Source organism: Streptomyces sp. NPDC059874, assembly GCF_042731135.1.
Classification (GTDB): domain Bacteria; phylum Actinomycetota; class Actinomycetes; order Streptomycetales; family Streptomycetaceae; genus Streptomyces.
On sequence record NZ_JBHWJY010000018.1, the window covers coordinates 54985 to 112483 of the forward strand.

Annotated in this window: 47 protein-coding genes (1 of these 47 cut by a window edge); 24 read left to right on the top strand and 23 right to left on the bottom strand. The window is 73.6% G+C overall.

Going from position 1 to position 57499, the window contains the following annotated elements; genetic code table 11:
- Positions 1-688 carry the 5' portion of a substrate-binding domain-containing protein gene (locus ACFV9H_RS13330; protein WP_385397151.1) on the bottom strand. It extends 425 nt beyond the left edge of the window, so only the first 688 of its 1113 coding nucleotides appear in the window; its start codon is at positions 686-688; its stop codon lies beyond the left edge, outside the window.
- 199 nt (positions 689-887) lie between these two features.
- Between ACFV9H_RS13330 and galT the strand changes: the two genes are divergently transcribed.
- From galT to ACFV9H_RS13350, 4 genes are read left to right on the top strand one after another with little or no spacing between them, the layout of a single operon-like run.
- The gene (galT, locus tag ACFV9H_RS13335) at positions 888-1940 is read left to right on the top strand and encodes a galactose-1-phosphate uridylyltransferase (RefSeq protein WP_385397152.1); all 1053 of its coding nucleotides are present in this window, start codon (positions 888-890) and stop codon (positions 1938-1940) included.
- Complete coding sequence (galK, locus tag ACFV9H_RS13340) at positions 1937-3094, top strand: galactokinase (protein WP_385397154.1); 1158 nt, start codon at positions 1937-1939, stop codon at positions 3092-3094. The genes galT and galK overlap by 4 nt, the downstream gene beginning before the upstream one ends.
- A gap of 46 nt (positions 3095-3140) precedes the next feature.
- Complete coding sequence (locus tag ACFV9H_RS13345) at positions 3141-4088, top strand: aldo/keto reductase (protein WP_385397156.1); 948 nt, start codon at positions 3141-3143, stop codon at positions 4086-4088.
- A complete protein-coding gene (locus tag ACFV9H_RS13350; protein WP_385397158.1) occupies positions 4085-5056 on the top strand; it encodes a D-2-hydroxyacid dehydrogenase family protein in 972 nt (323 codons plus the stop codon). Before ACFV9H_RS13345 ends, ACFV9H_RS13350 begins: the two co-directional genes overlap by 4 nt.
- Positions 5057-5099: 43 nt before the next feature.
- Here ACFV9H_RS13350 and ACFV9H_RS13355 read toward each other — a convergent pair whose 3' ends face one another.
- Together ACFV9H_RS13355 and ACFV9H_RS13360 are read right to left on the bottom strand one after the other, a co-directional pair.
- A complete protein-coding gene (locus ACFV9H_RS13355) occupies positions 5100-5975 on the bottom strand; it encodes an ABC transporter permease (RefSeq protein WP_385397160.1) in 876 nt (291 codons plus the stop codon).
- Positions 5972-8698, bottom strand: coding sequence for an alpha/beta fold hydrolase (locus ACFV9H_RS13360; protein WP_385397162.1), 2727 nt, complete (start codon positions 8696-8698; stop codon positions 5972-5974). Before ACFV9H_RS13360 ends, ACFV9H_RS13355 begins: the two co-directional genes overlap by 4 nt.
- Before the next feature lie 159 nt (positions 8699-8857).
- On the opposite strand from ACFV9H_RS13360, the gene ACFV9H_RS13365 reads away from it, so the two are divergent.
- The 5 genes from ACFV9H_RS13365 to ACFV9H_RS13385 all read left to right on the top strand — a co-directional run bounded on the left by ACFV9H_RS13365 (position 8858) and on the right by ACFV9H_RS13385 (position 12950).
- Positions 8858-10405, top strand: coding sequence for an ATP-dependent DNA ligase (locus tag ACFV9H_RS13365; RefSeq protein ID WP_385397164.1), 1548 nt, complete (start codon positions 8858-8860; stop codon positions 10403-10405).
- Between the two features lie 36 nt (positions 10406-10441).
- Positions 10442-11149 carry a helix-turn-helix domain-containing protein gene (locus ACFV9H_RS13370; protein ID WP_385397166.1) on the top strand — a complete coding sequence of 236 codons (708 nt, stop codon included), beginning with the start codon at positions 10442-10444 and terminating at the stop codon, positions 11147-11149.
- A 16-nt stretch (positions 11150-11165) separates the two neighbouring features.
- Positions 11166-11321, top strand: coding sequence for a DUF6126 family protein (locus tag ACFV9H_RS13375; RefSeq protein WP_385397168.1), 156 nt, complete (start codon positions 11166-11168; stop codon positions 11319-11321).
- Positions 11322-11391: 70 nt separating this feature from the next.
- The gene (locus tag ACFV9H_RS13380; protein ID WP_385397170.1) at positions 11392-12474 is read left to right on the top strand and encodes a dihydrodipicolinate reductase; all 1083 of its coding nucleotides are present in this window, start codon (positions 11392-11394) and stop codon (positions 12472-12474) included.
- A complete protein-coding gene (locus ACFV9H_RS13385) occupies positions 12471-12950 on the top strand; it encodes a carboxymuconolactone decarboxylase family protein (RefSeq protein WP_385397172.1) in 480 nt (159 codons plus the stop codon). The genes ACFV9H_RS13380 and ACFV9H_RS13385 overlap by 4 nt, the downstream gene beginning before the upstream one ends.
- 53 nt (positions 12951-13003) lie before the next feature.
- Here ACFV9H_RS13385 and ACFV9H_RS13390 read toward each other — a convergent pair whose 3' ends face one another.
- The 4 genes from ACFV9H_RS13390 to ACFV9H_RS13405 form a co-directional block, all read right to left on the bottom strand.
- The gene (locus tag ACFV9H_RS13390) at positions 13004-13903 is read right to left on the bottom strand and encodes an aminoglycoside phosphotransferase family protein (RefSeq protein ID WP_385397174.1); all 900 of its coding nucleotides are present in this window, start codon (positions 13901-13903) and stop codon (positions 13004-13006) included.
- A gap of 90 nt (positions 13904-13993) precedes the next feature.
- Entirely contained in the window at positions 13994-15637 is a 1644-nt protein-coding gene (locus tag ACFV9H_RS13395) for a GMC oxidoreductase (RefSeq protein ID WP_385397176.1), read from the bottom strand.
- A gap of 91 nt (positions 15638-15728) precedes the next feature.
- Positions 15729-16355, bottom strand: a complete 627-nt coding sequence (locus ACFV9H_RS13400; RefSeq protein WP_385397178.1) for a DUF6629 family protein — start codon at positions 16353-16355, stop codon at positions 15729-15731.
- Between the two features lie 69 nt (positions 16356-16424).
- Positions 16425-17933: an MFS transporter gene (locus ACFV9H_RS13405; RefSeq protein WP_385397180.1), complete on the bottom strand. Its 1509-nt coding sequence runs from the start codon at positions 17931-17933 to the stop codon at positions 16425-16427.
- Between the two features lie 162 nt (positions 17934-18095).
- Between ACFV9H_RS13405 and ACFV9H_RS13410 the strand changes: the two genes are divergently transcribed.
- From ACFV9H_RS13410 to ACFV9H_RS13425, 4 genes are all read left to right on the top strand, one after another.
- Entirely contained in the window at positions 18096-21701 is a 3606-nt protein-coding gene (locus ACFV9H_RS13410; protein ID WP_385397182.1) for a S8 family serine peptidase, read from the top strand.
- Between the two features lie 128 nt (positions 21702-21829).
- A complete protein-coding gene (locus ACFV9H_RS13415; protein ID WP_385397184.1) occupies positions 21830-22609 on the top strand; it encodes a hypothetical protein in 780 nt (259 codons plus the stop codon).
- A 46-nt stretch (positions 22610-22655) separates the two neighbouring features.
- A complete protein-coding gene (locus tag ACFV9H_RS13420; RefSeq protein WP_385397186.1) occupies positions 22656-23957 on the top strand; it encodes a cytochrome P450 in 1302 nt (433 codons plus the stop codon).
- A gap of 74 nt (positions 23958-24031) precedes the next feature.
- Entirely contained in the window at positions 24032-25030 is a 999-nt protein-coding gene (locus ACFV9H_RS13425; protein ID WP_385397188.1) for a hypothetical protein, read from the top strand.
- A gap of 20 nt (positions 25031-25050) precedes the next feature.
- Here ACFV9H_RS13425 and ACFV9H_RS13430 read toward each other — a convergent pair whose 3' ends face one another.
- Both ACFV9H_RS13430 and ACFV9H_RS13435 read right to left on the bottom strand, forming a co-directional pair.
- On the bottom strand, positions 25051-25545 hold the full coding sequence (locus ACFV9H_RS13430; RefSeq protein ID WP_385397253.1) for a gluconokinase: 495 nt from the start codon (positions 25543-25545) through the stop codon (positions 25051-25053).
- 208 nt (positions 25546-25753) lie between these two features.
- A complete protein-coding gene (locus ACFV9H_RS13435) occupies positions 25754-26638 on the bottom strand; it encodes a sigma-70 family RNA polymerase sigma factor (RefSeq protein ID WP_385397190.1) in 885 nt (294 codons plus the stop codon).
- 214 nt (positions 26639-26852) lie between these two features.
- Between ACFV9H_RS13435 and ACFV9H_RS13440 the strand changes: the two genes are divergently transcribed.
- Positions 26853-27206: a hypothetical protein gene (locus tag ACFV9H_RS13440; RefSeq protein WP_385397192.1), complete on the top strand. Its 354-nt coding sequence runs from the start codon at positions 26853-26855 to the stop codon at positions 27204-27206.
- A gap of 22 nt (positions 27207-27228) precedes the next feature.
- On the opposite strand, the gene ACFV9H_RS13445 is transcribed toward ACFV9H_RS13440, so the two are convergent.
- From ACFV9H_RS13445 to ACFV9H_RS13455, 3 genes are read right to left on the bottom strand one after another with little or no spacing between them, the layout of a single operon-like run.
- Positions 27229-27615 (bottom strand): VOC family protein, encoded by a 387-nt coding sequence (locus ACFV9H_RS13445; RefSeq protein WP_385397194.1) that lies wholly within the window; start codon positions 27613-27615, stop codon positions 27229-27231.
- Between the two features lie 51 nt (positions 27616-27666).
- Complete coding sequence (locus ACFV9H_RS13450) at positions 27667-29559, bottom strand: ABC transporter ATP-binding protein (RefSeq protein WP_385397196.1); 1893 nt, start codon at positions 29557-29559, stop codon at positions 27667-27669.
- 47 nt (positions 29560-29606) lie between these two features.
- Complete coding sequence (locus tag ACFV9H_RS13455) at positions 29607-30278, bottom strand: hypothetical protein (RefSeq protein ID WP_385397198.1); 672 nt, start codon at positions 30276-30278, stop codon at positions 29607-29609.
- Between the two features lie 372 nt (positions 30279-30650).
- Here ACFV9H_RS13455 and ACFV9H_RS13460 point away from each other — a divergent pair, with 372 nt between their 5' ends.
- Positions 30651-32687, top strand: a complete 2037-nt coding sequence (locus ACFV9H_RS13460; protein WP_385397200.1) for an AMP-binding protein — start codon at positions 30651-30653, stop codon at positions 32685-32687.
- Here the strand turns inward: ACFV9H_RS13460 and ACFV9H_RS13465 are convergent.
- Positions 32684-34477 carry a GNAT family N-acetyltransferase gene (locus ACFV9H_RS13465; protein WP_385397202.1) on the bottom strand — a complete coding sequence of 598 codons (1794 nt, stop codon included), beginning with the start codon at positions 34475-34477 and terminating at the stop codon, positions 32684-32686. The genes ACFV9H_RS13460 and ACFV9H_RS13465 overlap by 4 nt on opposite strands.
- Positions 34478-34574: 97 nt before the next feature.
- Between ACFV9H_RS13465 and ACFV9H_RS13470 the strand changes: the two genes are divergently transcribed.
- Positions 34575-34997, top strand: a complete 423-nt coding sequence (locus tag ACFV9H_RS13470; protein ID WP_385397204.1) for a DUF350 domain-containing protein — start codon at positions 34575-34577, stop codon at positions 34995-34997.
- Between the two features lie 66 nt (positions 34998-35063).
- Here ACFV9H_RS13470 and ACFV9H_RS13475 read toward each other — a convergent pair whose 3' ends face one another.
- The 4 genes from ACFV9H_RS13475 to ACFV9H_RS13490 all read right to left on the bottom strand — a co-directional run bounded on the left by ACFV9H_RS13475 (position 35064) and on the right by ACFV9H_RS13490 (position 39679).
- Complete coding sequence (locus tag ACFV9H_RS13475) at positions 35064-36284, bottom strand: acyltransferase (protein WP_385397206.1); 1221 nt, start codon at positions 36282-36284, stop codon at positions 35064-35066.
- Positions 36281-37387: an alpha/beta hydrolase gene (locus ACFV9H_RS13480; RefSeq protein ID WP_385397208.1), complete on the bottom strand. Its 1107-nt coding sequence runs from the start codon at positions 37385-37387 to the stop codon at positions 36281-36283. Before ACFV9H_RS13480 ends, ACFV9H_RS13475 begins: the two co-directional genes overlap by 4 nt.
- A gap of 220 nt (positions 37388-37607) precedes the next feature.
- Positions 37608-38288: a response regulator gene (locus ACFV9H_RS13485; protein WP_385397210.1), complete on the bottom strand. Its 681-nt coding sequence runs from the start codon at positions 38286-38288 to the stop codon at positions 37608-37610.
- Complete coding sequence (locus ACFV9H_RS13490; RefSeq protein ID WP_385397212.1) at positions 38285-39679, bottom strand: sensor histidine kinase; 1395 nt, start codon at positions 39677-39679, stop codon at positions 38285-38287. The genes ACFV9H_RS13485 and ACFV9H_RS13490 overlap by 4 nt, the downstream gene beginning before the upstream one ends.
- A gap of 86 nt (positions 39680-39765) precedes the next feature.
- Here ACFV9H_RS13490 and ACFV9H_RS13495 point away from each other — a divergent pair, with 86 nt between their 5' ends.
- Genes ACFV9H_RS13495 through ACFV9H_RS13505 form a run of 3 tightly spaced genes read left to right on the top strand, consistent with a single transcriptional unit; the run spans position 39766 to position 41666 of the window.
- Positions 39766-40713 carry an AEC family transporter gene (locus tag ACFV9H_RS13495; protein ID WP_385397214.1) on the top strand — a complete coding sequence of 316 codons (948 nt, stop codon included), beginning with the start codon at positions 39766-39768 and terminating at the stop codon, positions 40711-40713.
- On the top strand, positions 40710-41279 hold the full coding sequence (locus tag ACFV9H_RS13500) for an HXXEE domain-containing protein (RefSeq protein WP_385397216.1): 570 nt from the start codon (positions 40710-40712) through the stop codon (positions 41277-41279). Before ACFV9H_RS13495 ends, ACFV9H_RS13500 begins: the two co-directional genes overlap by 4 nt.
- A gap of 6 nt (positions 41280-41285) precedes the next feature.
- On the top strand, positions 41286-41666 hold the full coding sequence (locus ACFV9H_RS13505; protein WP_385397218.1) for a hypothetical protein: 381 nt from the start codon (positions 41286-41288) through the stop codon (positions 41664-41666).
- Here ACFV9H_RS13505 and ACFV9H_RS13510 read toward each other — a convergent pair.
- Entirely contained in the window at positions 41620-42852 is a 1233-nt protein-coding gene (locus ACFV9H_RS13510; RefSeq protein WP_385397220.1) for a trypsin-like peptidase domain-containing protein, read from the bottom strand. The two genes, ACFV9H_RS13505 and ACFV9H_RS13510, sit on opposite strands and share 47 nt — an antisense overlap.
- Before the next feature lie 9 nt (positions 42853-42861).
- Entirely contained in the window at positions 42862-44385 is a 1524-nt protein-coding gene (locus tag ACFV9H_RS13515) for an FAD-binding oxidoreductase (protein WP_385397222.1), read from the bottom strand.
- Positions 44386-44554: 169 nt separating this feature from the next.
- Between ACFV9H_RS13515 and ACFV9H_RS13520 the strand changes: the two genes are divergently transcribed.
- A complete protein-coding gene (locus ACFV9H_RS13520) occupies positions 44555-45748 on the top strand; it encodes a cytochrome P450 (RefSeq protein ID WP_385397224.1) in 1194 nt (397 codons plus the stop codon).
- A gap of 10 nt (positions 45749-45758) precedes the next feature.
- Here ACFV9H_RS13520 and ACFV9H_RS13525 read toward each other — a convergent pair whose 3' ends face one another.
- Positions 45759-46415, bottom strand: coding sequence for a class I SAM-dependent DNA methyltransferase (locus ACFV9H_RS13525; protein WP_385397226.1), 657 nt, complete (start codon positions 46413-46415; stop codon positions 45759-45761).
- Between the two features lie 44 nt (positions 46416-46459).
- Entirely contained in the window at positions 46460-47977 is a 1518-nt protein-coding gene (locus tag ACFV9H_RS13530) for an IucA/IucC family protein (RefSeq protein ID WP_385397227.1), read from the bottom strand.
- 104 nt (positions 47978-48081) lie between these two features.
- Between ACFV9H_RS13530 and ACFV9H_RS13535 the strand changes: the two genes are divergently transcribed.
- Positions 48082-49668 carry an IucA/IucC family protein gene (locus tag ACFV9H_RS13535; RefSeq protein WP_385397229.1) on the top strand — a complete coding sequence of 529 codons (1587 nt, stop codon included), beginning with the start codon at positions 48082-48084 and terminating at the stop codon, positions 49666-49668.
- A 21-nt stretch (positions 49669-49689) separates the two neighbouring features.
- Here the strand turns inward: ACFV9H_RS13535 and ACFV9H_RS13540 are convergent, their stop codons facing one another.
- Positions 49690-50382, bottom strand: a complete 693-nt coding sequence (locus tag ACFV9H_RS13540) for a GNAT family N-acetyltransferase (protein ID WP_385397231.1) — start codon at positions 50380-50382, stop codon at positions 49690-49692.
- Between the two features lie 250 nt (positions 50383-50632).
- Here ACFV9H_RS13540 and ACFV9H_RS13545 point away from each other — a divergent pair, with 250 nt between their 5' ends.
- From ACFV9H_RS13545 to ACFV9H_RS13555, 3 genes are all read left to right on the top strand, one after another.
- Entirely contained in the window at positions 50633-51385 is a 753-nt protein-coding gene (locus ACFV9H_RS13545; protein WP_385397233.1) for a GntR family transcriptional regulator, read from the top strand.
- A 393-nt stretch (positions 51386-51778) separates the two neighbouring features.
- On the top strand, positions 51779-52831 hold the full coding sequence (locus ACFV9H_RS13550; protein WP_385397235.1) for a glycine betaine/L-proline ABC transporter ATP-binding protein: 1053 nt from the start codon (positions 51779-51781) through the stop codon (positions 52829-52831).
- Entirely contained in the window at positions 52831-54627 is a 1797-nt protein-coding gene (locus tag ACFV9H_RS13555) for an ABC transporter permease/substrate binding protein (RefSeq protein WP_385397237.1), read from the top strand. Before ACFV9H_RS13550 ends, ACFV9H_RS13555 begins: the two co-directional genes overlap by 1 nt.
- A gap of 123 nt (positions 54628-54750) precedes the next feature.
- On the opposite strand, the gene ACFV9H_RS13560 is transcribed toward ACFV9H_RS13555, so the two are convergent.
- Positions 54751-56949, bottom strand: coding sequence for an MMPL family transporter (locus ACFV9H_RS13560; protein ID WP_385397239.1), 2199 nt, complete (start codon positions 56947-56949; stop codon positions 54751-54753).
- Between the last annotated feature and the right edge of the window lie 550 nt (positions 56950-57499).

Sequence of the window (57499 nt, forward strand, 5' to 3'; positions counted from 1 at the left end):
GCCGGGCCGAGGTTGGGGTCGACCGGCTGGCGAGGGCGATCCGCCGGTGGCCCAGCTCCACCAGGTGCTGTACGGCCCGGGCCGCGCCGTGCGCGTGGTCGGACGCCACTCGGTCCAGGCCCGCCGCAGGGTGTCCCGGTGGCGCCCATCGCTCCACCAGCACCGTGGGGACCGGCAGTTCCGCCGTCCAGGCCCCCTCCCCGGGCCCGGGCGACCCGGCTTCCCAGTTCGGGGTCAGCAGGAGACCGTCCGCGCCGGTGGACAGCAGCCGGTCCGCCTGCGTCCGGTCCTCGCCGGCCAGGTACCGCGTCAGCCCCACGGTCAGTCGCGCGCCCCGTGCCTCGACGGCCTCGCGGGCCCCGCGTACGACGTCGGCGTAGTAGTACTCGGTCGTCGGGACCACCATTCCGACCACCAGGCCCTCGGCGCTGCTCCCGGCGGCCGCGGAGGTCAGGGCGGAAGTCGAAGCCGTGGCGGACACCGCGGTCGGCGTGCGCCCAGCCTCCACCCGGCTGATCACCCCGTGCATCCGGTGGATCTCTCCCCGGGCCGCCATCGCCTCGATGTCCCGCCGCAGCGTGACGGGGGAGATGCCGAGCTCCTGGGCCAGCTCCGCCACCCGCACGCTGCCCCGCGCCCGCACGAGTTCGCGCACCCGCGCTTGACGTTGATCTACATGTGGTCTCACGTGTCCCCCTGACGTGGTGACGGTCCGCTGCCGCGAGTCGGTAGACACCATCATAGGGAATCGATGCGATCGATACGATCGTTTCCGATCAACTGGTCATTGACTGGGAGGTCGGCGCGTTCATATATTCGGGTTCGACCCCGGCCGCACCCCGGTCGTCACCCCGGTCGTCACCCCTCCAGTGAGAGAAGCTCGTCACGTGAAGCGCACGAGTGCCCGCCTCGCCGACGGTCGCGAGATCTTCTACTACGACACCGGTGAGGGAGCGGCCCGGGCCTTCCCCGACACCCGTCCGCTCGACGCTACGGCCGTCGCGAGCAGCTCCGAGGTGCGGCGCGATCCGCTGCTCGGAGACCACGTCGTCATCGCCTCCCACCGACAGGGCCGCACCTACCACCCGCCCGCCGACGAGTGCCCGCTCTGCCCCTCCACGGGCGGACGCGCGAGCGAGATCCCGGCCCCCGACTACGAGGTGGCGGTCTTCGAGAACCGCTTCCCCTCCCTCGCCGGCGACACCGGCCGCTGCGAGGTCATCTGCTTCACCCCGGACCACCGCACCTCCTTCGCCGAACTCGACGAGGAGCGCGCCGCGCTGGTGCTGGCCGCCTGGACCGACCGCACCGCCGAACTCTCCGCCCGCGAAGGCGTCCGACAGGTCTACTGCTTCGAGAACCGCGGCACCGAGATCGGTGTCACCCTCGCCCACCCGCACGGCCAGATCTACGCCTTCCCCTTCACCACGGCCCGCACCACGCGGATGCTCGCCACCGTCGACGCCCACCGCGCGCGCACCGGCGGCAACCTGTTCGACGAGGTCCTGGCCGCCGAGCGCGCCGAACCCGCCGCCGGCAGCCGCGTCGTCCTCGAAGCGGAGCACTGGACCGCCTTCGTGCCCTACGCCGCGCGCTGGCCGTACGAGGTCCACCTCTATCCGCACCACCGGGTCCCCGACCTGCCCGCCCTGGGCGACGCGGCCCGCGCCGAGTTCCCCCGGGTGTACCTGGAACTGCTGCGCCGCTTCGACCGGCTCTTCGACCGGCCCGACCCGACGCCGTACATCTCCGCCTGGCACCAGGCCCCGACCGGAGACGGCCGCGAGGACTTCGCACTCCATTTGGAGATGTTCACGGTCCGGCGCTCCGCGGACAAGCTGAAGTACCTCGCGGGGACCGAATCCGGCATGGAGGCCTACATGAACGACGTCCGGCCCGAGGACGCGGCCGCCCGGCTGAGGGCGGTGGCGAGCGCGTGAGCAGGGCGGCGCAGGAGTTCATCGAGCTGTACGGACACCCGCCCGAGGGGGTCTGGGCGGCCCCCGGCCGGGTCAACCTGATCGGCGAACACACCGACTACAACGACGGGTTCGCCCTGCCCTTCGCGATCCCGCAGCGCACCGAGGTGGCGGCCGCCCCGCGTACGGACGGGACCCTCAGGTTCCACTCCGCCGACGCCCCCTCCGGAGTGGTCACCCTCGACCTCTCCGACCTCGACCCCGCACGCCCTCCGCGAGGCTCCGACAGCTGGGCCGCCTACCCCGCCGGGGTCGTCTGGGCCCTGCTGGACGCCGGCCTTCCGGTCGGGGGAGTCGATCTGCACGTACGGTCCGAAGTGCCGAACGGCGCCGGCCTGTCCTCCTCCGCCGCCCTGGAAGTGGCCACCGGGCTGGCCCTCACCGACCTGTACGGGCTCCCGCTCACCCGCCCCGAACTGGCCGCGCTCGCCCGGCGCGCGGAGAACGCGTACGTCGGCGTCCCCTGCGGGGTCATGGACCAGATGGCCTCGGCCTGCTCGACCGAAGGGCACGCCCTCCACCTGGACACCCGCAGCCTCGAACAGCGGCACATCCCCTTCGACTGTGCGGCGGCGGGCCTGCGCCTGCTCGTCATCGACACCCGCGTCAAACACGCCCTCGCCGACGGGGCCTACGCCCGGCGCCGCGCCTCCTGCCACGAGGCGGCAGCGGAACTCGGCGTACCGGCCCTCCGCGACCTCCCGTACGGGGACCTGGAGCGGGCGCTGGCCCGGCTCGGCGACCCGGTTCGGCGCAAGCGGGTCCGGCACGTCGTCACCGAGAACGAACGGGTCGTACGGATCGAGGAGTTGCTGCGCGCCGGGCGGCTGCGCGAGACCGGCCCGCTGCTCAGCGAGGGGCACCGCTCGCTGCGCGACGACTACGAGGTCTCCTGCCCGGAACTCGACCTCGCGGTGGCCACCGCCGAAGCGGCCGGGGCGTACGGATCGCGGATGACGGGCGGCGGCTTCGGCGGCTCCGCCCTGGCCCTGATCGACGCGGACGCCGAGGAGACGGTGAGCCGCGCCCTGGCGGAGGCCTTCGGTCGGGCGGGGTTCACGCCGCCGTCCATCACCGCGGCCGCCCCGTCAGCCGGAGCGACCCGCCTAGACTGATCACTTGGTCGATCTCGCAGCCGACGAACGTGGAGGAACGAATCACATGCGCCATCTCCCCCTGGGCAGTTCAGGCCTTCAGGTCTCCGCCGTCGGCCTCGGCTGCAACAACTTCGGCGGCCGCCTCGACGCCCGAGCCACCCGCGCCGTGGTCGACGCCGCCCTCGACGCGGGCATCACCCTCCTCGACACCGCCGACATCTACGGCGGCCTCGGCGGCTCCGAGAGTCACCTCGGCCAGGCCCTCAAGGGCCGCCGCGACCAGGTCGTCCTCGCCACCAAGTTCGGCTTCGCCGGGATGGACATGAAGTACGGGCCCGCCGCCGGATCCCGCGGCGGCCGCGCCTACATCCGGCGGGCCGTCGAGGAGTCCCTGCGTCGCCTCGACACGGACCACATCGACCTCTACCAGCTGCACAGCCCCGACCCGGCCACCCCGATCGCAGAGACCCTGGCCGCGCTCACCGAGCTCGTCACCGAGGGCAAGGTCCGCTACATCGGCCACTCCAACCTCAGTGCCTGGCAGCTCGCCGAAGCCGCCCACGTCGCCCGCGAGACGGGCGCGGCGCCCTTCGTGTCGGCGCAGAACCAGTGGTCGCTGCTGGAGCGGTCGGCCGAACGCGAACTGGTCCCGGCGGCCCTGCACTACGGCGTCGGCGTGCTCCCGTACTTCCCGCTCGCCAACGGCCTGCTCACCGGCAAGATCCGCCGGGGCGCACCCGTCCCGGCCGGCTCCCGCCTCGAAGGCCGCGACGCCTACGTCACCGAGCAGCGCCTGGACGTGGTCGAAGCGCTCGCCGCCCTCGCCGAGAAGCACGGCCGCAGCGTCCTCGAACTCGCCATCGGTTGGCTCTGTGCCCAGCCCGGCTGCGCCTCCGTCATCGCCGGAGCCACCTCCGCCGAGCAGGTGCGCGCCAACGCGGCCGTCGCCGACCGCCCGCTGGACGCCGAGCTGCTCGCCGAGATCGACGCCATCGCCCCGGCCGCCGCGTGACCGGCGGCCCGCTCCTGCGCTGCGCGCTCCTCGACGACTTCCAGGGGGTCGCCGCCACCGCCGCCGACTGGTCGCCGCTCGCCGGCCGCGTCGAGGTGGTGAGCTTCCCCGACCACACGGCCGACGAGGACGAACTGGTCGCCCGGCTCGCCGGCTTCGACATCGTCGTCACCCTGCGCGAACGCGTGCCCTTCCCCGGCTCGCTGCTCGACCGGCTGCCCCGCCTGCGCCTGCTCATCGCCTCCGGCATGCGCAACACGGTCATCGACCACGCGGCCGCCGAACGGTGTGGAGTGACCGTCTGCGGCACCGCCAGCTCCTCCACGCCGCCCGTTGAACTGACCTGGGCCCTGCTGCTCGGCCTGGCCCGCGGCCTGGTCCAGGAGTCCGCCGCCCTCCGGGCCGGCGGCCCCTGGCAGCAGACGGTCGGCGCCGACCTCCACGGGCAGCGCCTCGGACTGCTCGGCCTCGGCAAGATCGGCAGCAAGGTCGCCCAGGTCGGACTCGCCTTCGGCATGGACGTCGTGGCCTGGAGCAGCAACCTCACCAAGGAACGGGCCGACGAGGTGGGGGTCGCCCTCGCGCCCTCCAAGGAGGAGCTCCTGGCCACCAGCGACTTCGTCTCCGTCCACCTCGCGCTCGGCGAGCGCACCCGCGGCTTGATCGGCGCCCCCGAGCTGGCCCTGATGCGTTCGACCGGCTACCTGGTCAACACCTCCCGGGCGGCCATCGTCGACCAGGACGCGCTCCTCGAAGCCCTGCACGCGGGCCGGATCGCGGGCGCGGGCATCGACGTCTTCGACATCGAGCCGCTGCCGGCGGACCACCCCCTGCGGACGGCGCCGCGACTGCTCGCCACCCCACACCTGGGCTATGTGACCCGGGCCAACTACGCCACGTACTACGGCGAAGCCGTCGAGGACATCATCGCGTTCCTCGACGGCTCACCCGTACGCGTACTCGGCTAGTGCTGTGACCCCGGGGTTCTCCCGTTCAGGACGCTCGCGACGCTCACGACACGATGTCCTTGCGGGAGAACCCCCGGAACGCCAGGGCGAACAGCACCAGCGCGTACGACACCGACACCGCCGCGCCCTTGATCATCCCGCCCCACTCCAGCTGCGGCTGCAAGGCGTCCGCCCACGCGAACTGCCAGTGCGCCGGCAGGAACTCGCGCCACGACCCCAGCGCGGTCACGGCGTCCAGGACGTTGCCGACGATCGTCAGTCCGACCGCCCCGCCCACCGCGCCCAGCGGCGCGTCCGTCCGCGTGGACAGCCAGAACGCCAGCCCCGCCGTCACCAGCTGCGACACGAACACGAAGGCCACCGCGATGGCCAGCCGAGGCACCGTGTCCCCGGCCGCCAGCGCCCCGCCCGCGGGGAGCTTCAGCGGCCCCCAGCCGTACGCGGCCGTTCCCACGGCGAGAGCCACCACCGGCAGCAGCACCATCGCCGCCAGGCTGAAGCCGAGCGCCACCACCAGCTTGCTCCACAGCAGCCGCGGCCGGGGCACCGGCGAGGCCAGCAGGTAGCGCAGCGAGGACCAGCTCGCCTCCGAGGCCACCGTGTCCCCGCAGAACAGCGCCACCGGCACCACCAACAGGAAGCCGGCCGACACGAACAGGCAGGTCGCGGCGAAGTTCGCCGCCGAGGCCGTGGCCGTGTCGATCAGGGTGATCCGGCCGTCCCCGCCGCCCCGGCTGCCCGGGCCGCCGCCCACGGCGAACGCGATCATCAGGATGAACGGCAGCGCGGCCAGCACCCCGCCCATCACCAGCGTCCGCCGCCGGCGCCACTGCCGCAGCGCCTCCACGCGCAGCGGCAGCGTGCGGCTCGCCCGGTAGCCCGGGGCCACCTCGTGCGCCACGCTTCGTACCGCGCTCATGCCGGGCCTCCGATCAGGGTGAGGAACGCGTCCTCCAGTCGTCGGTGCGGTCCCACTCCGGTCACCGGCACCTCCAGCCGTACCAGTTCGGCGATCAGCCCCGCGGCCGTCGCGCCTTCCAGCCGTACGAGCAGCCCGTCATCGGTGGCCGCCACCGAGCCCACTCCTTCCAGCGCCGCCACCTTCTCGAGCCCCGCCTCGTCCACCGGGTCCGCCAGCGTGACCAGCAGGGTGTCCCCGCCGCCGGTGATCTCGGAGACTTCGCCCGCCGCCACCCGCCGGCCGCGGTCCATGACCACCAGGTGCGTGCAGGACTGCTCCACCTCCGACAGCAGGTGACTGGAGACGATCACCGTCCGCCCGCCGGCCGCGTAGCGGATCATCACGTCCCGCATCTCCCTGATCTGCGGCGGGTCCAGACCGTTCGTCGGCTCGTCGAGGATCAGCAGGTCCGGCAGCCCGAGCATGGCCTGCGCGATCGCCAGGCGCTGGCGCATGCCCTGCGAGTACGTGCGCACGGCCCGCTCCAGCGCGTCGCCGAGCCCGGCGATCTCCAGGGCCTCCGCCATGTGGGAGTCCTCGGCGGGCCGGCCGGTGGCCTGCCAGTACAGCTCCAGGTTGGCGCGCCCGGTCAGGTGCGGCAGGAATCCCGCGCCCTCCACGAAGGCCCCGACCCGGGAGAGCACCGGCGCCCCGGCCCGTACCGCGTGGCCGAACACCCGGATCTCCCCGGCGTCCGGCGAGATCAGCCCCATCAGCATCCGCAAGGTGGTGGTCTTCCCGGCCCCGTTGGGTCCGAGCAGCCCCAGCACCTGCCCCTTCTCCACCCGGAAGGACAGGTCCCGCACCGCGTACCGGTCCTGTGCCTTCGCGTACCGCTTCGTCAGTCCCGTGATCTCCAGTGGTACGTCGGCCAGTGCGGCCTCCGGCTGCGCCGCCGCGGGCCGTCGACCGGTCCGCCGGATCCCCAGCAGCGCGGCGGCCAGCGCGGCGGCGCCCAGCGGCAGCCCCCACGCCCAGGCGGGCAGCCCGGCCGACGCGGTCCGTACCGCGGGTGCTTCGGGGACGGCCAGGGCGCTCTGCGCCGAGACCGTGTACGTGGCCGGCGCGGCCGGGGTGGCGTAGCCGAGGTCGGTCGCGGCGACCACCAGCCGCAGCCGGTGTCCGGCCTCCACGGCGTGGTCGATCGCGGGCAGCCGCAGCTCGACGTTCGCGCCCTGCTGCGCGTTCTCCACCCGTACCGGGGCGACCAGCTGACTCGGCAGCACCTGCTGTCGCCCGTCGGGCCCGACGTCGTACACCTTGCCGAACAGTACGGCCGATCCGTCCGCGGCTGTCGACCTCACGTTCAGGGTTACGGTCGGCGTCCCGGTGATCCGGACGTCCCGCGTCAGCGGCTCGGATTCGAACCGGGCGTTCTGCCCGGGGAAGTCCAGCGAGAGTCCGGCTCCGAAGGCGGCGAGCTGCCCACCGATGCCGGGCAGCGAGGAGAGCGCGGGAGGAGCCCCGCCCGCGGGATTGGCGAAGCTCTGCTCGCGCCCGGTGAGGGCGAACTCCCGAGGGCCGGAGGTCAGTCCGGGGTACCGCTCGCCGCTCGCGCCGCGCAGCTGCACCTCACCGTCGGTGGAGTCGATGCCGCCGGAGCGCGAGACCCGGAACACCGGGCCGGTGTCCGCCGCCTCGTCCCCCTTGAGGTAGCGGTCGAACCAGGACGCGACCCGCGCCTCGACCCGGTCCGCCTCGCGCATGCCCCCGTCGTGGCCGCCGGCCGCCCAGTCGACGGAGACGGGCGCGCCGTTCGCCGCGATGGCCTTGGCCATGGCATCGGCCTGGTCCAGCGGGAAGAGGGAGTCGTCCTGGCCCTGCACGATCAACGCCGGCACGTTGATCCGTGCGCCCACGGCCGACGGACTGCGCTGCTCCAGCAGGGCTCGGGCCTCCGGGTCCGGCTTCCCGGACACCGCGACCCGCTCGTACATCGCGCACAGCTCGGGCTGGAACCGGCCGCAGCCGGGGGCCGCGGGAGCGTCCCGCTGCGGTCCCGCCTGCTGCTGCACGCCGCCCGAGGAGCCGGTGGTGAAGAAGATGCCGGACCACAGCTTCTTGAAGACGCCCTGGGGGAAGAGGGAGTCGGCGAGGTTCCAGTAGGTGATCTGCGGAGCGATCGCGTCCACCCGCCGGTCGTACCCGGCGGCGAGCAGCGAGACGGCCCCGCCGTAGGAGGCACCGGAGACGCCGACGCGTGGATCGCCCGCCGCGTCCAGGCGCACCTCCGGGCGGGCGGCCAGCCAGTCGACGAGCCGCGAGACGTCCTTGACCTCGTACTCGGGATCGTTCAGCCCGATCCGGCCGCCGGAGCGGCCGAAACCGCGCGCCGACCAGGTCAGGACGGCGTACCCGTCGCGGGCCAACCGCTCGGCCTGCTCGCGGACATCGTCCTTGCTGCCCCCGAACCCGTGCCCGAGGAGTACGGCGGGACGTTTCTCCCCGCCGTCGGTGGTGAAGTACGAGACGTCGATCCCGACATCGGGCGTCTGCGGGCCGGGCACAGCCGCATCGGGCGCAGCCGCATCGGGCACCTTCAACACCTGGTCCTGGCGGTGCACGGTCGGCTCGTCGCCGCCGCCCGCGGCCGACCACGTGCCGCCTCCCGCGACGACGACGAGGGCGGCGGCGCCCGCGAGCAGGCGATCTCGGCGGCGCCGGGGCAATCGGAGCTTCATACGGGAACCCTAGACGCCCGGATGCCCCGTACCCGAGCGCCCAGAGGGGGATGTCCCGCACTTCCCGAGGAGTACACCAACCACCCTCGAGTACCGCGCCCGCGGTACAGGGGCCGCCGCCGACCTGCGCCGCGCGCCCGTCGGCGGGAGGATGGCCGCATGCTGCTGGCCGAGCTCGCGCGCGTGTCCCGGGAGGTTGCCGACACCTCCGCCCGCTCCCGGAAGACCGCCCTGCTCGCGGAGCTCTTCGCCGCCGCGCCGCCGGAGGAGGCAGGGCTGGTGATCTCCTACCTCGCCGGGCGCCTCCCGCAGGGCCGACCGGGCATCGGCTGGCGCGCCCTCGCACAGCAGACCCCTCCCGCGCCGGAGCCCACCCTCACCGTGCTCGCCGTCGACGCCGCGGTCACCGAACTCGCCGCCGCCAAGGGCGCCGGGTCGCAGACGCGGCGGCGCCGGATCCTCGACGCGCTGTTCGGCGCGGCCACCGAAGCCGAGCAGGCGTTCCTGCGCAGCCTGCTCTCCGGGGAGGTGCGCCAGGGCGCGCTCGACGCGGTGGCGCTGGAGGGCGTGGCCTCCGCCGCCGGCGTACCGGCCGCCGATCTGCGCCGGGCGGTGATGCTGGACGGCTCGCTGCCCCGGGTCGCGGAGGGCGTGCTGGCCAGGGGCGCGGAGGCGCTCGGCGAGTTCACCCTGCGCGTCGGGCAGCCCGTACAGCCCATGCTGGCGAACACCGCCACGTCGCTGGCCGAGGCGCTGGACGCGCTCGGACCGTGCGCCGTGGAAGAGAAGCTCGACGGGATCCGGGTGCAGGTGCACCGCGAGGGCGATGACGTACGGGTGTACACGCGCTCCCTCGACGAGATCACCGACCGGCTGCCCGAGGTGGCGGAACTGGCCCGCGCGCTGCCGGGGGAGCGGTTCATCCTCGACGGCGAGGTCATCGGCCTGGCGGCGGACGGCCGGCCGGTCCCGTTCCAGGACATCGCGAGCCGGGTCGGCTCCCGCGTGGACGTCGCGGCCGCCCGGCGGACGCTCCCGGTCGTCCCCTACTTCTTCGACATCCTGGCCGGCGGCGAGCAGGTGCTGCTCGACCTCCCGGTCCGCGAGCGGTACGAAGCCCTCGCCGCCCTCGTGCCCGAGCACGCACGGGTCCGTCGGCTCGTCGTGGAGGACCCGGCGGCGCAGGCCGCCGAGGCCGAGGAGTTCCGGGCCGAGACCCTGCGCCGCGGCCACGAGGGCGTCATGGTCAAGGCCCTCGACTCCTCCTACGCGGCCGGCCGGCGCGGGAAACACTGGCTGAAGGTGAAACCCGTGCACACCCTGGACCTGGTGGTCCTCGCCGCCGAATGGGGCCACGGCCGGCGCACCGGGATGCTGTCGAACCTGCATCTGGGAGCGCGGGCCGCCGACGGCACGTACGCCATGCTCGGCAAGACCTTCAAGGGGCTCACCGACGCGATGCTGCGCTGGCAGACCGAGACGCTGCGCGCCCTCGCGACCTCGGACGACGGCTTCACCGTGCGGGTGCGGCCCGAGCTGGTCGTGGAGATCGCGTACGACGGCCTGCAGCGCTCCCCGCGCTATCCGGCCGGGGTGGCCCTGCGCTTCGCGCGGGTGCTCCGGCACCGCCCGGACAAGAGCGCGGAGCAGGCCGACACGGTGGAGACGGTGCTCGGACACGGCGGTTTTGCCTCAGAGGCAAGCTAGATTGCCAGGCGGGCAAGACTCTGGCTCAATCGGGGCATGACACCCGGTTCTGCCCCCGGTCCCGCTCCCGGTCCGACCCCCGAAGAGGCGCCCGAGCACGAGCACCCGGGCGAACACGCGCCCGACGAGCTGCCCGCCGTCGCCCCGCAACTGCGCGAGCTGCGTCGACGCGCCGGCCTCACCCTGGAGGCCGCCGCCGCCCGGGCCCGGCTCTCGCCCGCCCACCTGTCCCGCCTGGAGACCGGCCGCCGCCGGCCCTCGCTGCCGCTGCTCCTCGGGCTCGCCCGCACCTACGGCACGACGGTCTCCGAGCTGCTCGGCGAGACCCCCGCCATCGCCGATCCCATCGTACGGGCCGGCGATCCGGGCGCCCGGGAGGCCGATGGATGGACGTACTGGCAGGCCGGCGGCTCCGGGCGCGGGATGCAGGCGCTGCGCGTGCACGTACCTCCGCCGGCTACCGCCGGGAGGGGCCCCCATGGCCGCGGCCAGGGCGAACTGGTCCGCGTACATCCCGGCGAGGAATGGCTGTACGTGCTCGGCGGGCGGCTGCGGCTGCACCTGGGGGAGGCCGAGTACCTCCTCGAACAGGGGGACAGCGCGCACTTCGATTCGCTCACCCCGCACCGGATCGCCGCGGCCTCCTCTGGCGGGGCCGACCTGCTGTTCGTCCACACCCTGCTGCAGAGCAGCCTCGCCGGGCTGTGCCTCGGCGGATCCACCACGTCCACGCACCGCCCGTAGCCCAGGAGCCGCATCCATGTCCGAAGGAAAGAACGTGATGACCATACGGGGGCGCTTCGAATCGAAGTTCCCGCGCGGCCTCGTGATCCGGCTGATCGCCTACCTGTTCGTCGGCCACCTCTTCGCCTTCTTCGTCTACCTCCTCTTCGTCCTGGGCGCCAAGAACCAGTGACGTCGCGGGGCGCGTGACTGCACGCCGCACGACTCTGGAAACGTGCAGGTCCTGTGGCTACCCTCCGCGCATGATTCCCACGGTTGTCTGGGGCACCGGCAACGTCGGCCGTTTGGCCATTCGTGCCGTAGAGGCCCATCCCGCGCTGGAGCTCACCGCCGTCATCGTCCACGATCCGGCCAAGGTCGGCCGCGACGCGGGTGAACTCGGCGGACTGCACCACCCGTTGGGGGTGGCGGCCACCGACGACATCGAAGCCGTACTGGCCGCCCGCCCCCGGGCCGTGGTGTACGCCGCCTCCGGCGACGTCCGCCCCGACGAGGCACTCGCCGACATCACCCGGGCCGTCCGGTCCGGAGCGGTCGTCGTCAGCCCCGCCCTCTACCCGCTCTACGACCACCGCAGCGCCCCACCGGAGTTCCGCGAGCCGATCCTGGCCGCGATCGCCGAGGGCGGTGGCTCGTTCTTCGCCTCCGGCGTCGACCCCGGCTGGGGCAACGACGTACTCCCGCTCCTGCTCAGCGGACTCGGCACCACCATCGACGCCATCCGCTGCCAGGAGATATTCGACTACTCCACCTACGACCAGCCGGACTCCGTCCGCCACCTCGTCGGCATGGGCCAACCCATGGACCACGAACCGATGATGCTCATGCCCTCCATCCCGACCATGGTGTGGGGCGGGCAGATCCGGATGATGGCCCGGGCCCTCGGCGTCGAACTCGACGAGATCCGCGAGACCGCGGAGCGCCGCGCGCTCGACACCACCGTGACCACCCGCACCATGGGCGATTTCGAGGCCGGCACCCAAGGGGCGATCCGTTTCGAGGTGCAGGGCATCGTCGAGGGCGAACCCCGCATCGTCATCGAGCACGTCACCCGTATCCACGCCTCCTGCGCACCGGACTGGCCGACCCCGCCCGACGGCGGCGACGGCGCCCACCGGGTCGTCATCGAGGGCCGCCCCCGCATAGAGGTGACCGTCGAGGCCACCGACGAGGGCGACAACCGCTCGGCCGGCGGCAACGCCACCGCCGTGGGCCGCCTGGTGAGCGCCATCGACTGGCTCACCGAGGCGGAACCCGGACTCTACGACGCCCTCGACGTCCCGCTGCGCCCCGCCATCGGCAAACTCGGAAGGAAACAGCCATGAGGATCGACGTCCCCGAAGGGCAGCACCCCATCGAGTACGTGTGGGGGGACATGGTGCCCGGTATCGGCATGGCCGCCGCGAACTTCTCGCTGTCGGTGTACGCCCACACGACCCTGGGACTGCGCGAGTTCGAGGCGGCCCGGCTGCGCGTCGCGCAGATCAACGGATGCGTCTTCTGCCTCGACTGGCGCACGGAACGGGACGGGGAGAAGGTCGAGGAGGAGTTCTCGGAGGCGGTCACCGAGTGGCGCACCACCGAGTCCTTCGACGACCGCACCCGGCTGGCGGCGGAGTACGCCGAGCGGTACACCCTCGACCACCACGGGCTCGACGACGAGTTCTGGGACCGGATGACCGCGCACTACAGCCAGTTGGAGATCGTGGAGCTGACGATGAGCATCGGCTCCTGGCTCGCCTTCGGCCGGCTCAACCACGTCCTCGGCCTCGACAGCGTGTGCGTGTTGCCCGGCCACTGACACGGGTCGTGCCGCGGCCGCCGGCGCGGCGGCTGCGGTACGGGGCCACGGGCTCAACGCTCTTCGAGGACCGCCCGGATCACGTGCCGGGCGTTGCCCGCCATCGCCGGATTCGTCTCGCGGTAGTACGGCAGCGCGATCAGGGCCTGCGAGAGCGTCCGGCCCCGCCCGCGGACCCAGGTCGCCTCGTCCACGCCGAGCGCCTCGCGGAAGACCGCCCGCGCGTCGGCCGGGAGCAGGTTCCACGCGGGGAAGAGGTCACAGGCGGGATCGCCCACCCCCGTGCACCCGAAGTCGATCACCGAGGCCAGTCTGCCGCCGTCCACCAGCAGGTTGCCCGGCGTCAGATCGGCGTGCAGCCACACCGGCGGCCCGTCCCATTCCGGCGCCCGCAGCGCGTCCTGCCACACGGCGGCCACGGCGTCGCAGTCGACGCCCTCCTCCGGGATCCCGCGGAGCTCCTCGATCGCCGCCCGGGTATCCGCGTCCTGCTCGGCGAGGGGCCCGCCTCGGTGGGCCTTCGGCGCCCCCGGCAGGGTGATGCCCCGCATCGCCGACACGAAGTCCGCCAGCTCCTCGGCCAGTCGCACGGGCCGGCTCAGCGACCCCGCCTCGGGGGTCTCCCCGGCCCGCCACCGGTACACCGACCAGGGCCACGGGTACCCCTCGGCGGGCTCCCCGGCCCCGAGCACCTCGGGGATCTCCGCGGGCAGCCGGGGCGCGAGGAGCGGCAGCCACTGCCGCTCCAGTGCCACGTCCTCGGCTCCGCCGCGCACCAGGGGCAGCCGTACGACCATGTCGTCGCCCAGCCGGTACATGGCGTTGACCGTGCCGCCGGACGCGGAGCGCTCCACCGCCGGCTCGGCCCACTGGGGGAACTGCCCGGCGATCAGGCGGCGTACGAGGTCCTCGTCGATGGGATGCTGTCCGGGGTGCATCGCTCCTGTGGTCATGGGCCGCCATCCGATCGTCGGACGCCGTTGGACGTCAAACGCTTTTCCGGCGGCCCGCGGCCCTTGCGCTCGCCCCTTGCTCCCGCGCCCTTACAGGTCGGTGGCGATGATCTTCTCGATGTTGCGCTCGGCGAGCGCCGTGATCGTGACGAACGGGTTGACGCTGGTGTTTCCGGGGATCAGCGCGCCGTCGATCACGTACAGGCCGGTGTAGCCGTGCAGGCGCCCGTAGTTGTCGGTGGCCTTGTTCAGCACCGCGCCGCCGAGCGGGTGGTAGGTGAGGGTGTCGTTCCAGACCTTGTTGCCGCCGAACAGGTCGGTCCGGTAGATCGTGCCCTCCTTCGCGTTGATCTTGTCGAAGATGGTCTTGGCCATGTCGATGGACGGCTGCTTCCACGCGGTCTGCCAACTGAGGTCGGCCTTGCCCGTGGCGGCGTTCCAGCTGAACTCGGCGCGGTTCGGGTTCTTCGTGATCGACAGGTAGAACGAGGCGTACGTCTCGATCCCGGTCGGGAGCGGTGCCACCTCGGCGAACGCGCCGCCGGCGTCCCAGTTGTCGATGCCGGAACAGGGGATGGTCGCCTGGAGCTTGCCGGTCGGGTCCCACATGTGGTTGGCGCGGCCGCACATGACGTTGCCGTTGTCGCCCCAGCCCTTGCCGACCTCGGTGTTGAGGTTCGGCAGCGCGCCCGTGGCCTTCAGCTTGACCAGCAGCTTGCTGGTGCCGACGCTGCCCGCGGCGAAGAAGACCCGGTCAGCCGTCACCGTCTTGGTGGCCACGGTGTCGCCGGTGGTGTTGAGCTGGTCGATGGTGACCGTGTAGCCGCCGTCGGTCGTGGGGGTGACCGAGGTGACCTTGTGCAGCGAGGAAATGGCGACCTTGCCCGTGGCCCTCGCCTGCGCCAGGTACGTCTGGACGAGGGACTTCTTGCCGTGGTTGTTGCCGTACAGGATCTCGCCGTCCAGCGCCGACTTGGTGGCCGTGCCGGCGGCCTCCTGCTTCATGTAGTCCCAGTCGTACACGTCGGGCACGAAGGTCCACGCGAAGCCGGAACGCTGGGCGTGCTTCCGGCCGACCCGGGAGAACTGGTAGCAGGCGGCGGTCTCGAACCAGTTCGGGTCGATCATGCCGACCCCGAGCCCGGCGTTGGCCCGCGGGTAGTAGGTCTCGTACATCTCGTCGGCGTCCACCGACGGCAGTACGGCCTGGAAGTTGGCACGCTTGGGCGTCACCGCCATGCCGCCGTTGACCAGCGAGCCGCCACCAACGCCGCGGCCCTGGTAGACCGTGATGCCGGCGAAGTCCTCGGCGTCGAGGATGCCCGTGTACTTGGGGACGTCCTTGTCGATGGGGAAGCCGAGGAAGTTGCTCAGCGGCGCCTTCGTCCGCGTGCGCAGCCAGAACGAGCGGTAGTCCGGGCTGGTCACCTTCGGGAAGATCTTGCCGTCCGACCCCGGGGTGACCCAGTCCATCCCCATCTCGATCATCTGCACGTCGACGCCCGCCTGCGCGAGCCGCAGCGCCGCGACGGAGCCGCCGTAACCGGTGCCGATGACCAGGGCCTGCACGTGGGCGCCGCTCTCGACGGGACCCGGCGCGGGGGCGGCCTGAGCCTGGGCCGGGGCGATGTGCCCGGCAAGGGTCACGGCCCCGAGAATGGAACTCGTTCTAGCAATGAATCCACGACGTGAAATTCCGTGGGGATCTTTTCCGGGCAGGGCTCTGTCACTCATGTGACGTTCCTCACTCTCGGCGGAATGGGAACGAGTTCTACTGCTGCCCTCGTGTGAAGTCACTACATACGTCTAGGTAACTTTCGGTCGATCACAGCACTGGGGGACCGGGTTCCCGACGCCGGACCCAGGCCGGCACCAGCAGGGAGGCGACCGCCGCGAAGGCGCACCACGTGGAGGCGAATTCCAGTCGCCACAGCGCTGAGCAGGCCAATGCCCCGGCGGCCAGCACCGCGCCGAGGAACCGCAGCCGCCGGTCGCCGGCGAGCAGTAGGGAGCCCAGGGTGGCGAACAGATAGCCCGCCAGGAGCAGGGGCATCCACGGAACATTCACGCCGTAGCCAAGGGTGTGGCCCCGGAGCTCGGCGGTCACCGGCCCGGTCGCCAGGCAGTACGAGAGCACGGCCGCGGTGGCGAGACCGACGGCCGCCGGTCCCCACAGCCGGCGCCGGGCTTCCGGCGCGGCGGCGAGCAGCACTCCGAGCGGCACCCAGACGGGCAGCACGGGCAGGGCGATCACGGCCCAGGCCGTGGCGGCGGGGGAGCGGCCGCCCCCCGATGCCCAGACGGCGGCCTCCACCAGTTGGTGCGCGCCCAGCAGCAGCGGCAGCGCGGCGAGGGGCAGGTCGCGGACGCGTCGCACCCGTACCAGGCACACCACTCCGACGGCGGTGATGACCGTGCCCGCCGTCAGATCGGCCGTCGCGCTCCAGCACATGGCAGCAGCCCGGACCGGACCCGAATCAGCCGGGAGGCGGCGGCGCGGTGGCGGTGGCCGAATCCTCGGTCATGAGCCCTCTCCTGTCATCGGCCGCCCACCGGCCTCCCTCGGGGGTTCGAGTGGTGGAGCGGCCACCGCGCAGTGCGTCTGGCACTCCGGGTGGCAGGCCCCGGGCGCGGGGGACCGCACGGTCGCCCAGGCCACGACGGCGCCCGCCACGAACGTCCCCGCGCACCAGAGCATGGCCCGCCCGAAGGCCGCGTCGAACTGGGTCGCCGAGCGGTACGACTCCGGTCCCATCCCGGCCAGCAGCGGCAGCGCCGCCACCGCGAGCAGCCCCGCCGCCCGCGCCGCGGCGTTGTTGATGCCGCTGGCCAGCCCCGCCCGGCCCGGGTCCACCGAAGCCAGCACGGTCGCCGTCAGCGGAGCCACCAGCGCCACCAGACCCAGGCCCATCACGGCCATCGCGGGCAGCACGTCCCCCGCGTACGAGGCGTCCGGCCCCACCCGCAGCATCAGCAGTGCCCCGGCCGCGCACACCACAGGCCCCACGGTGAGCGGGATCCGGGGCCCGATCCGCTCCCCGAGCTCCCCCGAACGGGCGGACAGCAGCAGCATCAGCGCGGTGGTCGGCAGCATCGCCGCCCCGGCGGCCAGCGCGGAGTAGCCGGACACCACCTGGAGCTGGAGCACGACGAGGAAGAAGAACCCGCCGAGGGCCGCGTACACGCACAGGGTGACCAGATTGACGGCCGTGAACTGCCGGGAGCGGAAGATGGCCGGCGGCATCATCGGTTCCGCCCGCCGCCGCTCCCACCAGATGAACGCGGCGCCGAGCAGTACGCCGCCCACCGCGGCGGCCACCACCGGAGCCGCCGCGGACCGCGCCTCGATCAGCGCGTAGGTGACCAGCGCCAGCGAGGCCGCCCCCAGCACCGCACCGGCCACGTCGAACCGCCCGTGCGCCTGCGGATCCCGCGATTCGGGTACGTGGCGCAGCGCCACCGGCACGCACACCGCGGCCAGCGGCACGTTCAGCAGGAACACCCAGCGCCAGCCGGGCCCGTCCACCAGCCAGCCGCCCAGGAACGGCCCCACCGCAGCGCCCACGCCGCCCAGCCCCGACCACAGGCCCACGGCCCGGGCCCGGTCCTCGGCGCGGATCGAGCCCTGGATCAGTGCCAGCGAACCGGGTGTGAGCAGGGCGCCGCCGATGCCCTGCAGGGCGCGGGCGGCCACCAGCACCCCGGCGTTCGGCGCGATGCCGCAGAGCAGCGAGCCCACGGCGAACCACACCACGCCCAGCACGAAGACGCGCCGCCGCCCGAAGCGGTCGCCGAGCGCCCCACCGACCAGGATCAGCCCGGCCAGGGTCAGCAGATAGGCGTTGACCGTCCACTGGAGCACGGCCAGATCGGCGCCGAGGTCCCGCCCGATGCGCGGCAGCGCGACGTTGACCACCGTCGAGTCCAGCAGCGCCATGCTCGAACCGAGCACGGTGGTCAGCAGGATCCACCGGCCGCGGGCGGACGCGAGCGGGACACCGGCGGGGGACGGCTCGGCGGGCGCAGTCATGACTTCAGGCTGGCCCGCGTGGCCGAGAAGGGCCACCGGGAGGGCAGGGTGCGGCTCATTGGGCCCTCTTGTAATGAGCATGACCTCTACTTCACCATGACCCGCGCACGTCACGCGCACCCTTCCCGCACAACCCGCACACGGCGTACGAGGAGACAACACGTGGCCCAACGCGACAAGCGGTCCTTACGAGCCTCAAGGCCCGAAGGGCCGACGAGGCCCGCACGGTCCTTACGCACGGCGCTCGCCGCCCTCACCTCACTCCTGCTCCTCCCGGTCGGCGCGGGCGTGGCCGCGGCGGCGCCGGAACCCGGCCCCGCCCCGAGCGCCGCCGAGCGCAAGATCGAGCCCAAGCTCCGTACCCAGCTCGACGAGTCCGCCAAGGCCGTCTTCTGGGTCTACCTCGACAGCGCCGCCGACCTCACCGCCGCGAGCAGGCAGCAGACACGCGCCGCCAAGGCGGAAACGGTCCTGCGGGCCAAGAAGGACCACGCCGCGCGCAGCCAGGCCGAGGTCCTCAAGGCCCTCGAAGGCGCCCAGGCCGAGTACACCTCGTACTGGATCGTCAACGCCGTCCGCGTCGTCGGCAGCCAGAAGCTCGCCGGGACCCTCGCCCAGCGCCCCGAGGTCGCCCGCATCGACGCCGACGACAAGGTCGAGCTTCCCAAGCCGGCCGAGGGCAAGCGGGAGAACGCCGCGGCCGACGCCGTCGAGTGGAACATCGACCGGATCAAGGCCCCGCAGGTATGGGACCAGCTGGGCGTGCGCGGCGAGGGCATCGTCGTCGCCAACATCGACAGCGGCGTCGACCACACGCACCCGGCGGTGAACAACCAGTACCGCGGCAAGCGCGCGGACGGCTCGTACGACCACGCCTACAACTGGTTCGACCCGGCCGGAGTCTGCGCCACCGCGGCCCCCTGCGACAACAACGACCACGGCACCCACACGATGGGCACGATGGTGGGCGACGACGGCGGAGCCAACAAGATCGGCGTGGCCCCCGGAGCCAAGTGGATCGCCGCCAAGGGCTGCGAGTCCAACTCCTGCTCCGAGGCCTCCCTGCTCGCCTCGGGGCAGTGGATCGTCGCCCCGACCGACGCGAGCAGCCAGAACCCGCGCCCCGACCTCGCCCCGCACGTCGTCAACAACTCCTGGGGCGGCCCGGGCGGCGACACCTGGTACCAGGAGATCGTCGACACCTGGCGGGCCGCCGGCATCTTCCCGGCCTTCTCCAACGGGAACGCCGGCCCCGGCTGCGCCACCAGCGGCTCACCCGGCGACTACGCGAGCTCCTACAGCTCCGGCGCCTTCGACATCAACAACGCCATCGCCTCGTTCTCCTCGCGCGGCGCCGGCCCCGGCGGCATCGTCAAGCCGAACATCGCCGCCCCGGGCGTGAACGTCCGCTCCTCGGTCCCCGGCGGCGCGTACGAGGCCTTCTCCGGCACCTCCATGGCCTCCCCGCACACCGCGGCCGCCGTGGCCCTGCTGTGGTCCGCCGCTCCCTCCCTCGAAGGCGACGTCGCACAGACCGCGGCGCTGCTCGACGGCACCGCCCAGGACACCGACAACGCCCAGTGCGGCGGCACCACCGCCGACAACAACGTCTTCGGCGAGGGGAAGCTCGACGTCCTCGCCGCCGTGAACGCCGCCCCGCGCGGCGCGATCGGCGCGCTCGGCGGCACCGTACGCTCCGACGGCCTGCCCGTCGGGGGCGTCAAGATCACCGCCGACGGCCCGATCGACCGTACGACCACCACCGCGGCCGACGGCAGCTACCGCTTCGCCTCCCTCTCGGTCGGCGACTACGCCCTGACCGCCTCCAAGTTCGGCTACGGGACGCAGAACGCCACCGCGACGGTGACCGAGAACGCCACCGCCACCGGCGACTTCACCCTCACCCAGGCCGCCTCCGGCAAGCTCACCGGCACGGTCTCCTCGGCCGCCGGACCGGCCGCGGGCGCCTCCGTCACCATCGCGGACACCCCCGTGTCCGCGTCCACCGACGCGCAGGGCCGCTTCGAGGTCACGCTGCCGCACGGCACCTACGACGTGAACGCCACCCACGCCTCCCGCTGCGTCACCGGAGGCACGGCGAAAGTCACCCTCACCGGCGACGCCACCGTCGCGGTGAACCTGCCGGAGCGCACCGACGGCTACGGCTACGCCTGCGCCACCGCGGGCGACCGCCCCTACCCCGCCGGGACCAAGCAGCTCGCGCTCACCGGCGACAACACCACCGAGCGCGTAGACCTCCCCTTCCCGCTGCCGCTGTACGGAAAGACGTACGGGCAGGCCTGGATCGGGACCAACGGCACGGTCAGCTTCGGCGGCAACAACACCGCGGACGTCAACGGGGACATCCCGAGCGCCGCCACCCCGAACGCCGCCCTGTACCCGTTCTGGGACGACCTGGTCGTCGGCGCGGCGGGCAGCGGCTCCGGTGTCTTCACCTCCGTCACCGGCACCGCCCCGCACCGCAGCTACGTGATCGAGTGGCGCCAGGTCTCCCACTGGTCGGCGCAGGCCGACAAGTTCTCCTTCTCGGCGGCGATCGGCGAGGACGGAACCGTCTCGTACGGCTACAAGGGCACGGGCGGCACCGGCATCAAGGGCGGTTCCACGGCCACGGTCGGCGTGGAGAACGCGGCCGGGACCGACGCCTTCAAGTACTCCTTCAACACCGCGGTCATCACGGACGGCCTCTCCATCGCCTTCCGCACCACGAAGAGCGGTGTGGTGACGGGCCGGGTGCTCGACGCCAACGACGGGGGCGGCGTCGCGGGCGCCACGGTGACCGTCGGCACCGGCGACACGGCGGTCTCGGCGACCACCGCGACCGACGGCGGCTACGTGGTCCAGAGCCCCTCGGGCTCGCGCGCCGTCCACCTGTCCGCACCGCAGTACGAGGCCGCGCAGGCGACCGTCGACGTCAAGGCCGCGGACGTGACGACGGTGACGCAGTCGCTGCGCACCGGCAAGGTGACGCCCTCCACGCCCGCCCTGGACGTGGTCATCCCGCCGGACCAGCGGCGGACCCGGACCCTGGACCTCACCAACCCCGGCCTCGGCACGGCCTTCACCGTCTCCGAGAACGCGGACTGGCTGACGGCCACACCGGCCGCCGGGAACCTCCCGACGGGCGCGAAGACCCCGCTCACCCTCACGGTGGACACGAAGGGCCTGACGCCCGGGTCGGTCCTGACCGCCGACCTGAAGATCACGTCGGCGAGCGGCCGGACACCGGTCCTCAGCGTCCCGGTCAAGGTCGTCGTCCCGCGCTACCAGGTCGCACTCGACGCGGGCGCCGACCACGCGGGCACGGACGCCCTGGGCGACTCCTGGTCCCCCGACCGCAAGTACACGGCGGGCTCGTACGGCTACCAGGGCAGCTCCTCCGTCCGGTCCACCGTCCGCACCATCGCCGGTACGGACGACCAGCGGCTGTTCCGCAACGCCCGCGAGGGCATGTACGAGTACCGCTTCGACAACGTGCCGAACGGGACCTACACGGTGGAACTGGGCTTCGCGGAGCTGTCCTCCACCAAGCCCGACAGGCGCGTATTCGACGTCCTCGCCGAGGGCGTCCAGGTCCTGCCCTCCCTGGACATCTCCCTGGAGGCGGGCACGTACACGGCCCTGACCCGCACGTACACGGTGAGGGTCACGGACGGCATCCTCAACGTCCGCTTCGTCACGCACAACGGATTCGGCAAGCCCCTGCTCAACACCCTCCGAGTGACAGACCGCCCCGACAAGAGCTAGGCAGAGGGGGCGGGGAGCCCACGGGCGCCCCGCCCCGCTCGGCCCCTCCCCGCCTTTCGGGTGGCGGGGCGGTGAAATCGCCGCCACGGGCCCGGAAGGCGGAGCCCGGCTCGTTAGCGTGGGTGAACATGACGCTCCTGAGCGACCAGGCCGACGGCATCCGGGCTCTCGTGGCGACCGCCGACCCCGGGGCGGTGTGGGCGGTCGGCGATGCCGACGGCGTTCACGCGGGGTCGCACCCCCTCGACGACGGCGATGACGACATCGGTGCCGGTGCCGACGTCGGCGGGCTTCTCGGGGTGCTGGCGCTCTGGCCGGTCGTCGGGAGCCTCGTCGAGGAGGGCGCGCTGCGGCTGCACACCCCCCTCGCGGTCTACGGGGACACGGACGCCCCCGCCGGGACCACCGCCCACCACCTGCTCACCCACCCCGGCGGAACCGCCGCCCTCACCCGGCTCGCCGAGCGGCTCGCCGGGAGCCCCCTCGGCGAACTCGCGGCCGCCAGGATCTGGCGCCCGCTCGGCATGGCCGGCACGCGGTTCGCCGACAGCACCCTGTACGCACCGCCCGCCGACCTCGTCCGCTTCCTGCGCCACCTCCTCTCGCCGGCGCCGACCCCGCAGGGCACGGCGGCGATCAGCCGCACCTGGACCACCGAGTCCCTCCGCATCCGCACCGGCGAACTCACCCCCGCCCGCGGCCTCCTCTGGCACCCGGCCCCGCACGGCGTCTGGACCCACCCCGCCCCGACGGACCACGGCCCGACCCTGTGGATCTCGCCACGGCTCCACCGGTGGGCGATCCTCCTCCCGACCGCCGCCGCGCGGCAGCCCCTGCGCTCCGCCTTCCGCGAGGCGGCGTTCGCGCGGACCGGCGCTCGCGGACTCCCCGGGTGGGACGTACGGTGATGCCGATGTCACCGACCGTCGTTGTTCCGGCTGCGGAGGTACACGCATGCGTACGGTCCAAGGGGCCGCCCTCGACGGGCTCAGAGCCCGCGTCCGGGCCCTCGGCGCGGAAACTCCCGACCGGCGGACACCCGCCGCCCCCACCTTCGGAGCCCGCCTGCGCGGCTTCGTCCGTACGGGCACACCCCGCGCCTCCGCCGCCGCACTGAGCGCCCTGCGGGCCCGCCGCGGCAACGCGCCCGCCCTCGTGCGCACCAGGTCCGGCCGCACGTTCCTCGTCCTCTTCGACCCGCTCGACCTCCACCGCTTCTACGCCGAACCCGTGAGCCTCCTCGCGGCGGACCCGCCGGAGAAGTGCCGCGGCCTGGGCGCCGAAGAGCCCGCCGGCATCGGCTGCGCCCGCGGCGAACTGCGCGCCCAGCGGCGCCGGATCAACGAAGAGGCGCTGGCCGCGGGCGTCCCCGTACACCCCTCGTGCGGCGCCTTCCTGGCGGTCGTCGCCGACGAGGCCCCGCACCTGACCGCCACCGGCACCCTCGACCTCGTCCGCGCCCGGCACGCCGTGCACCGCGCCGCCCGTCGTATCGTGCTCGGCGGCGACGCGGCCTTCGACGAGGAACTCGCCGGCTGGCTCCGACAGCTGCGCGGCGGCCGGGCCCGCGCGGCCCGCACCGTGTACGCCAAGGCCCTCACCCGCATCCAGGAGTACGCCGCCCACGCCGACGGCGACACCCTCGTCGGCCGGGCCACCCGCCGGGCCGACCCGTCCGGCGGCCTGGACCCCCTGCGCCAGGCCCACCACTGGCTGCTGGCCATGGACGCCGTCCCCGGCACCCTGCTGCGCACCCTGCTCCTGCTCGGCGCACACCCGGCCGAACAGGACGCGGCCGCCGCCGAGGCCGCCCGGGGCGGGACCGACGGTGAACTGCCCCGACTGCGGGCCTGCGTGCGGGAATCCCTGCGCCTGTACCCGGTGGTGCCCGAGCTGATCCGCGTCACCCGCGCCGAGACCGAGTGGTGGGGCGTGCGCTACCCGGCAGGGACCTCCGTACTGCTGCCCGCCGCGTTCCTCCAGCGCGACCCCGAGCGGGTACCGGCCGCGCACGTGTTCGTACCGGGCCGGTGGAAGAACCCCGACGCCGACCAGGACATCCGGATCGCCCCGTTCAGCCACGGCGACGGCCGCTGCCCGGGCGATCAGCTCGGCCTGATGATCACCGCGGCGTTCTGCGCGGAGGTGCTCCGGGGCCACCGCCTCGCGGCCGGCCGGCCCGTGCTGGACCCGGTGGGACCGCTGCCGGCCACGCTCGACCCGGGCGCCATCCGGATCACACTCAACCGCCGCTGACGGCGCCGCACATCCCGGTGTCGTCCCGCACTTCCCTCCCCTTCCTTTCCCCTGGCGAACCCCAAGAGGAACCCATGCCCGACGCCGCGACCGCGTCCTCCGCGTCCTCGTCGTACCCCGCGCCCTGCGACCAGGACGCCGACCTGCTCGACGCCCTGTGCCGCGCGCTCGCCGAGGCCGCCGACGCGGTCGGCGAGGCCGCCCGCCACGCCTCCGCACTCGCGCTCGGCCCCCGGCTCCCCGCCGCGGCCCTCGCCCGGGGAGGGCGCCACCGACTCGGCTGGCGCACCCTGCTGCGCACCCTCACCGACCCGGCGGGCCTCGGCTGGGCCCCGCGCGGCCGGGGCGTGGCCCGGGCGGGCCGGCTCGCCGGAATCCTCGCAGGGCGGGAGAGCCTCGCCATCAGCATCGCGGTCTGCGGGCTCAGGGCCCGGCTCCGGGCCGCGGGCGCCGCCCGTCCCGAACTCCTCGCCGATCCCGGGGCGTCGGCCGTTCTCGCCGCGGTCTGCGAGGGCCGGCAGGCCGAGGCGGTCCGGCTGTTCCGGCACATCATGCGCGACCAGGGAGCGGAACACGCCTTCGCGCTGCTCTCGCCCTACTTCGCGGACATCCTCGCCTGGAACGCCCTGACCGACGCGAACCCCTTCAACGACCACGCCGGCTGGCAGGTCGCCACCGGACGGGCCCAGGCGGCCGAACCGCTCCTCGGCCTCGGCGCGGCCTTCTTGGCCTTCTGCGACCGGGGCCAGGGCCTGTCCGAACGGCCCGCCGGGCAGCCCGCCCCCACCGCACGACCCACCCCCGCCCGGCGATCCGCCCGCACCCGCCGCCGAGTCGCCGGGCAGCTGCCGCGTCGGGCCCCGCGCCCGGCGGCCGCGGGCCGGCCCGGCCTGTGCGACCACGCCGCAGCGCTGCGGTCGCACGCGGTCCGGTTGCGCGCGGCGGCCGCCGCGCCGGGCTGGCACGCTCCGGAGGCCGACGGCCTGCGCACCGACGTCGCGACCCTCGCCGACCGCTGCGGGACGGCGGCCATCGGCCTCGCCCTCGCCGCCGCGCAGCTACAGGACGAGTGACCGGGCGGAACGGCAAACCGTCAGTCCTCGGCGGCAGGGAGCTCGCGCAGGGCGGTCAGCGCACTCTTGGTGATCTCTTCGGGGGATCCGGACACGTCGACGACGACGCCGAGTTCGTCCGCCTGGAGCGGCTCCAGGGTGGCGAACTGCGAATCCAGCAGGGTCGTGGGCATGAAATGGCCCCTGCGGGCCGACATCCGCTCCTCGATCAGCGATCGCTGACCGGTGAGGTGGACGAACACCGCCCCGGGCGCCGCGGCGCGCAGCCGGTCACGGTAGACGCGTTTGAGTGACGAGGCCGCCACCACTCCGCCGTTCAGCCGCGCACTGTTGCGGATCCATTCGCCGATGGAATCCAGCCAGGGCCACCGGTCGGCATCGTCCAGCGGGGTGCCTGCGGACATCTTGGCCACGTTGGCCGCCGGGTGGAACGCGTCGCCCTCCGCGTACGGAACGTCGACCGCGTCCGCGAGCAGCCGGCCCACGGTCGTCTTGCCCGTACCGGCAACGCCCATCACCACAATGACGCGTTGGGTGCCCACGCCCACCTCGCCGTCCTCGTCGACATCGGTCCCCGCGGTACCAGTGAAGCGCATCAGGCCTCCGGCGCCGAGTGCGAGGGCCGCGTTCCGCGCCCCGACCCGGCCGCCGTCACCCTCCACGTACAGCCGGCCCGAGGCCCGTACGGGAGGGTGACGCGGCGCGCACCGAGGCGCCGACCCGTCAGGCGTCGAGCACGGCGAGGTCGAGCTCGCGCAGCCGCTCCGGCTCCGCGACCACGTCGATCTCCGTGATCAGGTCGTCCTTCACGGTGAAGCGGAGCACCAGGAACAGCTGTCCGTACGGGGCCATCGCGAGGCCGACGACGCCGTTGACCAGCGCGGTCTGAGTGGCCTGAGCCCGCTGCATGGCGGCCATCGCACCCGTGGCGACGGTGACGGCGCCGCTGATGAGGATCGCCTCGGGGGAGGGGATGACCGCCTTGTCGGCGGTGAGCACCACGTCGGGATGGAGCAGGGTGACCAGCGCGTCGAAGTTCCCGCCGCGGGTGGCGGCCAGGAAGGCGTCCACCACGCGACGCTGACGGCTCAGATCGGTGGCGGGCACCAGCGGTTCGCCCTTGACCCGGCGCCGGGCACGGCTGGCGAGCTGCCGGGTCGCGGCAGGGGTCTTCTCGATCATCGGGGCGATCTCGTCGAAGGGCACGGAGAACATGTCGTGGAGTACGAAGGCGAGGCGCTCGGCCGGTGCGAGCTTGTCGAGCACGACCAGCAGCGCCAGCCCGACCGAGTCGGCCAGCTCCGCCTCCTGCTCGGGGTCGATCCCGTCCTCGCGGTTGGCGGCAGGGTCGGTCGGGTACGCCTCGATGGACTCCTCGCGCCGGGTCTCGCGGCTGCGCAGCATGTTCAGGCACACCCGCGACACGACCGTGGTCAGCCAGCCCGCGAGGTTCTCGACCTCGCTGGTGTCGGAGCGGTTCATGCGCAGCCAGGTTTCCTGGACGGCGTCTTCGGCCTCACTGAGTGAACCGAGCATCCGGTAGGCGACCGCTCGCAGATGAGAGCGGTGCTCTTCGAAGCGCTCGGTCAGCCTTCGGCTTTCGTCCACCTGTCTTGTTCCTTCCTGGCGGCGGATGATCAAAGTAGATCACCGTTGTACCGCTGATATGGCCGAATGAGACAGGGAATTGAGGCCGGAGCAGGCCGCACGGTCACACCGGCACGACCGGCCGACAGGGCGACGCCCGGCATAATGGCGCCGAACAGCCGAAGCGAGCGAGACGCCGGGTCGAAGGGTGGCCGGGCAAGAGATGGAGCCCCTGATGGATGTGCAGCACTTCGAGCGGATCACCGCGTTCATCGAAGCGCGGCTCACCCCGCTGTTCGACGCGGAGACGGGGAGCGAGTACGGATTCTCCATGGACGACACCGGGCGTGCGCTGCGCGCGCTGCGCAATGCCGTCCTGGAGGCCTCCGCGATCAAGGGTCTGCTGGAGAAGCGCGAGTCGGCCGAGCCGGCCATGCGTCGCGTCATCGACCAGTCGGTCGAGCACAACTGGGACGTCCTGCGCGGCATCGCCCGCCAGTGGGAGGACCACGCCGACTTCCGCCACGAGTTCAAGCACCACGCGTGGGAGCTCGACCACCACCACGCCGCGGCCTCCGCGGAGGCCTGACCGGCCGGCGGCGGTCGAGACGTCAGGCGGGGGGCTCGGCCGCCTTGCGGGGCGTGGTCTGCTGGACCGCCCAGCCGTTGCCGTCGGGGTCGGAGAAGTAGACGAAGGAGCCCCAGGGCATGTCCTGGATCTCGGTCACCTCGATGCCCCGGCCCCGCAGGTCGGCGTACGCCTCCTCGATGTCGGTGACGACGACCTGCATGTTGTCCAGCGATCCCGGGGTCATCCGGGTGAGCCCCTTGCCGATCGCGATCGAGCAGGCCGACCCCGGCGGGGTCAGCTGCACGAAGCGGATGTCCTCGTTCACGGTCACGTCGTGGTCGGCGTTGAAGCCGATCCGCTCGTAGAAGGCCTTGGACCGGTCCACATCGGTGACCGGCACGGCGACGAGCTCCAGCTTGATGTCCATCACAGCATCATGCTCCAGGGGCCGGTACGGCGCCGCCCGGCCCCGGAGCCGTCACCCCGTCACCCCGTCGCCCGGGGCCGCGTCCGCCGCCGCGAACTGGGTGCGGTAGAGCTCCTCGTACCGTCCCCGCGCCGCCAGCAGCTCGGTGTGCGTGCCCCGTTCCACTATCCGGCCGTCCTCGACGACCAGGATCAGGTCCGCCGCCTGTACGGTCGACAGCCGGTGCGCGATCACCACCGCGGTCCGGCCCGCCAGGGCCTCGCCCAGGGCCTCCTGCACCGCCGCCTCCGAGGTGGAGTCCAGATGGGCCGTGGCCTCGTCGAGGACCACCACCCGCTGCCGGGCCAGCAGCAGCCGCGCGATGGTCAGCCGCTGCCGCTCCCCGCCGGACAGCCGGTAGCCGCGTTCCCCGACGACCGTGTCCAGCCCGTCCGGCAGCGAGGCGACGAGGCCGTCCAGGCGGGATCGGCGCAGGGCCTCCCAGATCTCCTCCTCGGCCGCATCGGGCCTGGCCAGCAGTAGGTTCGCCCGTACCGACTCGTGGAAGAGGTGCCCGTCCTGGGTGACCATGCCTAGCGTCTCGCGGATCGAGTCGGCCGTGAGGTCCCGTACGTCGATCCCGCCGAGGCGCACCGTGCCGGCGTCGGCGTCGTACAGTCGCGGCAGCAGCTGGGCGATGGTCGACTTGCCGGCGCCCGACGAGCCCACCAGGGCGATCATCTGTCCGGGCTCGGCGCGGAAGGACACCTCGCGCAGTACCGGCGTCCCGCCCCGGGTGTCCAGCGTGGCGACCGACTCCAGCGAGGCGAGCGAGACCTTGTCGGCGGAGGGGTAGCCGAAGGAGACCGCGTCGAACTCCACGGCCACCGGCCCCTCCGGCACCCGGCGGGCATCCGGCTTCTCGGCGATCAGCGGCTTCAAGTCGAGGATCTCGAAGACCCGCTCGAAACTGACCATGGCGCTCATCACCTCGACGCGGGCGCCGGCGAGCGCGGTGAGCGGGGCGTAGAGCCTGGTCAGGAGGAGGGCGAGGGCGACGACGGAACCGGCGTCCAGGGTCCCGCGCAGGGCGTAGAAGCCGCCGAGGCCGTAGACGAGCGCGAGGGCCAGGGCCGAGACCAGCGTGAGGGCCGTGATGAAGGTCGACTGGGCCATCGCCGTACGGATCCCGATGTCGCGCACGCGCGCCGCCCGCGCCGCGAACTCGGCGGACTCGTCCGCGGGCCGCCCGAACAGCTTGACCAGGGTAGCGCCGGGGGCGGAGAACCGCTCGGTCATCTGGGTACCCATCGCGGCGTTCAGCGCCGAGGCCTCCCGCTGCATCCCCGCCATCCGCGCGCCCATCCGGCGGGCCGGCAGCACGAACACGGGCAGCAGCACCAGCGCCAGCAGGGTGATCTGCCAGGAGATGCTCAGCATCACGACCAGGGTCAGCAGCAGGGTCACGGTGTTCGCGACCACCCCCGACAGGGTGTTGCTGAAGGCCCGTTGGGCGCCGATCACGTCATTGTTGAGCCGGCTGACCAGGGCGCCCGTCCGGGTCCGCGTGAAGAAGGCGACCGGCATCCGCTGCACGTGGTCGAAGACCGCCGTCCGCAGGTCCAGGATCAGCCCCTCGCCGAGGGTCGCGGAAAGCCTCCGGGTCAGCAGGCCCAGCCCGGCTTCGACGACCGCGATCAGCGCGATGAGCAGCGCGAGCCGGACGACCGTGCCACTGTCCCGGCCGGCGACGATGGCGTCGACGACCCGGCTGGCGAGCACCGGCGTGGCCACCGCGAGCAGGGCGGTCACCACGCTCAGCAGCAGGAAGAAGGTGAGCCCGCGGCGGTGCGGGCGGGCGAACGCGGCGACGCGGCGCAGGCTCGCCTTGGAGAGCGGTCGACGGTCCTGCTGCGCGTTGATCGCGCTGTGCAGCGATGTCCAGGCGGTGACTTCCATGTCCATGACCCGAACGCTAATACCTCAATCAAGCTTGAGGTCAAGGCGGGCGCCTAGCTGTCGGAGTCTGCGCAGATGGCAAAGAGGCGAAGGTGCAGGTTGTCGTTCTGGCTCTCGTTGACGAGGGTGAAGACCCAGCCGGTCGCGTCATCGTTCGGCCCGGACTCGCGCTCCTGAAGAGGTTCCGGAGGGGTATTCCGCTGGCGGTAACCGCCGCCGGTCACCCTCTTTCCCGGAGGGCACTGAACGGTGAGCCTGGTAAGGGTGTTGTGGGCGAAGAGAACGTAGTCCACTGACTGCACCTCATACCCGCTGACCCCGTCGAGACCCGCGGCGCCAGTGTCGCCCTGCGGACCTTCCTCGCCTTGGGGGCCGGCGGGGCCGGCGGGGCCGGCGGGGCCGGCGGGACCCTGGGCACCGTCCACGCCCTGGGGGCCGGCAGTGCCGGCGGGACCCTGGGCTCCTTCCTCGCCCTGTGGGCCGACGGGCCCCCGTGGGCCGGTCCGGTTCCAGGTGACGGTGAGCTCAGTGCCCCGACACCGTGCTCCGGCCTCGAAATCGATGACCCGAAGCGCTCCGCTGCTCCGGGTGTAGCAGCCGGTGTAGATCCCGGCGGCTCCGGGGATGTCGGCGTGCGCCGCGCCGCCGAGCATGCTGACGGTCAGGCCCAACGCGGCGGCGGCGACCACGCCCCATCGGAAGGGCCTTTGGCGTGAAGGGGTCACGTGTGGAACACACGACATGGCAGTGATCTCCATGGAGGCTCGGGGTCGCACGGCGTGGGCCGGGTCGGCTGCGACCGAGGCGTGCCGCGAGGTCTCCCTAAAAAGACATGAATCCGTCCATATCCACAACCGTTTACCGGCTCGATCCCTCTTGTGTCGCAGTGAGTGCCGCCATCGGAATGACGGGCCGACCGGCCAGACCGGCGAACGGCTCGTCTTCGTGGCCGATGTGCACAAGGGTTCGTGCCGGGCGGGCCGATGCCTTCAGAGGGGGCCGCTGGGATTCGCGCGCTCAGGGTAGTCAACTCACCTTGGCGCCAGGGAAATTGCCGACTCCTGCCCGCTGTCGGTGCCCGGTGGCATCATCGGTTTATGACGCAGGGATCCGAGTCCGTACGCTTCGGCAAGGGCACCACCGACACCGTCCTGCACCGCTTCGAGCAGTGGGCCCGTGACGCCCCCGAGGCCCGAGCCGTGGTCGTCGGCGAGCTCACCCTCGCCTACGGTCAACTCGACGCGCGGGCCAACCAACTGGCGCACCACCTGCTCGCGGCCGGTCTGCCGTCGGGCGGCCGCGTCGCCATCGGCACCGCCCGGCAGGCCGAGCTGGTCGTCGCCCTCCTCGCCGTCCTCAAGGCGGGTGGGGCCTACGTCCTCATCGATGTCGACAGGCCGCGCACCGGGCAGCGGCAGCTCGCCGCCGTCGAGCCCTTCGCGCTGCTCACCGACACGGCCCACCTGGCCGCCCTCGACAACGGCAGCGGGCTGCTGGTGATCCGGCTCGACGCGGAGGCCGCCGTCATCGCCGGGCAGCCCTCCGACCGGCCCGCTGTGCCGCCGCCGACGCCGGCAACCGACGGCCGGACCGCCGCGGTCGTGTTCACCGGGGCGGCCGAGCCGCGTGCCGTGCCCATAGGCCACGGCCGGCTGCTCGCCGCCCACGACGGCTGGGCCGAGGTCGCCCGGCTGACCTCCGAGGACCTCCACCTGTTGACCGCCGGCCCGGACCTCACCGCCTTCGCCGCCGGCTGGACCAGGGCCCTGTGTTCGGGCGGCGCCCTCGTGCTCTCCGAGGGCGCCGCCTGGAAACCCGAGGACGTCGCGCACACCGTCTTCATGAAGGACGTCACCGTCCTGCACTCCGACCCGGCGGGCGCCCTACGGCTGTTCACCCGCGACATGCCCGGCGGCCTCGCCGTCGAGGGCCGCCGGAGCCGACCCGTTCCCCGCCTCCGCTCGGTACGGCTGCTCGCCGTCACGGGGGAGCGGCTCTACCTCGACGAACAGCAGGCCCTCCAGGACCGGCTCGGTGTCGGCGCGCGCGTACTGAACGTCTACGCCCTCACCGAGGCCGCCGGCGCCGGCACCTACTTCGAACTTCCGCAACTGCAGCGCCCACAGGAGGACCCGGAGCGGATCTCCCTGCTCGGCGTCCCCTTCCCCGGCTGCGAGGTCCACGTCCTCGACGGGGAGATCCGACTCACCCCGCCCGACGGCGGCGACGCGGTCCCCACCGGGGACCTCGGCCGGCTCCGCCCCGACGGGCTGCTGGAGTTCGGCGGCCGGCTGCGCGACCGGATCACCAGGCAGGACGGACGCGTGCTCGACCCGTACGTCGTCGAGTCCGCGATCCGTACCCACCCCGGCTTCGGCACGCCCGTCGTGGCCGCCGTCAAGTCCGGGGAGCAGGAAAGGATCGCCGCCTACGTCGTTCCTCCGCCGGAGGACCCCGACCGGACGGGGACGACCGCGGAGGCCGACCTGAACGCACTGCGCCGGCACCTGCGCGAAAGAGTGCCGCTGTCCGACAATCCCACCCGCCTGGTCCGCCTGCGCGCCCTGCCCCGCACCCGCACGGGCCGGGAGGACCGGGAGGCGTTGCCGAAGCCCGCCCAACCGGGGTCACCGGAACAGGGCAGCGGCAAGTACGGGCGCTCGCGACCCTCGAAACCGGCCGTCCCGTCGGCGGTGGGCTGCCTCGAGGCCTGTCTGATGCTCCCGGTGGCCGGGTTCGTCCTGCTGCTCGGCTACCTCCTGTGGCCCGGTTCCACCGATCTCACCGGGGTTCCGAACCCGTGGGCGTTCCTCTTCTTCGTCCTCTACGTCTTCGAGGCGTGGGCCTTCGTCGCGGGGATGGCATTCCTGTTCGTGGGCAGGGCCTCGGTGCGGCGCCATAGCCGGGGGCAGAGCGACGGGCTGATCGCCGCGGCCCACCTGGCCATCGCCTACCTGCTGATCGCCTGGTGGCCGCAGGACAACTTCTACCGTCTGGCGGCCAAACAGGACTGGCCGGTCCAAGCCGCCCTCGTGTACACGTTCAACATCCCTCTGATGATCGCGGCCTTCGTCGTGGTCCGCTTCCTCTCCTGGACACCCGCCCCCGCTCCGGACCCCCACGACGAGTCCTAGGCCCCGTCCAGGTCCTCCGGCTCTTCGAGGTCTTCGAAGGCCGCGCCCACCGCCCGCGCCCCGGCCCGTACCAGTGCCTCGGCCGCGTCCAGCGCCTCCCCGCTGTGCGCGGCCACCAGCACGCCGAGCCAGGGCGCCGGGTCGAAGGCCGCGGTCGGGATGGCGGGGACGAACAGCGCTCCCAGCTCGGCGCAGGCCCGCGCCAAGTCCCCGCACAGTTCGTGCAGCTGCGCGTCGGGCAGCCGTGCGCCGAGCTCCACCCGGTCGATGATCCGTACGAGGTGACCCGCGCCCCGCAGCGCGTCGAGCCGGGCCGCCACCATGAAGGCGATGGACGGCCCGGTCAGCCGCAGGTTGGTCTCGGTCGGCGCGAGCCGCCCCGCGTCGGCGGTAACGAAGTCCACGTCGAACCAGCCCCGGTAGCCGGCGGCCGCCAATTCCCGGCCCACCGCCGCGCCGAAGGCGCCGAGGGGCTTGTCCGCCCACTCGGGCACCACTCCGGGCCCGACGGTGGCGCCCGCGTAGCAGCCCTCCCGTACGTCCATCACGGCGCCGCCGGCCTCGTGCACGCGGCCCCCGGCGTCCACGAAGCCGTCGTACGTGAGATCGCGTGGGCCCTCGTCACCCGGCGGGCCGCTCACGTACTCCTCCACCAGCAGCGGCCCGCGCGGCAGCCGCCGCAGCAGGGCGCGCGCCCCGCCGGCCACCCGGACCTGCTCGGCGGTGACCACCGTGGTGCCCGAACCGCCGACGCCGTGCTCCGATTTGAGAACAGTGCTCTCGCCCGCCTCGGTCCGGGCCTTCAGCAGCCGGACCGCCGCCCACCGGGTGTCGGCCCGCCACTGCCGGGGGAGCACGATCTCGGGATGCCCGCCCTCCGCAAGGATCCGGCCGAACAGCTCGTGCGCCGCGGACTTCGACTCGTACCGCAGCTCCCGGGCCTGCCACGGCCGACCCGTCAGCGCCCCGAACGGCCGCGTCAGCCCCCATGGTACGAGGGGCAGCCCGGCCCCCGTCAGCCGCGCGGCGAGCGCCGGCCGCTCCCGTACGGCGTCGAGGAGCCCCGGACCCCGCTCCACCAGCCCGTCGTACACCTCGACCTCCGCCCAGCCCAACTGCCGACCGACCAGGTCGATCCAGTCCCGCGGCACCGCCCGCGGCAGCACCAGCACGGCGGGGTGCGGGCTGTAGAAGGCGGCCAGGCACGCGTAGTGGTGAGCGGGCCGCTGCTCCCGGTCCAAGGTGGCGTCGGCGAACTGCGCGTTGAATTCGGCGACGTTGCCCAGGTGCACGGCCCGCCCGCCCCCGGTCCATTCCCGCGCCCAGTCGGCGAGCGGGACGGGGGCCACCTCGAAGGGCACCAGATCCTCCGGGCCGCCGCCGGCACCCGGGCCGCCCGCCGGCACCGCGCCCATCGCCCGGTAGAACCCGGCCGCGTGCCGATCGGAGTCGATCACCAACCTGCGCACCCCCAGCTCCACCGCCCGGCGCAGCACGTCCCGGTACAGCAGCCGCCCCACGCCCCGCCCGATGGCCGCCGGCTCCACGAACAGCAACCCCAGGACGGCCTGCGGTGGAGCGCCTTCCAGGGAGGCGAGCCCGAGCACCGCCCCGCGTTCGTCCTCGGCCACGACGATGCGGCGGTCGGCCACGTCCCGCGCGCGGATCCGCAGGTCCCGCTCGCACGCGGCGAGGAATCCGGCGTCGTACCCCCAATGCGCCTTGGACCGCATCACCAGCCCCGTCAGGGCCTCCGCTTCGTCCGCCCGCGCCGCCCTGAGCTGTGCCAATTGCCGACCTCCCCATGGTCCACCGCAGGGCCGTGCGATACATTCGGCCAGCCCACGGCACATACTTATCCCACCCCACGCGGAGACAGGCTTCTCAATGAGCGACATCATCAACGGACTTGGCCGTACCAGCGCCTACGGCGCCCTGGGCCTGGTCCTGCTGATCCTCGGCATCGTCCTCGTGGACGTGCTGACGCCCGGGAAGCTGCCCAAGCAGATCTGGGAGGAGCGCAACCGCAATGCCGCGATCATGCTCAGCTCCGCGCTCCTCGGTATCGGCGGCATCGTCTTCACCTCGATCTGGACGACGTACGCGGACTTCGGCAAGGGCCTGCTGTCCACGGCCGCCTTCGGCGTGCTCGGCCTCGTCCTGATGGCAGTGGCCTTCCTCGTGCTCGACCTGGTGACCCCCGGCAAGCTCGGCGCCATCGTGGTCGACCCCGAGCCGCACCCGGCGGTCTGGGTCACGGCCTCCTGCAACCTGGCCGTGGCCGCCATCGTCGCCGCCTCGATCGCCTGACGGACACTCAAACGACACGACGAGAGCGCCGCTCCCCACCGGGAGCGGCGCTCTCGTCGTGTCGTACTACGCGAGACCCAGCGCGAACACCGCGAACCCCGCCGCCAGCAGCCCCGCCACGGTCCGCCGCACCGCCCGGCCCCCGCGCACGTCCCGCGGCGGATTCTCGAACCGGCGCGCGTACCGGGCGATGCCCACCAGCAGCACCGCGAACACCGGCATCCACGCCACCCGCGCCACGACCCACCCCACGCTGTCCGGCGCCGTGGTCAGCCCCGCCACCCCGCCCACGAAGGAACCGGGAACGGCCGCGGCCAGCATGGCCGTCTGGTGCCAGCACAGGATCGTCATCGCACACAGGTTGATCACGACCACCGGAGCCCATGCGGCGGGACGCGCCAGCAGGGCCGCCAGCCGGTCGCGCAGCAGGATCGCCGCACCCGACTGCGCCGCGGCCAGGGCCAACACCAGCAGCGACGGCGGGTGCGAGTTGGTGCGCGCCTCACCCGGTACGCCCACCATCGACGCCGGGTAGTGGAAGACCACCAGCAGGACGGCGAACAGCAGCGTCCCGCCCGCCAGCAGCAGCCAGGCCCCGCGCCGGCCGATCCGCCGCTCGCCCCAGGAGACGCCCAACTGGTACGCGAACAGCCAGCCCGGCAGGACGTTCAGCAGGGACAGCCAGGACGGCACGGAGCCGGCGAGCGGTCCGTAGCGCAGGAAGTCCACCACGGCGACCGAGCCGAGCAGCGGGGCGGCCGCCCAGCCGCCGAGCCGGTGCGCCGCCCGCACGCAGTACGGGGTCAGCGCGGTGATCACCACGTACACCCCGACGAACCACAGCGGCTGGATCACCAGCGTCGCCCCGGTCCGCAGCGTGGCCGACGGCACCCCGACCGCGTACAGCACGGGCGCGGCCAGCGCCCACACGGCGGTCACCCCGAGCACCGGCCGCCCCAGCCGGGCGATCCGGCCCTTCAGCCAGGCGCCCTTCGACCCCTTGCGGCGGTCGAAGGAGAGCGCCGAGGCGTAGCCGCCGACCAGGAAGAAGATGCCGAGCATCTGGAGCACCCAGCTCGCCGGGGCGAGAGCGCCGAAGGCCGACAGGGGGCTGGCGTTGTGCAGGCCGCCGTCCGCGTCGAGGGTGAAACCGCCGAGCAGCCAGTGGCCGGTCGGCACGGCCAGCAGCGCCAGGGCGCGCAGCCCGTCGACGGCCCGGTCGCGGTGGGCGGGGGTCTGTCGGTCGATCCGCTCGGCGGTGCGCCGCAGAGTCGTGAGGGCGCTCATCGAACCTCTCCCTTCGCGATCGCGGCGAACGCCGCCAGGGACTGGGTGCCGGGCGTGAAGTAGCCGGTGTGCCCTTGTACGTCGGCGGCGGGGACCCGGTGGGCGCCGAAGGCCGGGGAGGTGGGGTCGGCGCCGTGGCCGATCCCGGCGAACTCGACGTTCGGCACGTCGGCGATCCAGTCGGAAGGTCCCCGAGCCGCCCAGACGCGAGCCCGGGTGCGCAGGGCGGCCGCGGTGTCGGCGCGCATCCCGGGGGAGCCGAAGGCCACGATGTCGGTGGCGTCCGTGTCCCGGGCGGCGAGCCCGCAGACCACTGAGCCGTAGCTGTGGCAGAAGAGCACCGGGTCGGGTGCGCCGACCGCGTCCAGCCCGGCGGTGAACCGGGCCAGTCGGGCCGCCCCGGCCCCGGCGAGCCGGCCGTCGGCCGCGTCCAGACCGACCCCGACCGGGGTCGTGTACCCGATCCACGCGACCACCGCGACGTCCCCCGAGGCCGCCCCGACGTTCCCGGTCGCCCCGGTCGCCCCGGTCGCCCCGGTCGCCCCGGTCGCCCCGGTCGCCCCGCGCAGTGCACGGGCCATCCCGGCCGGGCCGGTGTGCTGCTTGCGCTTGGCGTCGTAGGCGGTGGCGTCGTTGTCCGAGCCGGGCACGATCACCGAGACGTGCCGAGCCCGCTCCAGGTCCCCGAACACCTCGGCGACCTGCCCCCGGCCGCGCGGGTCGAAGGCCAGGATCTGCCGGCCCGGCGCCGCGAGCGCGGCGTAGCGGGCCTCACCCGTGGCCGCCACGGCGATCCGGTTGGCCTCGTACCGCAGGGCGAGCGGCGCCCCGTCGAGGTTCCCCACCACCAGCGGGTGGGAGCGTACGAGCTCCCGCCGCGCGGAATCGTCCAGCCCGGCGAAGAACCGGGCCACCTCCCGCGGGCTCGCGCTCGCCGGATCGGGCAGCGCCCGGCCGGACACGGTGTCCGCCCGCCAGGCGGCGGCGCCGGGCGGAGGCCCGGTGACGGCCCGCTGACTGTCCCCGGAGGCCCATCCCGCGGTACCCGCGACGACGGTCACCGCCAGTGCGGCCGTGACCAGCGTCCTTCCGAAGCGGCGCATGCCCCTTCTCCCTTCCTCGTGATGAGCCTCGTGACGAGGAGGAAGGTAGGAAGGAGGTACCGGAGGGGGCGTCGGACCGTGGAGCCAAGTCGGATGTCATACCCCGGTAGGGGGTGGAGGAGACGGCCCCGATGTGTGAACCGGCGCGGCGGCGACGTCAACCGGCCGCCGCCGGCGGCGGGTCGGTGTCACGCCGCGGCGGCCGAATGCGCGGGGCAGGTCAGCCGGAGTCGCCCGGCCGCACCAGCCCCGCCTCGTACGCGAAGATCACGGCCTGGGCCCGGTCGCGCAGGTCCAGCTTGGCCAGCACCCGCCCGATGTGGGTCTTCACCGTCTGCTCCGCGAGCACCAGATGGCCGGCGATCTCCTGGTTCGACAGCCCGCGCGCGATGAGTTCCAGTACCTCGGTCTCACGCGGGGTGAGCCCGTTCAGCCGCAGCGCCGGGTCCTTGCGCGGCGCGGGCCGCTGCTGGACGAAGTCGGCGATCAGCCGCCGGGTCACCGACGGGGCCAGCAGCGCCTCGCCCGAGGCCACGACCCGGACCGCCGCGATCAGATCGGCCGGCGGGGCGTCCTTGAGGAGGAAGCCGGAGGCGCCGGCGCGCAGGGCCTCGTACACGTAGTCGTCGATGTCGAAGGTGGTCAGCATCAGCACCTTCGGCCGGTGCACCACGCCCGGCGGAGGATCGAGCAGCTCCCGGGCTGCCGTGAGCCCGTCCATCTCCGGCATCCGTACGTCCATCAGCACCACGTCGGGGTGCGCGGAGCGGGACAACAGCACCCCCTGGCGCCCGTCGGGCGCCTCGCCCACCACGTCGATGTCGGCCTGCGCCGAGAGCAGTGCGGCGAACCCCGCCCGCACCATGGCCTGGTCATCGACGATGATCACCCGGATCGTCAACTCCCCTCCTTCGTCTGAGCGGTCTCCGTAGCGTCCTTCAGGGGCAGGCGGGCGGCGACCCGGAAGCCGCCGTCGGGCAGCGGACCGGTGTCCAGCGTCCCGCCGGTCAACCGTACGCGCTCCCGCATCCCCACCAGACCGTGCCCCGTGCCCGAACTCTCCAGCGCCACCACGGCGCCCCGCGCCGGGCCGTTGACCACGAGCACGAGCACCTCGTCCTCGTCGACGCTCACGGAAACCCGCGTCTTCGCCCCCGGCGCGTGCCGCACCACATTGGCCAGGGCCTCCTGCACGATCCGGTACGCCGACAGGTCCACGGCCGGCGGCGCCGCCTCGGCCGCGCCCGCCGCCAGGGACAACTCCACCGGCTGCCCCGCCCGTACGGTCGCCTCCACCAGCTGCTGAAGCCGGTCGATCCCCGGCTGCGGGGCCTTCTCGCCCTCCGCGCGCTCCGTACCGTCACCGCGCAAAACCGTGAGCAGCCGCCGCATCTCGCCGAGCGATTCCCGCGCACTGGCCGCGATCGCCGCGAACTCCTCCCGCACCGGCTCCGCCATGCCCGGCAGCCGGTACGGCGCGGAATCCGCCTGCACGGTGATCACCGACATGTGGTGGGCCACCACGTCGTGCAACTCCCGGGCGATCCTGGCCCGTTCCTCCAGCAGGGTGCGCCGGGCCCGCTCCGCCTCGCTGATGCTCTCCTGCTCGGCGATCCGCCGCTGCGCCTCGCCGAGCCCGCGTAGCGCGCCGGTCAGCACCAGCATCACCCCGGAGAGCACGAACAGCAGGGCGGCGGTGTCCGTCGAACCCGTTGGCGGGAAGAAGCCGAGCGCCGCTCCGACCGCGCCGGTCGCCAGCCACACCCCGACCAGGGTCCGGATGGACTCGCGCAGCCCCAGGCACGCCATCAGTGCCAGGTACCCGACGATGGTCATCGGTGCCCACGGCCAGGGATGCCCGGCCACCTTGTCGGCCTGGATCAACAACACCGCGCCGATCGTGTCCGAGAGCAGGATCAGCGCCCACGCGTGCACCGGCCGGGTCACGGCCAGCAGCAGCGGTACGGTCTGCGCCACGCCCAGCGCGCCCGACCAACCGCCGTCCGCCCCGTAGTCGACGGTCAGAACGGTGATGGTCACCGGCAGCAGCGTTGCGACGAAGATGCCGACGACCACATAGGGGAGCATCCGCTGCCAGAACTTCGGCGCCTGCGCGAACAAGGGCTCCGCCGACCGCGCGGGCGTGCGCAGCACCACACCGAGCTGGGACAGTGCGCCGGGCCCGCCGGCCCGGGCAGGCCCGCCCGGCCCGCCGGGCCGCCGGCCGGTCGAGGGAACGCGGAGCAGTTCACGGGTCCGGCCGCCCAGCCGGATGCGGGGTCTGTCGCTCATGATCGGTCCACCCTATGCGCCGCCGAGCCCGGACCGGAGGTACGGGTAGGCTGCCGGCCAGTCGATCACGGGGGAGTCCGGTACGCATGGGTGGGGCAGCCGCGCTGGAGAAACTGCTGCCGGTACTACTGGCCTTCGGCGGCGGGGTACTGCTCGCGCGCCGCAAAATCGTTCCGGCGGAGGCGTCCAAGGCCTTCTCCGACTACGCCTTCCTCTTCGCCGTCCCCTGCTACCTCTTCGGCAACATCTACGCCAGCGACCTCGGCGCCCTCTTCGACTGGCGGGCGATCGGCGGCTACGCCGCAGCCGCGGCCCTCGCGGTGGTCCTGGTCGCCGCGGCGTCGGTCGCCAACTCCGTACGGGACCCGCGCGCCGTCGCGCTGCGCGTGATGGGCGGAGTGCAGGTGAACACCGCCTACTTCGCCGTCCCCGTCTTCATCACGGTCTTCGGGACGGCCGCGCCGATCTTCCCGATCCTGCTGTTCCAGGTCTGCGTCCTGTCCCTGGTCGTCATCTCCCTCATGGAACTGGGCCGCGCCGGCCCCACCGCGGGCGGCCCGGGCCGGCGCCTCTCCCGAGCCGTCGGCGCTTCGCTGACCACCCCGCTGGTGCTCTCGTGCAATGCGGGCATCCTGCTCAACCTGCTGTCCGTGCACGTCCCCGCCGTGGTCCTGGACGGCGCCGCCTTCGTCGGCGACAGCGCTTCCCCGGTGGCCCTGTTCGCCCTCGGCCTCCACCTCGGCGGCCTCGGCCTGGACGTCCGGGGCACCACGCGCGAGGAGCTGGCGCTGCTCGCCTTCAAGTGCCTGGCCTTCCCGCTGCTGACCTGGGCGGTGTGCGGGATGCTGTTCGGGGTGCGGGGCGACTGGCTGGCGTACCTGGTCCTGCTCGCCGCGATGCCCACGCCGCAGAACCTGTTCATCTTCGCCCAGCGCTACGACGTGGGCGTCGACCTCTCCGCCTCCCTCGTGATCAAGAGTTCGGTGATCTCCCTCCTGCTGCTGCCGCTCTGGCTGCAGACTGTGGTCACATGAGCGACTCCTCGATACCCGAGACACCCGTGATGCCGGTGGGCGCCGTCACCCTCGGACTGCTCGCCGCCTGGACCGTGCACGACCTCGAAGAGGTCGCCACCATGGCGCGTTGGTCCCGTACCCGGGTCTCGGCCCTGCGCCGACGCCACCCCCACCTGCCCGACCGGATCTGGCGGCGCCTCGAAGACGTGGACGGACGCGAGTTCGCCACCGCCGTCGGTTTCATGGGGCTCGTCGTCGCGGCGGCCGCCGCCGACGGGTACCGCACCGGCGGGCGTTCGGCCTTCTACCAGGACTCCCTCAACGGCTTCGGGCTGCACGGCCTCGTCCACCTCGCCCAGGCCGCCGCGACCCGCGGCTACACGCCCGGGGTCGTGACCTCACCGCTGCTGGTGGTCCCCTTCACCCTGTGGGCGCGGGGCCGGCTGCGGCGCGCCGGGGTCCTGCGGCCCACGCGGCCGCGCGACCTGGCCCGGGGCCTGGCCCTGGCGGGCGCCGCCACGGTCGCCGCGCACGCGGCGGCCCGCCGGATCCGGTCGCACCCACTGGCCCGACCGGCTCGTTGACCCGGCATGGAACTGCCGACCATCGCGGCGCCGGGCGTCGGTGAACGGGCCGACGCCGTGGCCGATGCCGCCTGCCACCTCTACGACACCGCCGTGCACGGAGGGTGGAGCCGGAGCGCCGCCGAGGACGCCGCCGAGGCGATCGAGACCACCGCGCACGCCCTCGCGCACATCGACCCGGGCGCGGAGGTCGTCCTCGCGCCGGTCCACGCGGCCCTCGCCGACCTGCGGCGCCGGCTCGGCCTCGCGCCGGCGGACCCGCTGACCGGCGACGGGCTCCCGGCGGCCCCGCGCACGGTCGGCAACCCGCGCCGCACCCGGTGGGTGCGCGTCGATCCGCTCACCCCGCCTTCGCCTCGGCGACCGCCTTCGCGTACAACTTCCTGACGTCCGCGCCGAAGTAGGAGCTGTAGGACGTGTCGGCGGTGTCCCCGCCCGTCTTCCAGCCGCCGATGACCCCCACCACGTCACCGGTCCTGGTCCGCTCGTCGTAGCGGGTCAGGAACGGGCCGCCGCTGGTCCCGCCCGGGTAACCGGTGCAGTCGATGCGCAGGAACGACCCGGGGATCCCCGGGTCGGAGCTGGTGAACTTCGTCGTCCGGTTCACGCACAGACGCGGCCGGGCGGCGGAGGCCGGGTACCCGACGAGCCGTACCTGTGGGTGGGCGTAACCCGCGCCGGTGACCAGGCGGTTCCCGCCGACCACGTCCTCCACCCGGCGGCCGGCGGCGTTCGGTCCCACCTGCGCGAAGGCCACGTCGAGGGCGGCGGCCCGGTTGACGCCCTGCGAGCGGTAGCGCGGGTCGATCCAGATCCTGGACCGCCCGGCCGCGTTCCGCCGTACCGGGAACATTCCGTACGGCCGCGGATTCGCCCGCGTGTACCGCGGTACGAAGGCCACCCGCTGGGAGTCGGAGCCGGTCAGGCAGTGGGCCGCGCTCATGACCAGGTCGTGGCCCGGGGAGGTGACCACGCTGGCGGTGCAGAAGTAGGCGCCTCCGCCCTTGACGAGGTACATCCGGCCGACGACCGGAATGCCGTTGAAGTCCTGCCCTACCCCGGGGCCCGCGACCGGCAGGCGCGGCAAGAGCGGGTCCAGGGTCGGGGTGGGGGTGGGGGTGGGGTCCGGGTCCGGGTTTGGCGTCGGGCTCGGGCTCGGCGTAGGGGTCGGCGTCCCGTCGGGCGTCGGGGTCAGCGGGTCCGGGATGGGCGCGGGGAACGCGGGGCTTGGTGCGGGCGCGGGCGCAGGCGCAGGCGCAGGCGCGGGCGTCGCCGCCGGGACGGGGGCGGGGACCTCCTCCGGGACCGGGACCCCGTCCGAGATCGGGACCTCCTCCGGGGCCGGGAGCCCGCCCGGGGCCGGGACGCCGTCCGGGACCGGGACCGGGTCGAGGGCCAGCGGGACGGCGGCGGCCATGCGTTCCGGCGTCCAGAAGGTCTCCGCCTCCCGGATGGACCAGCGCCCGGCGGCCGAGGCCACCGGGACGGCGTTCTCGGCCCCGGCCGCAGGCAGCTGCCCCGCGGGCACCAGCAGCGCGGCCGCCGCCGCGGCCATCGTCAACGTACGTCGCATGCGGAGCTCCTAGAGGGCGTGCGGGAATCGGAACAGCCGTTCGGGGTCGTGGCGGCGCCGGGCCGCCTCCAGCCGGGCGAGGTTCGGCCCGTAGTAGGCCTCGCGCCAGCCACTGAGCTTCGGATCGCTGTAGTTCTGGTACGCGCTCCCGCTCGCCCAGGGGCGCAGGCCCTGCCAGAGCCCGTCCAGCCAGCCCTGGTGCCGTGCCACCTCGGCGGCCGGCGCGGTTTCGGGCCAGTGGACGAGGTACTGGGCGAGGAAGGCGGCGGCGCGGTGCGCGAAGGCGGTGGCGGTGGCCGGGACCCGGTTCAGCGCCCCGCCGCAGACCCCGTCGAACTGCACCACCCCGAGCCCGCCCCGGGGAACCGCCGACGGGTAGCGCCGCACCGCGTCCAGGACCGCGCCGATCGCCGCGTCGGGCAGCCCGCCGGCCGCCCAGAAGTCGCTGCGGGCGGCGTACGACTCCCGGCCGAGGCGCCCCCCGGGGTCCCGGCCGGGCAGCGCCCCCGGCAGCCGGCACTCTTCGGGGCTCCGTTCCAGGCAGCCCGACATGGCCCGCACCGTGTCCCCGTAGGTCCGTACGACGATCCACCTGTCCCGGACCGGCCTGCCGACCAGGTCGGTCAGCCGGGTCAACTCCCGTTCCAATTCGCGGCGCCCGTCCAGGCAGACCACTCGCAGCGCGGGAACGGCCGCGGGGTCGGCATCGGCTCCGCCGGCTCCGACGGTGAACTCCACCTGGCTCCAGAACGGGTCCGGCAGCCCGACCAGCCACCGCTGCCAGCCCCGCAGCACGGCCGCGGAGTCGGCGCCGGGCCAGTGCAGTTCGGCGAAGGCGGCGTCGGCCACCGGGTGGGTGCGGAAGCGGAACTCGGTGACCACCCCGAAGTTGCCGCCCCCGCCGCCGCGCAGGGCCCAGTACAGCTCGGGGTCCCGGTCTGCGTCGACCTCGCGGACGGCCCCGTCGGGGGTGACCACGCCCGCCCCGGTGAGGCGGTCGCAGGTGGCGCCGTACGCCCGGGAGGCCAGACCCAGGCCGCCGCCGAGTGTGAGGCCGGCGATGCCGACGGTGGGGCACAGCCCGGTCGGGATGCCGAGCCCGCGGCCGGCGAGCGCGGCGTTCACGTCGCCGAGCCGGGCCCCCGCGCCGATCCGTACGCCGTCCCCCGCCACGGCCACCCGAGCCATGGCCCCGAGGTCGACGACCAGCCCGCCGGCGCGCGTGGACCAGCCCGCGTAGCCGTGTCCGCCGCCGCGCGGCACCACCGGGACGGCCGAGCGGCGGGCGAATTCCAGGCAGGCCGCCACGTCCGCCGCGTGCGCGGGATAGGCCACCGCGGCCGGGGCGAGGGAGTCGTAGCGGGGCTGGAACAGCTGCCGTGCCTCGGGGAAGTCCCGGTCACCGGGGAGTACCAGTCGACCCTCGATCCCGCGGGCGAGCGCGCCGTAGTCGGGCCCGCGGACCGCCGCCCCGACGGTGGCCAGGACGGCCGCGGCGGCACTGCCCAGGACCCGGCGGCGAGGAAGGCTCATGCCTCCTTCCTGCCACCGCCCGGCCCGATCCCGGTGCAGGCGGGCCCCCACACACCGGGCTGCCGCCCGAACGGCCCACGCCCCCTGGCTCCCTGTGCCCGCCGCCGAAACGCTTCAGCTCGTGGGATAACCGGTTCGGCCCGGCGCGTTGCGACCGTACGCTGCCCGCATGTCTCTCGTGGATCTCGGTGCGCACGCCGAGGAGTTCAACGCCGACCCCTATCCCTTCTACGCCGCGCTGCGCCAGGCGGGCCCGGTCCACCGGGTGGAGATCGGTGGAGAACGCTCGTGGCTGGTCGTCGGCCACGAGGAGGCCCGGCAGGCCCTGACCCACCCGGCCCTGTCCAAGAACTGGCTCGGCTCGGAACTCTTCGACACGACCCAGGCCTACGCCGCCAACCGCAACATGCTGGAGTCCGACCCGCCCCACCACACCCGGCTGCGCCGCCTGGTGGCCCGCGAGTTCACCTCCCGCCGCGTCGAGGCCCTGCGCCCCCGCGTCCAGCAGGTGACCGACGAGCTGCTGGACGTGATGGCCGCCCGCCCCGACCGCCGGGCCGACCTGATCCGGTCCTTCGCCGCGCCCCTGCCGATGACCGTCATATGCGAGCTGCTCGGCGTCCCCGACCTCGACCAGGAGCGCTTCCGCTTCTGGTCGAGCGAGATCGTGACCTCGGCGGACGCCGCCGGCCCGGACGGCCGAGCCATGGAGCAGATGACCGCGTACCTCTTCGAACTGGTCGGGGCCAAGGCCCAGGATCCCGGCGAGGACCTGCTCAGCGCCCTCATCCGGACGCGCGACGAGGACGGCGATCAGCTCGCCCCGGACGAGCTGATCGGGATGGCCTTCCTGCTGCTGGTGGCCGGCCACGAGACCACGGTGAACCTGATCGGCAACGGCGTACGCGCCCTGCTCGCGCACCCCGACCAGTTGGCGGCCCTGCGCGCCGACCCGGACGGGCTGATCGACGGCGCCGTGGAGGAGATGCTCCGCTACGACGGCCCCGTCCAGCACGCCACGTACCGCTTCGCCCGCGCCGATCTGGAGATCGGCTCCACGTACATCGAGGCCGGCTCCTCGGTCCTCGTCGCCCTCGCGGCGGCCGACCGCGACCCGGCACGCTTCAAGGAGCCCGGTCCGGACGTCTTCGACATCCGCCGCACCGGCCAGAGCCACCTGGCCTTCGGCCACGGCATCCACTTCTGCCTCGGCGCCCCGCTGGCCCGCATGGAGGGCCGGATCGCGATCCGTTCCCTGCTGGAACGCTTCCCCGACCTCGCCGAGGACCCGGAGGCGGGGCCCCGCGACTGGCTCCCGGGTTCCCTGATGCGGGGCGTGAGCCGGCTCCCGCTGCGCTGGTAGCCGGGGCGCCTCAGCCCTTGCGGGCCAGCAGGAAGCCCTGTGGGCCCTTCTCGTTCTCGTCGGCCTCCCGCACCAGGCGGGCCACCTCGACGAGCCCGGCCCCGGCCAGCAGTTCGGCGATCAGGTCCGGCGGCGTCCAGTACACGTCGAGGTCGACCGGATGCCCGTAGGCGTGCTCCAACCGGAGCCTGCGGTCGCCGGCCTTGAACGCGATCAGGAAGAGACCGCCCGGCGCCAGCACCCGCGCGAACTCGGCGAACAGCGCGGCCAGTTCCGTCGGCGGGGTGTGCACCGTCGAGTACCAGGCCAGCACCCCGCCGAGCACGCCGTCCGCCACGTCCAACGCCGCCATCGACCCGACGTCGAAGCGCAGTCCCGGATACGTCCGCCGGGCCACCGCCACCATCGCCGGGGACAGGTCGACGCCGAACGTCGGTACGCCCAGCCCGTCCAGATGTGCCGTGACCCGGCCCGGCCCGCAGCCGACGTCCGCGACAGCGCGTTCCGCGCCGCCCTCGTTCCCACCGCGTACGTACTCGGCGAACGCGGCCAGCATCGCCCGGTCCAGGGGCTTGTCGAACAACTCCGTGCCGAGGAGCCGGGCGTAGTCGACGGCGACGGTGTCGTAGGACGCCCGTACGGAGCTCAGACCCGAGGTACCTGTCATGCCCCCGGACAGTAGCCCGCCCGGCGCGCCGGTTCACCCCCCGGTCAGTGAACGGCGGACGGATGGGGCAGGTCCGCCCACTGATCACCGGGTACCCCGGGGCTCAGCCGCATCAGGGTCAGCGCCTTGGACGGCAGCGGCCCGGCGAGCAGCGCCTCGGTGTCGGCGGTGGCGGGCATGGCCGATGCCGCCGCGGCGAGGTCTTCGCCGAGGGCGCCGGCCGAGCCGGCGGTGGCCCCGAGCGCCCCGGCGAGCAGGGACCCGAAGAGCTTGCGCCGCAGCACGGTCACGTCGTCGGTGATCAGTCGGCCGGACAGCGGCGGCACCGGCAGACCGTGCCGCGCGAGGCGGGCCGGGCTGATCCGGATGTCGGCGAGGTCGCGGTAGACCAGCCGCAGCGGGGTCCCCGAGGCGGAGAGTACGACGAGGAGGTTCTGGCCGTGGGCCTCCAGCGCCACCCCGAGGTCCAGTGCGCGCAGGCACACCGAGAGCGCCAGGCGGGCGAAGCCGGCGCGCCAGGCCGCCGAGCGCGCCTCGGGGAGCCCGGCCAGCGCGGCCACCGGGAGCACCCGTTCGCCGGCGGCGGTGTCCGCGTACACCTCGGGCGGTTCGCGCAGCACGGCCGCCAGGTCGGGGCTGTGCGCGGTGGCCGCGCCGAGCGTGCGGGTGATGTGCAGCCGTCCGTCGAGCCGCGCCGCGAGGGTCTCGGCGAAGGCGGAGACGGCCGCCGCCGTCTCGATGGAGTAGACGGAGATGTCGCGGACGGAGGAGGTCAGCCGGGTGCTCAGGGCCGTCTTCACGTGGGCGCCGCCATCGGCGGGCGCCAGCGTGCGCAGGGCCATCAGCGGATGCGCCGCGAAACCGGCCCGCACCGGCTCGTGCTTGAGGGTGTGCGCCGCCTGCCACGGGTGCACCGGCACCAGGATCCGTCCCCCGTCCCGCAGCTCCTCCGGCCAGCCACCGGTGACCAGGCACTCCTCGGCCGGTACGGCGACCAGCCCGAGCTCCACCACCGGCCGGTGCTCGGGCGCGTACGCCAGCTGCTCGGCCACCGAGAAGCCGGGCCGGGAACGGCAGTTCGGGTGGTACGGATGCCCGTCGACGATCCGCTGCTCCCACTCCCAGGTGCTCCGCGCGGCGGTGTCCCGCCCGGCGGGCGGCTGCCCGGCCCGGGAGAGCGCGAGGCCCGCCGTACTGTCGTCCAGCTCCGCGGCGAACCCGTCCCCGTGCGGCACCCCGAGCGCCGTGACCAGCCGCGCGGCCTGCCCGTACGCCCGACCGTCGAGCAGCAACTCGTCCACGTACGGCCCGGTCGCGTACGGATCCGGCGCCGGCCCCTCCAACCGGCCGCCCCCGGCCAACTCCAGCGCCAGCCCACCCGGCCCCCGCTCCCGGCCCACCACCCACGGCAGCGGCTCGAAGGCCAGCGCCCGCCACAACCGGGTCAGCACGGCCGCCCGGGCGCCGTCCAGCGCACCGGCGTACGCGGCCGAGAGGGCGGGGCGAACGCCGTCCAGCTCGGCGGCGACGGCCTCCTCGGCGGGTGAGGCGGGAAAGTACATGCTGCGGCTCCGCAGATAGTCGCTTCACGGGATGATCACGTCATCATCGCGGATACTGAAGATCACGGCCGGGTGGTCGCGTCCCGCGAACCCCGGCGCACCGGATGGACCGAATGGAACCAGTGGACCTCAACGCCGCCGCCGACGCGTACGCCGCCACCCCGCTCCTGAACTGCCTGCTCCGGGAGGCCGCGGAACCCCTGGGAGGCGACGTCCACCGGCTGCGCGGCAGCGGCCGGCTGCTCCGCGTGCACGGCGGGCGCCGGCCCGGGCGCCCCGAACTGCGCACGGCGGACGGTTGGCATCCGCTCAGCCACACCGAGCTGGTCAAGCTCACCTCCGACGAGCTGGGCCGATCCACCGGAATCCCGAACGACGAACTCCCCGTCGAGATCGCCGACAGCCGCGACGCCATCGCCGCGCTGCTGGCCGCCCGCCTCGCCGCGGAGCCCCCGGCGGATCCGTACCTGCTCTCCGAGCAGTCCCTCGTCATGGGCCACCCGCACCACCCCGCACCCAAGGCCAGGGGCGGGGCCCCGGCCACGAGCTGGCTGCCGTACGCGCCGGAGGCCCATGCCCGCTTCCCGCTGGTCTTCCTCGGGCTGCGCGAGGACCAGTGCGCCGAGGAGGGCGGCCCGGCCGCCGCCGAGGCCATCGACTCCCTCGCGGACGCGCTCGACGGGCCGCGCCCGCCCGCCGGCTACCGACTGCTGCCCGCCCACCCCTGGCAACTCGACCTGGTGGCGACCCGGCCGGCGGTGCGCGAGGCCCTCGCCGACCGTCGACTGCTGCGGCTCGGGGAGGGCCGGCTCCCGGCCTGGCCCACGGCCTCGATCCGGACCCTGTACGTGCCGGACGGCTCCGCCGACCTGTTCGTGAAGTTCAGCCTCGACGTCCGGATCACCAACGACGTGCGCCGGCTGTGGCGCCACGACCTGCTGAAACTGCGCCGCACTGACGCGGCCGTCGAGGCCGGGTTCGCCGCGCTGCGCCGCTGCGGCGGGACCGCCGCCTGGCTCGCCGACCGGGGCTACCGCACCGCCGGGTTCGCCTTCGAGGAACTCGCCGTCCTGGTCCGCGACGGCCTGCGCCGGCACACCGCGCCCGGCGCCATCCCGCTGCTCGCCGCGGGGCTCGCCGAGGGATACCCCGGCAGCCCCCTGGCCGACACCGACGACCCGGCCGCCTGGTGGCGGGCGTACCTGCGCCAGGTCGTGCCGCCCGTACTGGAGCTGTTCGACCGCCACGGGGTCGTCCTGGAGGCCCACCTCCAGAACACCCTGGTCGCGGTCGACGCCGCCGGGATGCCCGCGCAGGCCCTCTTCCGCGACGCGGAGGGCGTCAAGCTCCTGCCGGACCTCCCGCGCGCGGCCGCCTGGCAGCGCCTGGTCTACTGCCTGGTGGTCAACAACCTCACGGAGATCGCGGCGGAACTGGCCGCCCACCACCCGCGCACCGCCCCCCGACTGTGGCCCGCGGCCCGGGAGGAGTTCCTGCACTACGCGGCCACGCACGACCTCCCGGAGATCACGGACCTCCTCACGGCCCCCTACCTCCCGGGCAAAACCAACCTCCTGCTCCGCTGGACCCAAGCGGACGGCGCGGACGCGAGGTACATCCCCCTGCCGAACCCGCTGCGGGCCCCGTCGGCGGACCGGGCCGATCCGTTCGGAACCTCCACCGCGGGGTGACGCCGCCCGGCCGGAGCGAGGTCACCCCCGTGTGACAGCGCTCTCCCGGACGGAGGCGCAGCGGGAGGTACTGCCCGTGCCGTGCCGGTACCAGGCTGCGTCGGTCACCCGGCCATCGGGAAGGGTGTGCCGGGCCGGCCCGTCGCAGGGTTCGAAGCCCGCAGCGCCGAGGGCCCGTCGGCAGTTGTCGTTCGAAGTCTCCGTGCCGGCCCGCACGGTGTGCAGCCCGAAGTGGGCATGGCCGAACCGGGCGGTCGCCGCGACGAGTTCGGTGCCCAGCCCCTGGCCGCGATAGGCCGGGGCGAGTCGCAGGCCGAGGGTGCCGTCGTCGTCCGGGGTGAGTGAACTCATCCCGGCCACGCGGCCTGTTGCCGCGTCGACCGCCAGGAGCCACTGTGTTTCGCCGGGGCCGGGAAGCGGCATCGCCCGGGTCAGCTCCCGGCGCATGGAAGCGGGGAAGGCGCGGAGTCGCTCGGAGCGGTTGCGGTCGTCGATGCCGAGGAGGTGCTCGGCGGTCTCGGCGTTCACGAGCGTGTCGGCGGGCCAGCCGAGCCACCGCTGTGCCTCGGCATCGGCTCCGGCCGCCTTGGCGACCTCAACGTCAAGGACATCGCGGGGGGTGTACAGCACCAGCCTGGCGGTGCGCAGCACGTGGCGGCCGTCGCCGCACCGATCGGGCACGGGCCTCGGGCGGTTCGATCGTATGTGCCACATCGTCGGCATCTCCTCACACGGGACTCGCGGCGGCCCGCTCCCACCCGCCGCCAGGGGCTCCGGCGTAGGCCTTGTCCGGGCGGCCCCCGGCGACGGCGCGGGGCGTCCCGCGTGCCCGAGCGTACGGTCGGGGTAAGGAATCGGCCAAGGTGGGCGGCTCGGGCCGAGACCCCTCACCGAAAGGTATAGACCAATGCTAGGTTGGTTGGGCAGACCGCGCAGTCCTTGACCACCCGTCAGAGGAGATGCCATGCCCTCCCCTTCGCGGGGCGGCGGCTCGGCCGCCATGCCCAAGTACCAGCGGATCGCCGCAGCGTTGCGGCGCGAGCTCGACCACACCGCGCACACCCCCGGCGCCCGGTTGCCCTCCGAGCGCACCCTGGCCGCCCGGTACCAGGTCAACCGGCAGACCATCAGGGCCGCCCTCCAACACCTGCGCGAGGACGGTCTCGTCGTCACCGGCCGGCGCGGGACGCGACCCGTCGGAGTGGCCGCGCCGCCGGCCCCCGCGCCCACCCCCGCACCCACCCCCGCCGCCCAGAGCCGGCTCACCCTGGTCACCGTGCCGCCCTCGCTCGCCGGGCTGCTCGGGATGCGCGGCGGGGAGCGCACCCTGGTGCACCACCGCCGGGAACGCGGCCCGGCCGGGGAGACCCTGCGGGACGCCGTCACCTACTTCAGTCCCGGCGCCCTCGCCCGGAGCCCCGAACTGGCTCGCTGTCGCGACCGCGTGGCGGCGCCCGGCGTCGAGGACCTGCAGGCACTGCAGCGCTGGCTCGACCGGGCCGCCCTGGCCGGCCGGGTCGCCGAGACCCTCACCATGACCCGGACCACCCACCCCCCGGTCGGCGGCGCGACCTGCGGCCTGACCGCGCGCCGCACCCTGCACGACGGCTCCGGCCGGCTGCTGGCCGTCACCGACCTGGCCTTTCCCACCTGGGACCGGCTGATCCTCCACCGGGACCGACTCCACCACGCGACCACCGGCTTCCGCGTTACGTAGCTCACACCCGCGGGCCGCCCGGGGTCAGGGTCCGACTGCCGGTCGCGCACTGTGGCCTCCGACACGCCCCGCGCGGCGGTGCGCCGGCCCCGGCGGCAGGTCGGGCCCACCGCGCGTCCGGTCCAACTCGGGTCCGGGGAGGCGCGTACCCGCCCTCGGCCACCCCGCCCGTGGCGGGCGCTCCCGTAGCGGGTCCCACGTCCCCGCAAGTGACCAGGATCACGCCCGAGTTTGCTTGGGCGAACGAATGCAGGGCATGGTCGACGGTGGAGCGGAACCACGCACTCCGGCCGGCGTGCCGGAGGCGAGGCGCACACGGGCAGATCCCGTCCCGCTCTACGGCCCGCCGGTCCGCCCGGCGCACGCCGTACCCGTACGACCCGTGAGGTTTATGTGTCCACGCTCCAAGCCGAGCACGTCTACAAGGTGTTCGGACGACGACCCGGCGACGCCGTCCGCGCACTCGAAGGCGGCACCGGCCGCGACGAGTTGCGCGCCGAGGGGACCACGGCCGCGGTGATCGACGCCTCGTTCAGCGTCGAACCCGGCCAGATCTTCGTCGTCATGGGTCTGTCGGGATCCGGCAAGTCCACGCTGCTGCGCATGCTGAACGGACTGCTGGAGCCCACCGCGGGACGCATCCTGTTCGGCGGCCAGGACCTCACCGCGCTCAGCGCGGGCGAGCTGCGCCGCGTACGCTCCACGAAGATCTCCATGGTCTTCCAGCACTTCGCGCTCTTCCCGCACCGCAACGTCCTGGAGAACGCCGGCTACGGCCTCGAGGTCCAGGGCGTGCCCCGCGCCGAGCGCGACCGGCGCGCGGCCGAGGCCCTGGCGCTGTGCGGACTGGAGGGCTGGGAGAAGTCCTGGCCCGACGAGCTCTCCGGCGGCATGCAGCAGCGCGTCGGCCTCGCCCGGGCCCTGGCCACCGACGCCGACCTGCTGCTGATGGACGAGTCCTTCAGCGCCCTGGACCCGCTGATCCGCCGCGACATGCAGGACCAGCTGCTGGAGCTCCAGCAGCGCTTCAAGAAGACCATCGTCTTCATCACCCACGACCTCAACGAGGCCATGCGCATCGGCGACGGCATCGCCGTCATGCGCGACGGCCGCATCGTCCAGCAGGGCACGGCCGAGGACATCCTCATCCGTCCCGCCGACGAGTACGTCGCCTCCTTCATCCAGGACGTGGACCGGTCGCGAGTGCTCACGGCCGATGCCGTCATGGACGTGCCTCCCCTCGACGAGGACACCTGCGACTGCCCCACCGTCCAGGCCGACACCCCGCTCGCCGACCTGTGCGGGGTCAGCGCCCGCGTCCCGCACCCGGTCGCCGTCACCGACGCCGACGGCGCCGTCATCGGCTCCGTACCGCAGGACCGGCTCATCGCCTTCATCGGCGACGAACAACGGCCGCCCATGGCCTGCACGGAGGTGGCAGCCTGATGCCCCGCCTGCACCTCGGAGCCTGGGTCGACAGCGGAGTCGACTTCCTCCAGCGCCACCTGTCCTGGCTGTTCGACGCCATCAGCGCGCTCGTCACCGGCCTCTACGACGGCATCGTCGCCGTTCTCTCAGCGCCCGCCCCGCTGCTGTTCGCGGGCATCCTCGCCGTCGCCGCCTGGTGGCTGCGAGGCCTGCTCGCGGGCCTGCTCGCCTTCGCCGGCTTCGCGCTCGTCGACTCCGTCGGCCTGTGGGACGACGCCATGGCCACGCTGTCCCTGGTCCTGGTCGCCACCCTCGTCACCCTGGTCATCGCGATCCCGCTCGGCATCTGGGCCTCGCGGTCCGACCGGGTCAGTGCCGTCCTGCGACCGGCACTCGACTTCATGCAGACCATGCCGGCCATGGTCTACCTCATCCCCGGCATCATCTTCTTCGGGGTGGGCGTGGTGCCCGGCATCATCGCGACCATCATCTTCTCGCTGCCTCCGGGCGTACGGATGACCGAGCTCGGCATCCGCCAGGTCGACGAGGAACTGGTCGAGGCCGCCAACGCCTTCGGCACCACCCCGCGCAACACCCTCGTCCGCGTCCAGCTGCCGCTGGCCCTGCCCACCATCATGGCGGGCGTCAACCAGGTCATCATGCTCGGCCTGTCCATGGTCGTCATCGCCGGCATGGTCGGCGGCGGCGGGCTCGGCGGCGCCGTCTACCGGGCCATCGGCAGCGTCGACATCGGCCTCGGCTTCGAAGCCGGCATCGCCATCGTCATCCTCGCCATGTACCTCGACCGGATGACCGGGGCGCTCGGCCGCCAGGTCTCCCCGCTGGGCCGGCGCGCCCTCGCCAAGGCGCGGTCCGCCGCCGTCGGCGCGGCCAAGGTGTGGAACCACCGCCCCCAGCCGGCACTCGCCGTCGCCGGGGCCGTCGTCCTGGCCCTCGTCGCGGGCGGCCTGAACACCTTCGGCGGGGCCTCCGCCCCGAAGGACGGACCGGCCGGCGCCGCGAACATCGGCAAGGGCCGCACCCTCTCCGTCGGCTACATCCCGTGGGACGAGGGCATCGCCTCCACCTTCCTGTGGAAGGAGCTCCTGGAGCGGCGTGGCTTCAAGGTCGACGCGAAGCAGCTGGAACTGGGCGCCCTGTTCACCGGGCTCGCGGGCGGGCAGCTCGACTTCCAGACCGATGCCTGGCTGCCCGTCACCCAGGAGCAGTACTGGAAGAAGTACGGGAACAAGCTGGACGACCTCGGCCCCTGGTACGGCCCCACCTCGCTGGAGCTGACCGTGCCCTCGTACGTCAAGGACGTCCGCTCGCTCGCCGACCTGAAGGGTAAGTCCGCGCAGTTCAAGGGCCGGATCATCGGCATCGAGCCCAGCGCCGGGGTGATGGGCGCGCTCAAGGAGAAGGTCCTGAAGGAGTACGGCCTGGACACGGAGTACCAGGTCGTCGACGGCTCCACTCCCGGCATGCTCGCCGAGCTCAAGCGGGCCTACGAGAAGAAGGAGCCCGTCGCGGTCGTGCTGTGGTCTCCGCACTGGGCGTACTCGTCGTACGAGCTGACCAAGCTCGAGGACCCGAAGGGGGTCTGGGGCAAGGGCGACGGGATCCACAACGTGGCCCGCAAGGGCTTCGCCGACGACGAGCCCGAAGTGGCCCGCTGGCTCAGCTCGTTCAAGCTCACCGAGAAGCAGCTGACCAGCCTGGAGGCGAAGATCCAGGACACCGGCAAGGGCAAGGAGCAGGAGGCGGTCCGCGCCTGGCTCGACGACCACCCCGAGGTCGACAAGCTCGCCTGACACCGAAAGCGCCGGCGTGCGCAGGACCCAGGGCCACTGGTACGGTCCCGCGCACGCCGGCGCCTCCGCGCGGTGGCCAGGCAAACCACCGCGCGGTTGCTCACCCGAACACGAGCCGCCGGATCAGCCGACCGGGACCCGGTCCGGGGCGTGCCTCGCACCGGCGGCTTCCCCGGCGGGGCGCGGTCGCGCCGGCCACCATGTGGACCGCCCCAGCAGCGCCGCCAGCGCCGGCACCAGCACGATCGACAGCACGAAGGCGGACAGCAGGATCCCGAGCGCCGTCGCGAAGCCGATCTGCTGGGTGGACGGGGCCGGATTGACGGCCAGGCTCCCGAAGGACGCGGCCAGCACCAGGCCCGCCGTGGCGATGGCCGGCGCCGTCTGCCGTACCGCACGGCCCACCGCCGCGCGGGCCGGACCCGGCCGCTCCATCTCCTCCCGGATCCGGTCGCTCATCAGGATGTTGTAGTCCGTGCCCAGCGCGACCACGAACAGGAACAGCACGAGCGGCAGCGTGAAGTCCACCCCGGGCCGGCCCAGGGCGTGCTGGAACACCAGGGTCGAGGCGCCGAGCGTGGCGACGAAGCCCAGCCCGACCGCGGCCAGCAGGATCACCGGCGCGAGCAGACTGCGCAGCAGCGCGAACAGGATCAGCGCGATGAGCGCCGCCGCCACCGGGAACACCACCTTCAGGTCCTCGTCCACGGCCGCCGAGATGTCGGCGAACAGGGCCGGGGTGCCGCCCACGTGCGCCTCCGTACCGGCGGGCGTGTGCGCGGCGACCACCTGCCTGACCGGTCCCGAGACCAGGTCGCGCGCCTCCTGCCGCTGCGGATCGGCCGTCAGGAACAGGTCGATCCGCGCTGCCCGCCCGTCCTCGCTCAGCACCGTGTCCGCGACCCGGCCCACACCGTCGACCCCGGCGAGCGCCCGGGACAGCCCGCCCAACTGCTCGGCGCCGAGCACGGAGCCGTCCCTCGCCGTGACGAACACGCTGGTCGGGTCCGACACCCCGGCCGGCAGGGCGCCCGCTATCTCGGCCGCGGTGACGGTCGCGGCGGTACGCTCCCCACCCGTGCCGCCCTGCCCGTAGTCCATCCGCATCCCCAGCATCCCGGCGGCCAGCCCGCCGAGCAGTGCCACCGAGGCGAGGGTCAGCGCGAGCGGCCGCCGCGCCACCCGCGCGCCCATCCTGGCGGCCGCACCCTCCCGGGGTTCGCGCTTCAGGGCCCGCGAGGGCCAGAACATCTTGCGCCCGGTGACCGCGAGCAGGGCCGGCATGAAGGTGAGGCTGCCCAGCAGCATCACCAGCACGGACACCGCGATGGCCGGTCCGAGCACCCGGAACTGCCCGAAGGAGGCCACCCCGAGCGTGGCGAACGCGGCGACGATGGTCAGCGCCGCGGAGGTGATCGCCGTACCCACCCGCCCCGCGACGGCGGCGGCCGCCTCGTGCCCGGACTGGTCCGGGTGCCGGCGCAGCTGCTCACGGAAGCGGAACAGCAGGAAGAGGAAGTAGTCGATGCCGATGCCCACCAGCACCACATTGATCAACCCCGGTGTGGAATCGGCCAGTCCGGTCCCGGTCAGCAGCGCGGCGCACACCACGACACCGGCCGCCGCCCCGCCGATGACGGAGACGGCCAGCAGCGGCAGCAGGGCCGCAAGGACGCTGCGGAAGACCAGCACGTGCAACAGGACGATGGCCCCGAGCATGAGGATGCCGACCACCATCGTCCTGGTCTTCTCGGCGTCCGTCGAGTCCACGCGATCGGCGATCCCGCCGGTGAAGCCCGTACGCAGCCCTTCCCGCGCGAACTGCTCCCGGACGGAATCCCGGAAGGCCCGATAGGTGTCCTGCACCCCGGGATCGGCCGGATTGCCGGTCAGTTCGGCGGTCAGCAGCCGGAAGGAGCGGTCGGGCGCCGTCATGGCCGGGCTGACGCGGGGGACTTGCGAATGGTCCTGGGTGAAGGGCGGGGCATCCTTGTCCCGGGGCATGACGACCCGGGTCCGGGCCAGCCGCGCGGCCTCCGCGTCGATGCGGGCCTCGTCGGCGGCGCCGAGCGGGGCTCCGTCCGACCTGGCCACCAGCACGGTCAGCGGGTTGGCGTCCGGATCGGCCCCGAACCGTTCCTCGGCGATCTTCAGAGCGGCGGCCGAGTCGTACTGCGCGGGCAGGAACCCGCCGTTGCCGGTCTGGGTGGCGCGGAAGACGAACGCCTGGCCGAGCATGGTCAGCGCGATTCCCAGGACCGCCCAGAGGGCGATGACCTTCCACGGATTCCTCGTCGAGAATCCGGTCAGGGCGCGGATCACTGGTCTCCTCCGGTCTGTACGGTGCCGGCCGGGGGCTCCCGGCCGGACTCCAGACCATCAGGGCCGGGCGGGGAAAACGTCAGGTCGGGGGAGGAGCCGTACGCCGGGACCGGGGTCCGGGCCCGGGCCGCGACCAGGACTCCGGTCCTGGTCCGGATCGTCCCCGCGGCTGGTGGAGGGGAGCGTGGCCGGTGCCAGAATGGATCACCGGACAGCGCGGCCGCGCGAGCCCCGGCGCCGCCGGGGGACGGCCGACGGGGGAGGACCGGCGACGATGGCTACGGGCGAGGATCCAGGCGGGACGAGTTCCCGCACGGACGGCGGTCCGAGCGGCGGCTCGACCGTGGCCGCCGGGACCGCCCGGGGCGCGGGCGCGGGAACCACCCGAGGCGCGGGTGAGACCGCGGCCGGGGATGCGACCCGTGGCGCGGACCGAGGCGGGGCCGGGGGTGGTGCCGACCGGGGCTCGGCCGGGGGTGCGGTCCGAGGCGGGGCCGGGGGTGCGGACCGGGGCGCGGCCGGTGGCCCGGACCCGGTCGGGGGTCGCGGA

Coding starts and splice junctions, on each gene's coding strand:
- ACFV9H_RS13345 (WP_385397156.1), top strand. CDS start 3,141: ATGCGCCATCTCCCCCTGGGCAGTTCAGGCCTTCAGGTCTCCGCCGTC.
- ACFV9H_RS13355 (WP_385397160.1), bottom strand. CDS start 5,975: ATGAGCGCGGTACGAAGCGTGGCGCACGAGGTGGCCCCGGGCTACCGG.
- ACFV9H_RS13360 (WP_385397162.1), bottom strand. CDS start 8,698: ATGAAGCTCCGATTGCCCCGGCGCCGCCGAGATCGCCTGCTCGCGGGC.
- ACFV9H_RS13365 (WP_385397164.1), top strand. CDS start 8,858: ATGCTGCTGGCCGAGCTCGCGCGCGTGTCCCGGGAGGTTGCCGACACC.
- ACFV9H_RS13370 (WP_385397166.1), top strand. CDS start 10,442: ATGACACCCGGTTCTGCCCCCGGTCCCGCTCCCGGTCCGACCCCCGAA.
- ACFV9H_RS13375 (WP_385397168.1), top strand. CDS start 11,166: ATGTCCGAAGGAAAGAACGTGATGACCATACGGGGGCGCTTCGAATCG.
- ACFV9H_RS13380 (WP_385397170.1), top strand. CDS start 11,392: ATGATTCCCACGGTTGTCTGGGGCACCGGCAACGTCGGCCGTTTGGCC.
- ACFV9H_RS13385 (WP_385397172.1), top strand. CDS start 12,471: ATGAGGATCGACGTCCCCGAAGGGCAGCACCCCATCGAGTACGTGTGG.
- ACFV9H_RS13390 (WP_385397174.1), bottom strand. CDS start 13,903: ATGACCACAGGAGCGATGCACCCCGGACAGCATCCCATCGACGAGGAC.
- ACFV9H_RS13395 (WP_385397176.1), bottom strand. CDS start 15,637: ATGAGTGACAGAGCCCTGCCCGGAAAAGATCCCCACGGAATTTCACGT.
- ACFV9H_RS13400 (WP_385397178.1), bottom strand. CDS start 16,355: ATGTGCTGGAGCGCGACGGCCGATCTGACGGCGGGCACGGTCATCACC.
- ACFV9H_RS13405 (WP_385397180.1), bottom strand. CDS start 17,933: ATGACTGCGCCCGCCGAGCCGTCCCCCGCCGGTGTCCCGCTCGCGTCC.
- ACFV9H_RS13415 (WP_385397184.1), top strand. CDS start 21,830: ATGACGCTCCTGAGCGACCAGGCCGACGGCATCCGGGCTCTCGTGGCG.
- ACFV9H_RS13420 (WP_385397186.1), top strand. CDS start 22,656: ATGCGTACGGTCCAAGGGGCCGCCCTCGACGGGCTCAGAGCCCGCGTC.
- ACFV9H_RS13425 (WP_385397188.1), top strand. CDS start 24,032: ATGCCCGACGCCGCGACCGCGTCCTCCGCGTCCTCGTCGTACCCCGCG.
- ACFV9H_RS13430 (WP_385397253.1), bottom strand. CDS start 25,545: ATGGGCGTTGCCGGTACGGGCAAGACGACCGTGGGCCGGCTGCTCGCG.
- ACFV9H_RS13440 (WP_385397192.1), top strand. CDS start 26,853: ATGGATGTGCAGCACTTCGAGCGGATCACCGCGTTCATCGAAGCGCGG.
- ACFV9H_RS13445 (WP_385397194.1), bottom strand. CDS start 27,615: ATGGACATCAAGCTGGAGCTCGTCGCCGTGCCGGTCACCGATGTGGAC.
- ACFV9H_RS13450 (WP_385397196.1), bottom strand. CDS start 29,559: ATGGACATGGAAGTCACCGCCTGGACATCGCTGCACAGCGCGATCAAC.
- ACFV9H_RS13460 (WP_385397200.1), top strand. CDS start 30,651: ATGACGCAGGGATCCGAGTCCGTACGCTTCGGCAAGGGCACCACCGAC.
- ACFV9H_RS13470 (WP_385397204.1), top strand. CDS start 34,575: ATGAGCGACATCATCAACGGACTTGGCCGTACCAGCGCCTACGGCGCC.
- ACFV9H_RS13475 (WP_385397206.1), bottom strand. CDS start 36,284: ATGAGCGCCCTCACGACTCTGCGGCGCACCGCCGAGCGGATCGACCGA.
- ACFV9H_RS13480 (WP_385397208.1), bottom strand. CDS start 37,387: ATGCGCCGCTTCGGAAGGACGCTGGTCACGGCCGCACTGGCGGTGACC.
- ACFV9H_RS13490 (WP_385397212.1), bottom strand. CDS start 39,679: ATGAGCGACAGACCCCGCATCCGGCTGGGCGGCCGGACCCGTGAACTG.
- ACFV9H_RS13495 (WP_385397214.1), top strand. CDS start 39,766: ATGGGTGGGGCAGCCGCGCTGGAGAAACTGCTGCCGGTACTACTGGCC.
- ACFV9H_RS13500 (WP_385397216.1), top strand. CDS start 40,710: ATGAGCGACTCCTCGATACCCGAGACACCCGTGATGCCGGTGGGCGCC.
- ACFV9H_RS13505 (WP_385397218.1), top strand. CDS start 41,286: ATGGAACTGCCGACCATCGCGGCGCCGGGCGTCGGTGAACGGGCCGAC.
- ACFV9H_RS13510 (WP_385397220.1), bottom strand. CDS start 42,852: ATGCGACGTACGTTGACGATGGCCGCGGCGGCGGCCGCGCTGCTGGTG.
- ACFV9H_RS13515 (WP_385397222.1), bottom strand. CDS start 44,385: ATGAGCCTTCCTCGCCGCCGGGTCCTGGGCAGTGCCGCCGCGGCCGTC.
- ACFV9H_RS13520 (WP_385397224.1), top strand. CDS start 44,555: ATGTCTCTCGTGGATCTCGGTGCGCACGCCGAGGAGTTCAACGCCGAC.
- ACFV9H_RS13525 (WP_385397226.1), bottom strand. CDS start 46,415: ATGACAGGTACCTCGGGTCTGAGCTCCGTACGGGCGTCCTACGACACC.
- ACFV9H_RS13530 (WP_385397227.1), bottom strand. CDS start 47,977: ATGTACTTTCCCGCCTCACCCGCCGAGGAGGCCGTCGCCGCCGAGCTG.
- ACFV9H_RS13535 (WP_385397229.1), top strand. CDS start 48,082: ATGGACCGAATGGAACCAGTGGACCTCAACGCCGCCGCCGACGCGTAC.
- ACFV9H_RS13540 (WP_385397231.1), bottom strand. CDS start 50,382: ATGTGGCACATACGATCGAACCGCCCGAGGCCCGTGCCCGATCGGTGC.
- ACFV9H_RS13545 (WP_385397233.1), top strand. CDS start 50,633: ATGCCCTCCCCTTCGCGGGGCGGCGGCTCGGCCGCCATGCCCAAGTAC.
- ACFV9H_RS13555 (WP_385397237.1), top strand. CDS start 52,831: ATGCCCCGCCTGCACCTCGGAGCCTGGGTCGACAGCGGAGTCGACTTC.